This window comes from Paraburkholderia elongata, from assembly GCF_013177735.1.
Taxonomy (GTDB): Bacteria; Pseudomonadota; Gammaproteobacteria; order Burkholderiales; family Burkholderiaceae; genus Paraburkholderia; species Paraburkholderia elongata.
Window position 1 is genome coordinate 1 of record NZ_WOEZ01000011.1, and the last position, 42,610, is coordinate 42,610.

Annotated in this window: 33 protein-coding genes; 9 read left to right on the forward strand and 24 right to left on the reverse strand. The window is 62.0% G+C overall.

The genetic code is table 11. The features are described from left to right. Positions 1-144: 144 nt before the first annotated feature. Positions 145-888 carry a hypothetical protein gene (locus tag GNZ13_RS02140; RefSeq protein WP_172160063.1) on the reverse strand — a complete coding sequence of 248 codons (744 nt, stop codon included), beginning with the start codon at positions 886-888 and terminating at the stop codon, positions 145-147. Between the two features lie 1,702 nt (positions 889-2,590). Here GNZ13_RS02140 and GNZ13_RS51470 point away from each other — a divergent pair. Further along, positions 2,591-2,860, forward strand: coding sequence for a hypothetical protein (locus GNZ13_RS51470; RefSeq protein WP_216674681.1), 270 nt, complete (start codon positions 2,591-2,593; stop codon positions 2,858-2,860). Between the two features lie 157 nt (positions 2,861-3,017). Continuing rightward, positions 3,018-4,406 carry an adenylosuccinate lyase gene (gene purB / locus GNZ13_RS02150; protein WP_172160067.1) on the forward strand — a complete coding sequence of 463 codons (1,389 nt, stop codon included), beginning with the start codon at positions 3,018-3,020 and terminating at the stop codon, positions 4,404-4,406. A gap of 92 nt (positions 4,407-4,498) precedes the next feature. Here purB and GNZ13_RS02155 read toward each other — a convergent pair whose 3' ends face one another. From GNZ13_RS02155 to edd, 5 genes are all read right to left on the reverse strand, one after another. Further along, positions 4,499-5,257, reverse strand: coding sequence for a class I SAM-dependent methyltransferase (locus GNZ13_RS02155; protein ID WP_172160070.1), 759 nt, complete (start codon positions 5,255-5,257; stop codon positions 4,499-4,501). A gap of 199 nt (positions 5,258-5,456) precedes the next feature. Then, entirely contained in the window at positions 5,457-5,960 is a 504-nt protein-coding gene (locus GNZ13_RS02160; protein ID WP_172160071.1) for a gluconokinase, read from the reverse strand. A 10-nt stretch (positions 5,961-5,970) separates the two neighbouring features. Then, positions 5,971-7,356: a GntP family permease gene (locus GNZ13_RS02165; RefSeq protein ID WP_172160073.1), complete on the reverse strand. Its 1,386-nt coding sequence runs from the start codon at positions 7,354-7,356 to the stop codon at positions 5,971-5,973. 256 nt (positions 7,357-7,612) lie between these two features. After that, positions 7,613-8,254, reverse strand: coding sequence for a bifunctional 4-hydroxy-2-oxoglutarate aldolase/2-dehydro-3-deoxy-phosphogluconate aldolase (gene eda, locus GNZ13_RS02170; protein ID WP_172160075.1), 642 nt, complete (start codon positions 8,252-8,254; stop codon positions 7,613-7,615). 26 nt (positions 8,255-8,280) lie between these two features. Continuing rightward, positions 8,281-10,185, reverse strand: a complete 1,905-nt coding sequence (gene edd, locus GNZ13_RS02175; RefSeq protein ID WP_172160077.1) for a phosphogluconate dehydratase — start codon at positions 10,183-10,185, stop codon at positions 8,281-8,283. A gap of 291 nt (positions 10,186-10,476) precedes the next feature. Here edd and GNZ13_RS02180 point away from each other — a divergent pair, with 291 nt between their 5' ends. After that, positions 10,477-11,322 (forward strand): MurR/RpiR family transcriptional regulator, encoded by an 846-nt coding sequence (locus GNZ13_RS02180; RefSeq protein WP_172160079.1) that lies wholly within the window; start codon positions 10,477-10,479, stop codon positions 11,320-11,322. Positions 11,323-11,519: 197 nt separating this feature from the next. On the opposite strand, the gene GNZ13_RS02185 is transcribed toward GNZ13_RS02180, so the two are convergent. The 10 genes from GNZ13_RS02185 to bamE form a co-directional block, all read right to left on the reverse strand. Beyond that, a complete protein-coding gene (locus GNZ13_RS02185) occupies positions 11,520-16,688 on the reverse strand; it encodes a beta strand repeat-containing protein (protein WP_172160081.1) in 5,169 nt (1,722 codons plus the stop codon). Between the two features lie 550 nt (positions 16,689-17,238). Continuing rightward, on the reverse strand, positions 17,239-17,655 hold the full coding sequence (locus GNZ13_RS02190; protein ID WP_172160083.1) for a CopD family protein: 417 nt from the start codon (positions 17,653-17,655) through the stop codon (positions 17,239-17,241). Positions 17,656-17,767: 112 nt separating this feature from the next. After that, entirely contained in the window at positions 17,768-19,039 is a 1,272-nt protein-coding gene (locus GNZ13_RS02195; protein WP_172160085.1) for a glutamate-5-semialdehyde dehydrogenase, read from the reverse strand. 126 nt (positions 19,040-19,165) lie between these two features. Continuing rightward, positions 19,166-20,287 (reverse strand): DNA polymerase III subunit delta, encoded by a 1,122-nt coding sequence (gene holA, locus GNZ13_RS02200; protein WP_172160087.1) that lies wholly within the window; start codon positions 20,285-20,287, stop codon positions 19,166-19,168. A gap of 72 nt (positions 20,288-20,359) precedes the next feature. Continuing rightward, positions 20,360-20,911, reverse strand: coding sequence for an LPS-assembly lipoprotein LptE (locus tag GNZ13_RS02205; protein WP_172160089.1), 552 nt, complete (start codon positions 20,909-20,911; stop codon positions 20,360-20,362). A gap of 91 nt (positions 20,912-21,002) precedes the next feature. Then, a complete protein-coding gene (gene leuS / locus GNZ13_RS02210) occupies positions 21,003-23,597 on the reverse strand; it encodes a leucine--tRNA ligase (RefSeq protein ID WP_172160091.1) in 2,595 nt (864 codons plus the stop codon). Positions 23,598-23,784: 187 nt separating this feature from the next. Further along, the gene (locus tag GNZ13_RS02215; protein WP_172160093.1) at positions 23,785-24,216 is read right to left on the reverse strand and encodes an ExbD/TolR family protein; all 432 of its coding nucleotides are present in this window, start codon (positions 24,214-24,216) and stop codon (positions 23,785-23,787) included. Positions 24,217-24,240: 24 nt separating this feature from the next. Then, positions 24,241-24,963 carry a MotA/TolQ/ExbB proton channel family protein gene (locus GNZ13_RS02220; RefSeq protein WP_172160095.1) on the reverse strand — a complete coding sequence of 241 codons (723 nt, stop codon included), beginning with the start codon at positions 24,961-24,963 and terminating at the stop codon, positions 24,241-24,243. 78 nt (positions 24,964-25,041) lie between these two features. Beyond that, positions 25,042-25,839: a 4-hydroxy-tetrahydrodipicolinate reductase gene (dapB, locus tag GNZ13_RS02225; RefSeq protein ID WP_172160097.1), complete on the reverse strand. Its 798-nt coding sequence runs from the start codon at positions 25,837-25,839 to the stop codon at positions 25,042-25,044. Positions 25,840-26,036: 197 nt separating this feature from the next. Then, positions 26,037-26,873, reverse strand: coding sequence for an outer membrane protein assembly factor BamE domain-containing protein (gene bamE, locus GNZ13_RS02230; protein WP_172160121.1), 837 nt, complete (start codon positions 26,871-26,873; stop codon positions 26,037-26,039). A 158-nt stretch (positions 26,874-27,031) separates the two neighbouring features. On the opposite strand from bamE, the gene fur reads away from it, so the two are divergent. After that, the gene (fur, locus tag GNZ13_RS02235; RefSeq protein ID WP_012434340.1) at positions 27,032-27,460 is read left to right on the forward strand and encodes a ferric iron uptake transcriptional regulator; all 429 of its coding nucleotides are present in this window, start codon (positions 27,032-27,034) and stop codon (positions 27,458-27,460) included. 171 nt (positions 27,461-27,631) lie between these two features. Here the strand turns inward: fur and GNZ13_RS02240 are convergent, their stop codons facing one another. The 3 genes from GNZ13_RS02240 to GNZ13_RS02250 form a co-directional block, all read right to left on the reverse strand. Beyond that, positions 27,632-28,144, reverse strand: coding sequence for an ureidoglycolate lyase (locus GNZ13_RS02240; RefSeq protein WP_172160099.1), 513 nt, complete (start codon positions 28,142-28,144; stop codon positions 27,632-27,634). A gap of 13 nt (positions 28,145-28,157) precedes the next feature. Further along, positions 28,158-29,168, reverse strand: coding sequence for an allantoicase (gene alc / locus GNZ13_RS02245; protein WP_172160101.1), 1,011 nt, complete (start codon positions 29,166-29,168; stop codon positions 28,158-28,160). A 133-nt stretch (positions 29,169-29,301) separates the two neighbouring features. Beyond that, a complete protein-coding gene (locus GNZ13_RS02250) occupies positions 29,302-30,630 on the reverse strand; it encodes a C4-dicarboxylate transporter DctA (protein WP_172160103.1) in 1,329 nt (442 codons plus the stop codon). A 226-nt stretch (positions 30,631-30,856) separates the two neighbouring features. Between GNZ13_RS02250 and GNZ13_RS02255 the strand changes: the two genes are divergently transcribed. After that, a complete protein-coding gene (locus GNZ13_RS02255) occupies positions 30,857-31,549 on the forward strand; it encodes a FadR/GntR family transcriptional regulator (protein ID WP_172160105.1) in 693 nt (230 codons plus the stop codon). Between the two features lie 79 nt (positions 31,550-31,628). Here the strand turns inward: GNZ13_RS02255 and gap are convergent, their stop codons facing one another. Both gap and tkt read right to left on the reverse strand, forming a co-directional pair. Beyond that, positions 31,629-32,639 (reverse strand): type I glyceraldehyde-3-phosphate dehydrogenase, encoded by a 1,011-nt coding sequence (gene gap / locus GNZ13_RS02260; RefSeq protein ID WP_106285226.1) that lies wholly within the window; start codon positions 32,637-32,639, stop codon positions 31,629-31,631. 97 nt (positions 32,640-32,736) lie between these two features. Next, positions 32,737-34,758 (reverse strand): transketolase, encoded by a 2,022-nt coding sequence (gene tkt / locus GNZ13_RS02265; protein WP_172160107.1) that lies wholly within the window; start codon positions 34,756-34,758, stop codon positions 32,737-32,739. 382 nt (positions 34,759-35,140) lie between these two features. Here tkt and speE point away from each other — a divergent pair, with 382 nt between their 5' ends. The 3 genes from speE (at position 35,141) to GNZ13_RS02280 (ending at position 37,430) form a co-directional block, all read left to right on the forward strand. Further along, positions 35,141-36,142, forward strand: coding sequence for a spermidine synthase (gene speE / locus GNZ13_RS02270; protein ID WP_328807161.1), 1,002 nt, complete (start codon positions 35,141-35,143; stop codon positions 36,140-36,142). Between the two features lie 114 nt (positions 36,143-36,256). After that, the gene (locus tag GNZ13_RS02275) at positions 36,257-36,670 is read left to right on the forward strand and encodes a VOC family protein (RefSeq protein WP_172160109.1); all 414 of its coding nucleotides are present in this window, start codon (positions 36,257-36,259) and stop codon (positions 36,668-36,670) included. Positions 36,671-36,689: 19 nt separating this feature from the next. Further along, complete coding sequence (locus tag GNZ13_RS02280) at positions 36,690-37,430, forward strand: 16S rRNA (uracil(1498)-N(3))-methyltransferase (RefSeq protein ID WP_172160111.1); 741 nt, start codon at positions 36,690-36,692, stop codon at positions 37,428-37,430. Positions 37,431-37,656: 226 nt separating this feature from the next. On the opposite strand, the gene GNZ13_RS02285 is transcribed toward GNZ13_RS02280, so the two are convergent. From GNZ13_RS02285 to GNZ13_RS02295, 3 genes are all read right to left on the reverse strand, one after another. After that, positions 37,657-38,217, reverse strand: coding sequence for a barstar family protein (locus GNZ13_RS02285; protein WP_172160113.1), 561 nt, complete (start codon positions 38,215-38,217; stop codon positions 37,657-37,659). Between the two features lie 16 nt (positions 38,218-38,233). Beyond that, positions 38,234-38,650: a ribonuclease gene (locus tag GNZ13_RS02290; protein WP_172160115.1), complete on the reverse strand. Its 417-nt coding sequence runs from the start codon at positions 38,648-38,650 to the stop codon at positions 38,234-38,236. A 417-nt stretch (positions 38,651-39,067) separates the two neighbouring features. Continuing rightward, positions 39,068-41,407: an NADP-dependent malic enzyme gene (locus GNZ13_RS02295; protein WP_172160117.1), complete on the reverse strand. Its 2,340-nt coding sequence runs from the start codon at positions 41,405-41,407 to the stop codon at positions 39,068-39,070. 207 nt (positions 41,408-41,614) lie between these two features. Between GNZ13_RS02295 and thiL the strand changes: the two genes are divergently transcribed. Beyond that, positions 41,615-42,610: thiamine-phosphate kinase (thiL, locus tag GNZ13_RS02300; protein ID WP_172160119.1), on the forward strand; the 996-nt coding region annotated here is incomplete at its 3' end.

The following is a 42,610-nucleotide window of genomic DNA, read 5'->3' on the forward strand; positions in this document are numbered from 1 at the left end:
GCTAAATCGGGGCTAAAAACGGCTCCGACTAGCCACCAGAGACGGGAATCGGGCAATCAATTCCCGGATGGTGGAAAAAGCGACTCCAGCTTCCCCTTCGGGAGGAAAGCCGCTCGTGATTGCTTCGGGTATTTCCGCAGCCTGCTAGGCCTCGCCTCCTTCCATGACGCGATGGTTCCCAATACGCTCAACCTCCCCGAGCCCATTGATCACGCATGCCTGCCCGATCAGCCCTTCGCGGTCCAAGCCGGAATCTTCGAGTTGTTGAGCCGTCAAGCTGCCACTCGCCACACCGATATACACCCAATACTGCAATGGCCGACAGCCGATGCCCAGTTCGCCGACATCGCTGACAACTCCAAAATGCTTCAACGCCCGATAGTGATCGGGCCGGGCATTCTTGTCGTCATCCGACTTCCATTGCTCGATGAAACTGTCGTAGCGGTTCGCCCGCAACGCGACGAAATCGTACGCCCATGCGTCGTTGAACACCGATTCGAGAAATGCCCGGCGAGCGCCGTCAGCACCCATGACTCGGCACATCGCCCCGAGTAGCCCGCAGTTGAGATTTGCCGTCGCATCGTTGAAGTGGGCAGGCAATCCGACGACGATCCAGCTCGCGCTGCCCTCCCCTTCACTGGCTGCCGGCTGATCGAACTCCATACGAATACCACGCGCATCACAGTCCAGAAATGCCCGCATCAGGCATTCAATATCATCGGCGAACAGCCATTCATCCGGCCCTGCCTGGGCGCCGCCCGGATCGTCGCCTCCACAGCTGACCGCGAACCGTGGACGTCCGATCCCATTGATGTATTCCTCGAATTGTGCACCGCTGGTAATAACCGACCTGAAGACCGTTACACCATGCTGGGGAGCTTTCATCATTTACAACCTCCTGGCTTTACTTGATTTTTTGGGCGTACAGGAGCCGACACAATACTCACTTTTTTACAAAAATAGAAGCATGGCCATTAGATTCAGCAAATACTTCATTATTATTCCGATAATGAACCGGATAGTTAACTGACAAGTAGCGCAACGCGTAAAACCTGCCACACCATCAAAGCCGTTCTGGCACAGGGATTTCGTATTCGAGCATTACACTTCTACGGTGTCTCGCAACACGATATTCATTTGAAAGGTTTAGCGAAAATTACCTGGAGATCATGTATATCGCATATCGGCAGTCACCTTCGATAAGAAGATATTTAAAGCCATGGTGAAGCGTTATCGACTTATTTCCTCCTTTTTTCCGTAGGAAGTTGACCACAGCCTTTTGCGGAGATTAAGCTAGACTCCTGCAACAGTCCTTAGTCGTTCCTCGGTGCATTGCGGCCTCTCCCCGGGCCGCAGCATTGTTAATGCGCCCGCTAGTTGCGGGCGTCCTTTTTGAAAGTATTCGGCACCGCCCTCCGGGCGTCTCGGCATTAACAAGCGCGTCGTCATAAATGGCTTTCGCGCAGCGTAGTAGATGTGCTGTGTGCAGTGAATAAAGTCGCGATCCTGATGTTCGAGATTCAATGAACATACTTGAGATTTGCTGGCGGCGATAGGTTCGATTTGCGGCTGTTCCGCATATCCCCATTCGGGTGTTACACCACGTCGCCCGATACATCGCATCGCGCGACTTTGACGAAATGGACACACAGGAAGTCTTAAGGCGTCATTCAGTCTGAGCATGGCCTGTTGCTTCATCTATTCTCATGTTCAAGAGGAACGGATATGCCACATGATCGCCAGGTCACGCTTATTAGGCGAATTTTTTGCGCGTATCGACGCCGGCACCACGGATTTGAGCTCGGCCGTTGAAATTAGCCCGGTACAAGTTTATTTTTCCGGCGCGCATCAGTCGCTCGAGAGTGAGCATCTGTTTCGAAGGCGAGGCCTTGCGAAAAAACCCATGTCAACGATCAGCCCTTCCGTACGGATCGAAGGCAGCATCAGCCAGCCCCGGTTACGTGCATCCGACCCGTTCCTCCCACCCTTCGGCAACGAGTGGGCGTTGTTGCCCTCCGAGGGCAACTTGCGCGCTGAACTCTGCGCGCTTCTGCGGACGTTCTGTCTACATGACGAAACTATCTGGTCGATGTGCCACTGGGCGTCCCCGTGGCCGGAACCGCCGTCTGCGCCTATGGCGGTGCCGCCCCCGCTCAACAACGCCATGCCGCTTGGCGCAAGTGTGCTGCCGGACGCGTCCGTCATGCGCATAACGCCAGATGTAGCTCGAGTGCCCGGCAGTTCTGCTCACCATGTTGTGGTAAGGGTAGCCGGCGCCTGCGCCATCGGTGCCGCCGCGGTCCTGGTATGGGTCGCCTTCGACGATTTGCCGCAGCGTCACGCGAAACCCTACGCCACTTCGGCGCAACCACCCGACGTCGCAAAACACACGCCCGCTCAGGTACACCCGCGTGACGTCAGGTCCCTTACCGCCGGGCAGACTCCCGCGCCGGCCGCCTTACAGCCGCATCGAGTTGAAGCGCGCCACGCGCACCGTGTGATGCGCGAAGAGAATCACGTTATACGCTACAAAGCCCACCATCCCGATTCGCGGACTGTCAGCAGTGCACGGCGCTCAGGCAAGGCTGTATTGTCTACAGCCTCGCCGAAACTCGCGCCGGCGGCCACCACACACCGGTCGTTGGCTCGCCCGTCGGCAGCGGGAAGGTACTCGCCATTCGCGCCGGCAACGCTCGGCATCGACGAATATGCGGCCGTCACGATGTCCACCGATGCGCCTCTTCACGACGCGGCGTTGGTGCAGCCGGCAGTACACCACGGCAACCTCGGCGACACCGAGTGGGTGAACCATCTACCGCAGCGGCGCATAACCGAAGTGCCCGGCGAGTTTTCGAAGTAGCCGTGGCGAGTACCGAACTGCGGCAGAAAGGATTCAGATTGGCCAGATTGACCGCCCCGCGGGCGGCGCGATGGAATCAGGGGTGCAAGCGTCCGGTGGTAAAATTGCGGGTTCCCGCAGTTTCCCCGCGTTTTCACCCTTGCGTCACGCTCCCATCATGTCCGACACCCGCCCCGACACCCTGTTCGCGCTGAACGCGCTCTCCCCGCTCGACGGCCGTTACGCCTCGAAAACCGAAGCCCTGCGCGACTGGCTCTCGGAAGCCGCTTTCATGCGCAATCGCGTGGCGGTTGAAATTCACTGGCTGATTGCACTCTCGCACGCCGGTTTCGCCGAAGTGCCGCGCTTTTCCGAAGCCGCCGAACAATTCCTGCTGCAACTGGCCGAGCGCTTCACCGCGCACGACGCCGCGCGCATCAAGGAAATCGAACGCGTGACGAATCACGACGTGAAAGCAGTCGAGTACTGGCTGAAGGAATCGGTCAAGGGTCAGGAAGAACTGGAACGCGCGAGCGAGTTCATCCACTTCGCCTGCACCTCGGAAGACATCAACAACACGTCGCACGGCCTGATGCTCGCGGGCGCCCGTGAACACGTGATTCTGCCGGCACTGCGCTCGGTGCATCAGCGCCTGGTTGCGCTGGCTCACGCGCAAGCCGAACAGCCGATGCTGTCGCGCACGCACGGCCAGCCGGCCAGCCCGACCACGCTCGGCAAGGAAATCGCCAACGTCGCCGCGCGTCTGGAACGCGCGATCGACCGTATCGAAAAGGTTGAACTGCTGGGCAAGATGAACGGCGCGGTCGGCAACTTCAATGCGCACCTGTCCGCGTATCCGGAATTCGATTGGGAAGCGTTCTCGCGCGAAGTGGTCGAACAGCGCCTAAAGCTCACGTTCAATCCGTACACGATCCAGATCGAGCCGCACGACTACATGGCCGAACTGTTCGATGCGGTATCGCGCGCCAACACGATCCTGCTGGATCTGGATCGCGACGTGTGGGGCTACATCTCGGTCGGTTACTTCAAGCAACGCACGAAGGCCGGCGAAATCGGTTCGTCGACGATGCCGCACAAGGTCAATCCGATCGACTTCGAAAATTCGGAAGGCAACCTGGGTCTCGCCAACGCCACGCTGCGCCACCTCGCCGACAAGCTGCCGATTTCGCGCTGGCAGCGCGACCTGACCGACTCGACGGTGCTGCGCAACATGGGCGTTGCGTTCGGCTACTCGCTGCTCGCATACGACTCGCTGATCCGCGGTCTGGATAAGCTCGAAGTGAATGCGCAGCGTCTGAACGAAGACCTCGACAACTGCTGGGAAGTGCTGGCCGAGCCGGTGCAAACGGTGATGCGCCGCTACGGCATCGAGAACCCGTACGAGCAGTTGAAAGAACTGACGCGCGGCAAAGGCATCACGCGCGAAGCGCTGCAAACATTCGTGAGCGGCCTCGCGATTCCGCAAGATGCGAAGGATCGTTTGCTCGCCATGACGCCGGGTTCGTACATCGGCAAGGCGGTTGAACTGGCCAAGCGGATCGCTTAAGGCCGCACACTGCTGCGCGGCAATGACCCGTGCAATCGACGCCGTTCAGTTGAACACTGAACGGCGTTTTTCATTTGAGCGCCGCAAGGATACTACGACAACCAGTCCGGCACTTCGCGCAAGGCCAGGTGAGTATTCTGGTCGAAGTGATGCACTCGATAGCCGAACGCCTCGAAAAGCGATTCCAACGAGCGGGACGTGTGGATCGTGATGTGTCCGTTTCGCGGTGCAATGTACCAATGGTCCATGGCGCGCGGCGGCAGAGCGTCAATCGTCAAGGTCGAAAACAGCATCACACCGTACGGCCTGAGCATGCTGAGTGCGCTTGCGACCGTTACGCGCGGCTCGGGCGTATGTTCCAGCACTTCGAACGCCGTCACCAGATCGAATGAGTCCGGCGCAGGTTCGGCGCCCCCTTGTCCCATCGGATCCCAACTGTGGGCATCCACGCCACGTTCGCGCAACAACGCCGCCAAGAGGCCGTTGCCGCCTCCGTAGTCGAGACACTTGAGCCCGTCGGCTCTCGCGATGAAATTCGCGATCACCACCACATTGGCTGCCGGACGGGCCTCGATGTAGTCCGGGTCGACGTCCACATACGCCGCGTTGTAAATGTGCTGCGCAAACGCGTTCTTGCTCCACCAATCGAACGCATGCGTGAACACCAACCCGCAGTCATCGCAACGATGGTAGTAAATGGGGATCGCGGAAAGCGGCAAGAAATGGCCGCGGCGTTCTTCGCAGTTCTTGTTGAAATCGACCACTCCGCAAAGCGGCGCCCTGCCCCGGCAAATCTTGCAGATTGAAACGCTTGCGACCGGGTCGAGCCTGTCGCCCTCGATATGCATCATGTTCACCGCCTTTGAGTTTCGATCCGCCAGAGAGACTGCGATTGGACCAAAACGCGGAAAACAAAAAAATCGGACGCGTCTCAAAGCGCGCAGCTTCCTGACCGAAACTTCGGCGCACATGCGCAGACCGCGCCCAAATTGAAACGACCCGGCCACTTGCGCGGCCGGGTCGTCGATATGCGGTGTGAGCCTTAGAACCTCACCGCGCGTTCATCTGCTTCAACACCTCTTCGACGATCTCTTCCGGCGATAACTCGATGCTCACCGTGATCGCTTCATCCGGGCCCGGTTCCTCGAGCGTATCGAGCTGGCTTTGCAACAGCGACGGATCGAAGAAATGGCCGGTACGCGTGCTCAACCGCGCGCGTAGCACTTCAAACGAACCCTTCAGATAGACGAAGCACACGCCCTTATCACCGTTGCTGCCGCCGCGCAGAACGTCGCGATACGAACGCTTCAGCGACGAACACGTGAACACCGCCTTCTCGCCCGCCCTCTGCTTTTCTTCGATCGCCGCGCGGATGGTTTGCAACCACGGCCAACGGTCTTCGTCGGTGAGCGGAATGCCGTGGTGCATTTTCTCCTTGTTGGCGGCGCTGTGAAACGCGTCGCCGTCGGTAAATGCGCAGTGCAGGCGTTCCGCCAGCATTTCGCCAATCCTCGTTTTGCCGGCGCCCGACACGCCCATTGCGATCAGAATCATCAAAAACTCCTTACACGACCGTCGCGAGCGCGAAAGTCAAACCCAAGCCCATCAGTGAAATGATGGTTTCGAGGAGCGACCATGTCTTGAAGGTCTGCCCCACCGTCATACCGAAGTATTCCTTGATCAGCCAGAAACCCCCGTCGTTCACGTGCGAGAAAATCAGCGAACCCGAACCCGTGGCAAGCACCAGCAATTCCGGCGTGACCTGCACGCCGCTGGCGGCTGTGATCGGCGCGACGATGCCGCAAGCGGTGGTCATGGCGACCGTCGCCGAACCCGTGGCCAGACGAATCAGCGCGGCCACCAGCCAGCCGAACAGCAGCGGCGACAGATGCATGGCCGTCGCGACTGTGACGATTTCCTTCGAAATGCCGCTATCCATCAGCACGCGCCCAAAACCGCCGCCCGCACCGACGATCAGCGTGATGCCCGCGATCGGCGCGAGACATTCGCCACAGAACTTCTGGATCTGTTCACGACTGAAGCCGCGGCTCGCACCGAAGGTCCAGAAGCTGACCAACACGGCGATCAACAATGCTACGTCCGAATTGCCGACGAAGTGCAGCAGATCGTTCGGCAAGGTCTTCGGTGTGGAGACGAGGTCGGCCCAGCTGCCGATCAGCATCAGAATCACCGGCAAGAGAATCGTGAACAACGTGACACTGAAGCTCGGCAGTTCGCGCTTCGGCGCCGCGCTCTTCGCGTTATTTTGCGCGTCGTCACCGTGGCCGAGGAATTGCGCGGCAAGCGGATTGTTCTCCGGCAGCTTGATGTAACGGCTGATCAGCAGCGCGAACAGCGGACCGGCCACGATCGCCGTCGGCACGCCCACGATCAGACCGTACGCAATCGTCTTGCCGATGTCGGCGTGATACGCCTGCACCGCGAGCATCGCGGCCGGGTGCGGCGGAATCAGGCCGTGCACGACGGACAAGCCCGCGACCATCGGCAAGCCAACCAGCAGCAGCGATTTATTGGTGCGTTTGGCGACGTTGAACGCGATCGGAATCAGCAGCACGAAACCGACTTCGAAAAACACCGGCAAACCGACGATGATCGCGACGACCATCATCGCCCAATGAATGTTCTTCTCCCCGAACCACTCGATCAGCGTGGTGGCGATACGCTCGGCGCCGCCCGATTCGGCCATCATCTTGCCGAGCATCGTGCCGAGACCGACCACGACCGCGATGTGACCGAGCGTATTGCCGTTGCCTGTTTCGAACGATTTGACGATCGTGCCGATCGGCATGCCGGATACGAGACCCAGCAGCAGCGAAACAATGATCAGGACGAGGAACGGGTAAACCTTGTAGCGGGTGATCAGCAGGATCAGAAGTGCGATGGCGACCACCGCGAAGACCAACAGCATGCTGCCGTGGACAGCTTCCATGAAGCGCCTCCTTTGCGTTATTGATTGTCGGTGCGGAACACGGCTGGCACCTGTCTCACGGCGACCTGAAGCGGTGCCAGAAAACCCGGCAAGCCGCGCGGACGCTGAATTTTACTGTTTGTTGTCTCTAAAAGCGCGCGAATCCGGCGCGCATATCGAAAAGGAGTCTCGCCGTGACAGCCTGACAGGCTGTTTCGACGAGACTCCTTTGCGTAGGACTTGGCTAGCGGACTATCGTATCGTGGGCCGATGCGGCTTAGTGAGCAGACGGGACCAGTTCGCTGGCGGCACGCGCGAGGCGCGTGACCTCGTCCCAGTTTTGCGCCGCGAGCGCAGCTTTCGGCGTAAGCCACGAGCCGCCCACGCACACGACGTTCGGTTGCGCGAGGAAATTGATGGCGCTTTCGGCAGTGATGCCGCCGGTTGGGCAGAATTTCAACGTCGGGAACGGACCGTAAAACGCCTGCAGCATCGGTATACCGCCGGCTTGCTGCGCCGGGAAGAATTTGACGATTTCGTAGCCGAGTTCCAGCGCGGTGATGATGTCAGTCGGCGTCATCACGCCTGGCAGCAAGGGCAAGCCGGCGTCTTGCGCGGCCTTGTGCATGTCCCTCGTGAGACCCGGCGACACGCCGAACTGCGCGCCCGCTTTCTTGGCCTGAGCGCAATGCTCAGGCTTCGTGATCGTGCCAACGCCGACCACAATGTCTTCGGCCAGTTGGCTCGCGCGTTCGATCGCTGCCAGGCCGGCTGCGGTGCGCAGCGTGATTTCCAGCACCTTCACGCCGCCGGCATGCAGCGCGCGCGACACGTTTTCACCCTGCTCGACCGAGTCGAACGCGAGCACCGGAATCACCGGGCCGAGGCGCACGATTTCGCTTACTGTTTTCGCTGTCATAGTCAGACTCCTTGTTTCTGCAGCGTTTAGCTGGCTTGAGTGGTGCTTGTGTGTGCTTCGCTGTGTGCTTTGGCCCGCTCACCGTGGTGCGCTGCGCGCTCGCCCACCATCGGACCGAACACCGAAGCACCCTGCTCCGCCGGCGCCGCCGCCGCACGGAACACGCCGAACAGTTCACGGCCGAAGCCGACTTCGTTCTCCGCCTGATGCTTCGGCAACGCTTCCGGCCGCGCCGCCCATTCGGCTGCATCGATTTCGATGTCGAGCACGCCGGCGTCCGCATCGATCACCAGCATGTCACCGGTGCGAACCTTGCCGATCGGGCCTTGCAGCAACGCTTCCGGCGACAGGTGAATCACCGCCGGGACCTTGCCCGACGCGCCGGACATGCGGCCATCGGTAACCAGTGCAACGTGGAAACCTTGATCCTGCAACACACCGAGCAACGGCGTCAAACGATGCAACTCGGGCATGCCATTTGCGCGCGCGCCCTGGAAGCGCACCACGGCGATGAAGTCGCGTTTCAGTTCGCCCTTGTCGAATGCTTCCTGAACTGCTTCCTGCGAATCGAACACGATGGCCGGCGCCTTCACCTTGCGATGTTGCGCTGCGACTGCAGAAATCTTGATAACACCGCGGCCGAGCTTGCCCTGCATCAGACGCAAGCCGCCATCCGGCTGGAACGGTTCCTTGATGCCGCGCAGCACCGCCGTGTCTTCGCTCTTTTCCGCGCCCGGCACCCATTGCAGCTTGCCGTCGATGAGCTTCGGCTCTTCAGTGTAGTGATGGAGACCCTTGCCCGCGACGGTGTTCACGTCTTCATGCAGCAAGCCGCCTTCCAGCAGATTGCGGACCAAGAATGCAACGCCTCCGGCCGCGTGGAAGTGATTCACGTCGGCCTTGCCATTCGGGTAAATCTTGGCGAGCAACGGTACGGCTTGCGACAACGTGTCGAAGTCATCCCAGTCGATCACGATGCCAGCCGCCCGCGCAATCGCGACGAGGTGCAGCGTGTGATTGGTCGAACCGCCCGTCGCCAGCAACGCGACGATACCGTTGACAATCGCTTTCTCGTCGACCACATGGCCGATCGGCATGTAGTTGCCCCGGTCCACCGTCAGATCGAGCACGCGGCGCGCGGCTTGCGCGGTCAATGCGTCGCGCAGCGGCGTATGCGGGTGCACGAACGCAGAACTCGGCAGATGCAGGCCCATCACTTCCATCAGCATCTGGTTGCTGTTTGCCGTGCCGTAGAACGTGCAGGTGCCGTGGCTGTGATACGCGGCGGCTTCTGCTTCGAGCAGCGCGTCGCGACCGCACTGGCCGGTAGCGAACAGCTGACGCGTCTTGGCTTTGTCGTCGTTCGACAGGCCGCTGCCCATCGGGCCGGCCGGCACGAAAATCGTCGGCAGATGGCCGAATTGCAGCGCGCCGATCAGGAGACCCGGCACGATCTTGTCGCAGATGCCGAGGCATAGCGCGGCGTCGAACATGTTGTGCGTCAGGGCGACCGCCGTGCTCATCGCGATGACTTCGCGTGAGAATAGCGACAGTTCCATACCCGCGTTGCCTTGCGTGACGCCGTCGCACATGGCAGGTACGCCGCCCGCGAATTGCGCGACGCCGCCGTTTTCACGCGCGGCTTCCTTGATGATGTCCGGGTAGTTTTTGTACGGCGCGTGCGCGGACAGCATCTCGTTGTACGACGAAACGATGCCGATGTTCGGCTGGCGGATCTGCTTGATGACGAGCTTGTCGTGGCCTTCGAGACCTGCAAACCCGTGAGCCAGATTGGCGCATGAGAGCGCGCCGCGCGCCGGGAATTTGCCCTGAGCGTGCTCGATGCGGGCTAGGTACGCCTCACGAGTGGGCTTGCTGCGCTCGACCACGCGTTGCGTGACTTTCAACAATTGCGAATGCGGGGAAACCATCGGAGCTCCTTCGTCGCTGGCGTGAGGCGTAGGCGCACTATGCCAGGCAGGTATCGCGGGGATGTCGAAACAGTCGACGTCGCAATTTTAGTAGAAAAACTACACGATCGCAACGACAACGCCTGTTGCATCGCCGCATCTTTGAATCGCCGCACCGCCTTACTGGCTTTGCCTTAGCGGTATAGACACCAATACCTAGGGAATACACCTAGCACTCGATATGTAGTTTTTGTACCTTATTCTGTAATCAGATATAGTCCACGCATTCTTCAGCATAGTGCGAGTTTCCCGATGATGCTGTCCCAGGTGAAAGAGATGCGCGACCAGTTGCGGCCGTCCGAGCGCAAGCTGGCCGATTACGTGATCGAAGCGCCGCGCGAGGTGCTCGATCTGTCGATGACCGAGGTGGCCGCGCGTGCCGGTGTCAGCCAGCCGACCATCGCGCGGTTCTGTCATGCGCTCGGGTTTTCAGGCTTTCGCGAGTTCAAGATCCGGCTGGCGCAAGGCATCGCCGCGGAAGTGCCGGTCGTCTATCGCGACGTGCGACCGGACGAACCGACGCCGGGCGTCGCCGCGAAGGTGCTCGACCGGACCATCGGCGCGCTGATCCAGGTGCGCAACAATCTGTCGTCGGACAGCGTGGCAGCGGCGATCGCGCTGCTTGCGCAGGCGCGGCGCATCGAGTTCTACGGCGCGGGCGGGTCGGGCATCGCCGCGCTGGACGTGCAGCACAAGTTCTTTCGCCTCGGCATGCCGAGCGTCGCGTATTCGGATCCGCATACGTTTCTAATGTCGGCGGCGCTGCTGAGTGAAGGTGATGTGGTGGTAGCGATTTCGAACACCGGGCGTACACGCGATATCGTTGACGCGGCGAAGTCGGCGTTGGCAAGCGGCGCGAAGGTGATCGCGATCACGCACGGTAATTCGCCGCTCGCCCGGCTCGCGACGGTGGGCCTGTTTGCGAACGTCGATGAGGATACGGATATCTTTTCGCCGATGACCTCGCGCGTCTCGCATCTGGCGATCGGCGATATTCTGGCGGTGGGGGTGGCGTTGAGCCGCGGACCGGAACTAGTCGAGAAGCTGGCGCAAGCGAAGGAAGTGATTAATCGCCGAAGGATCGATCCTCGCGCATAACGGGTAACCCCTCGTGGGCCTGACTGCTCAGCAAGTACTGCCCGCAATACAACCCAACCGCGCTTGCCGGGCGTCGATATGCAGGGAGTCAAAAAAAGGCGGACTCCCCGAAGAGAGCCCGCCTTTTAAACTGCCTACCTAAGACTGGTCCACGAAAAGCACCCAAACCGCAGCTTTTCGCAACCATCACCCAACGCTTACCACTGATACGACGCACCTGCGCCGACAGTCGTTTCGCTACCGCTGATCCCGGAGCCCACCTTGACCTTCACGTTCGACGTGATGCGCGCCGACGCGCCCACCGCCGCTGCCTGATAGCCCTTGTAGGTCGCCGCAGCAACGCCGATTGCCAGCGTCTTGCCCGGATCGACTTCCGGAATCATCGTCAGCGCCGTGGCGGCTGCCACACCGCTGTAGGCCGCGCGTGCCGTATCACCAATAGCCGACTGCATCTGGCCAAGGTTCACCGCATCCGTTGCCGTCTTGCCAGGCGCGACGTTCGTGATGCGGCGCTCGTTGCCTTCTGAGCCGACCGAAACGGTGTTGGCCTGATCGGCCACCGAACCCGCGCCGATGGCAACCGAGTTATCGCCGCTCGCCTGCGATCCGCCACCGAGCGCCATCGCATTGTTGCCCGACGCAGAAGCTGCCGGCGCGCCTGCCGTGTTAAGCGACATTGCCGAGCTGCCCGTTTCCTGCTGGTTCTGCACCGACTGGCTCAGGTCAGACAGTTGCTGGTTGGTATTCCACAACTGCGCCCCCGTCACGGCATCGGTACTGGTCGCCGACAGTTCACCGTCCTGCAGATTGGTCAGCTTCACCTTCGGCGCGTCAGCCGACCCACCCAACGTCACCTGATTGTGCGCGGCAGTATCGTACGACACCGCATTCGCCACCGAACCGCTGAGCGAGCCGACGGTCGTCTGCAGGCTCTCGATATCGTTGGTGTTCTGCGTCACGCGGCCGTCGAGGTTCGTAATCGCGGCACCGACGTTGTTCACAGTCGTACCGCCGACGGTGTATGCCGGCGCCGAAATCGTGCCGTCCTCGTTAACGGTCGAACCGCCGCCAAGCGCCGCCGCCGTGCTGGCTGCATGCGAATACAGTTGCGAGCCGTTCACCGCATCCACGCTCGCCTCGTTCACCGCACCTGCCGCCACACCCGTCACGACGCGGTTACCCGCAGTGCCGGCCATGTTGACACGCAGACCGTCCGTTGCCCCGCCAACGAGAATGTCGCGCGACGTCTGATCCTGCGTCACCATACCGATGGTGCCGTTATTGATCTGCGTCTCCAGCGACGTCAGATTGGTGTCGAGCTTGTCGAGCGCGTCGCCAACCGTGGTCTGCGTCTCACCCTGCATGTGGTACGTCGGGCTGACGAACGAACCGTCCGCGCCGATCTGCGCACCGCCGCCGAGCGCCGCGACGACCGGGCTCAACTGGCCCAGATTGACTGCGGATGTGCTGGTCGTTCCGGCCGCAACGCCGAGCAGCTGGCGCGGACCCGCGCTACCCGTGAAGTCGAAGCTCGTGCCGCCCAGCGTGCTCGCAACGCTCAACGCGCCCGTGTTCTGATCCTGCTGCACCAGACCCACCGTACCCGCGTTGAGCTGCGTGGTCAGGTCGCCAACCGAATCTTCAACCTTCGCAACACGCTTATCGACGGTCGCGATGTCGTCAGCGTTCTTCGAAACATTCTGGTTGGTCGCATACAGCTGCGAGCCATTCACCGCGTCCGTGCTCGATTCCGATACCGCGCCTGCCGCCACGTTCGTGAGCGTCGTGCCAGCCGCGCCGCCGCCGAGCGAGATCTTGTCCTTCGTCGTATCGTCGTAGGCGACGAACGAGTTGGTTGCATTGCCCGATTCGTCCGTGGTCAGACCTGCCGCCTTCAGTTGCCCAACGTTGACCGCGTCCATGTCGTCGACGCCCGCCTTCACGTTGCTCAGCGTCGTGCCCGATGCACCGGCCAGCTTCACCGTGTCGTGTGCCGACGTGTCGTACTTCACCACGTCCGTCATCTGATCGTTGATCGTGCCAACCTTGGTGGCGAGCGTGTCGACAAGGTCAGTGTTCTTCGTCACCCGTCCATCAATGTTGGAGATGGCCGCACCGACGTTGTTCACCGTGGTGTTGTCCACACTGTAGGCCGGTGCCGAAACGGTGCCGTCCGCGTTGACGCTCGAGCCGCCACCCAGCGCCGAAGCAGTGCTGGTTGCGCTCGAATACAGCTGCGCACCGTTCACCGCGTCCTTGCTCGATTCCGATACCGCACCCGCCGCCACGTTCGTAAGCGTCGTGCCAGCTGCGCCATCGAGCGTCACCTTGTCATGCACCGACGTATCGTACGTCACCGCGCCGGCCACGCCGCCACCGAGAGTCTTGATCTGCTTGTTGATATCGTCAATGTCGGTAGTGTTCTGCGTCACCCGTCCATCGATGTTGGAGATGGCCGCACCGACGTTGTTCACCGTGGTGTTGTCCACGCTGTAGGTCGGTGCCGAAACCGTGCCGTCTTCGTTGATCTCCGCACCGCCGCCGAGCGCCGCGACAACCGGGCTCAGCTGGCCCAGATTGACCGCCGACGTCGCGGTTTTGCCGGCAGCGACACCGAGCAACTGGCGCGGACCCGCGCTACCCGTGAAGTCGAAGCTCGTGCCGCCCAGGGCGCTCGCAACGCTCAACGCACCCGAAGTCGCGTCCTGCTGCACCAGACCCACCGTGCCCGTGTTGAGCTGCTTGGTCAGGTCGTCCACCGAACCTTCAACCGTCTTGACACGCGTATCGAGCGTCGCGATGTCGTCGGCGTTCTTCGAAACGCTCTGGTTGGTCGCATACAGCTGCGAGCCGTTCACCGCGTCCGTGCTCGATTCCGATACCGCGCCTGCCGCCACGTTCGTGAGCGTCGTGCCCGATGCACCGGCCAACGTCACTGTGTCGTGCGCCGACGTGTCGTACTTCACCACATCCGTCATCTGATCGTTGATCGTGTCAACCTTGGTGGCGAGCGTGTCGACAGCTTCGGTGTTCTTCGTCACCCGTCCATCGATGTTGGAGATGGCCGCACCGACGTTGTTCACCGTGGTGTTGTCCACGCTGTAGGCCGGTGCCGAAACCGTGCCGTCCGCGTTGACGCTCGAGCCGCCACCCAGCGCCGAAGCAGTGCTGGTTGCGCTCGAATACAGCTGCGCACCGTTCACCGCGTCCTTGCTCGATTCCGATACCGCACCCGCCGCCACGTTCGTGAGCGTCGTACCCGATGCGCCGCCCAGCGTCACCTTGCCTTGGGTCGTATCGTCGTAGGCGACGAATGAGTTCGTCGCGTTGCCGTTCGTGTCGGTTTTCAGGCCTGCTGCCTGTAACTGGCCGTAGTTGACCGCATCGGTTGTTTGCTGGCCAGCCGCCACGTTCACGATCTGGCGCTTTTGCGTGCTGCTGCCGACAGAAACCGTGTTGGCAATGGTTGCCGTTGAATTATTGCCAATCGCTACGGAGTTGGCAGCCGTAGCCGAAGCGGAACCGCCAATTGCGACACCCGTTGCGTTAGCGTTTGCCTTTGCACCAATTGCGACCGCACCGCCGGTGCCGTCACCAGCAGCGGAAGCCAAATAGCCCAGCGCGATATCCGAGGTGCCGGTCGCCTTTGCCACTTTGCCGAGTGCCGTGCTACCTACGCCCGATGCGGCCGAACCCGCACCAATCGCCACTGCATAATTTGCGGTTCCGCTCGCGTTAGCACCCATCGTGACGCCGTCATAAACGGAGGACGCGTTCATACCTATCGACACCGCGCCTGAGTTACCTGCAGTGCCACTAACGGCCCCAGCGCCGATTGCAACGTTATACATGCCCCTTGCTGTCGCAACGTCGGTACCGACGCCATTTCCGCCCACTTTGACGTATGCAGAATTGACAACAGTCGAACCGTTTGTAATGCCAAAGAGTTGCGCGCCGTTCACCGCGTCCGTGCTCGATGCCGAGAGCGTACCCGCCGCGACGTTCACGATCTTCTTGCCCTGCACGTCCGCTGCGCCACCTGTACCGTTGAACTGCACGGTCGCGCTGTTGAGCGACGACAGCGCCGTGCCCACATCATGCTGTGTGCCGCCTGCGACGTTATAAGTCGGCGCACTGATCGCACCGGTGCTTGCCGAGTACGCGGCGCCGCCACCCAGCGCAGTCGCCGTGTTCTCGCCTGCCGCGTCGATCTTCGCGTCTTCCGACTGCAACTGGCTCACGTTCACCGCGTCGGTTGCGGCTACGCCCGCCGCGACGTTCGTGAGCGTCGTGCCCGCCGCGCCGGCGAGCGTCACCTTGCCTTGGGTCGTGTCGCTGTAGGCGACGAACGAGTTGGTTGCGTTACCGCTCGTGTCAACCTTCAGGCCGGCTGCCTGCAACTGTGCATAGTTCACTGCATCGGTGCTTTGTGTAGCCGCCCCCACGCTGACGATCTGGCGCCCGCCTACCGCAACGGTACTGGTACGCGCGGCGACTGTCCCTTGTCCCAAGGCGACAGCGTTGTCGGCAGTAGCCTGCGCATGAGCACCTAGTGCGATGCTGTGGTTGCCGGTAGCGGTGGAACTGAGGCCGAACGCCGCGCCATCATAAGTGGCCAGAGCGGAACCGCCTACTGCGATTGCACCGGTAAAGCCGGAATTTCCCGCTTTCGCTTTGTCGCCAATCGCGATCTGGTCGATACCGGCGCCACCGGTAGCAACAACGGTGGCACTACTACCGATTGCAATGGAGCCGAAGTTCGGCGCTACCGCTGCATCAGTTCCGTCATTCTTGCCGATCGCCTTCACGTACGCGGAGTTGATAACCGTCGAACCGTTGGTAATGCCGAAGAGCTGCGCACCGTTCACCGCATCCGTGCTCGACGCCGACACCGTGCCTGGAGCGAGATTGGTGATCTTCTTGCCGCCCATATCCAGCGTATTCAGCACAAACACACCGTTGTTCGTGATCTTCATCTGATCGACGCCACCGGCCCCAATGTGGGCGGTGTTCGGATCGGTCACCGTGAAATATGCGCCAGCACTACCGCTGCCGTCGTAGGAAACAATCCCTGCCTGCTGCGCAGCCGCGCTGCAATCGCCGTTCGTGACCACCTGCGCGCCGTCGGCCGACGAGATGCAATCCGAATTGCTCGTATCGGTCCCCAGAATGCCTGCGGCAAAAGAGTTCGGCGTCGCCGCCGCTTCAGCCTTCACCGCCGTGCCAAAACCCACGCCTGCCGCCAGCAACGCCGTCACCAGCGCTTTCTGGCTCCGGGTCGACTTGCCCCGGCTCTTCGCCACTTCGGATGCGGCGACATACGTCCCGGTGGTTTCATTCCATACGTTCTTGTACGACTTGTTCATGATTTCGTCCTTCTGACGATCTGATATCGGGTTCAGTGCCGCGGGAAGTGTCTTAACGGAGACTTGCACGCGTCAGCGGGTAGCAGAAGGATCGAAAACGGGGTCGTCGCAACAGAGTTTCACGGACCATCCCATTAATCCTTCCGGGATGACACCACTATAAAATTAGGAATTTCTTAAATTAATAGGAGCATTCTTAAACCCCCTTACCTTCAATCAGAATTACCCTACTAAAACCACACCGAAATATGACAGCCGAGCAACACACAGCCTGCTGCGCATGACTTGCAACCGACAGACCAGCGGAATTCGACGCAGGAAGGCACGAACACGGATACGCTCAGATTGAGATAACTCTGAACGAAACGCCCGCAAGGGGAGTACTTTTACGAGAAGGAACGAGCCGCTAAAACAGCCAGAATAAAATTGGCGTCGTGACGAACGTCAACCATCCAAAATTCTATGGACTCGCATCCCGCACGGCATTAGAAACCGTGCGAGTGGATAAATACATGTGAATACCCGAAGCAAATAGGAGAATTCCTATTTATTAAAACGGCTTAACCACAACCAATGCCACCGCCGCCAGCATTCCCAGCACGGGCAGTTCATTAAACATCCGATACCACTTATCCGAGCGGCGATTCTCGCCACGCTCGAAGGTCCGCAGCAGCACGCCGCAGTACGCGTGATAAACGATCAGCAACACCACCACACCGACCTTCGCGTGAATCCAGCCCTGTCCGCGTCCGATGCCAATCGCGAGCCACAGCCACAGACCGCAAGCGAGCGCCGGCACCGCAATAAACGTCATGAAGCGGAACAGCTTGCGCGCCATCGTCAAAAGGCGCGCCGTGGCGGCGGGTTCCGTCTCCATCGCCAGATTGACGAAGATGCGCGGCAGGTAGAACAGGCCGGCAAACCAGGAAGCAATCAGAACGATGTGAAACGTTTTTACCCAAAGCATCAGCGGTCCTCGTACTGCTTGTCAGCGTGGAAATGAACAGGGGCCACCGGCGCATGGAACGGAAAGCGTGCGTCTATCCCAAGGATGGCGAGAGCGCGCCGGAAGCGAACCGTTATTGCCGGCCCTCGCCGTGCCCCAGCACTATGTATTTCAGCGACGTCAGCCCTTCCAGCCCCACCGGCCCACGCGCATGCAGTTTGTCGTTCGAGATGCCGATCTCCGCACCCAAACCAAATTCGAAGCCATCGGCAAAGCGCGTCGACGCATTGACCATCACGCTCGCCGAGTCGACTTCGCGCAGGAAGCGCATCGCGCGGTCATGGTCTTCGGTGACGATCGCGTCGGTGTGCTGCGAGCTGTAGGTGTTGATGTGGTCGATGGCCGCATCGAGGCCGTCCACCACCTTGATCGCCAGCACCGGTGCGAGATATTCGGTGCGCCAGTCTTCTTCGGTGGCATCGACGAGCGGGCCCACGCCCGCATCGGACAACACCGCGCGCGCTGCCGCGTCCACCCGTAGTTCGACTTCCTTGTCGCGATACAGCTTGCCCAAAGGCGGCAGCACTTCGGCCGCTATGCCGCGCGCCACCAGCAACGTTTCCATCGTGTTGCAGGTGCCGTAGCGGTGCGTCTTGGCGTTATCGCAGACGGTCAGCGCCTTGGTCAGATCCGCGCGATCGTCGACATACACATGGCAGATGCCGTCGAGATGCTTGATCATCGGCACGCGCGCTTCGTTCATCAGCCGCTCGATCAGGCTCTTGCCGCCGCGCGGCACGATTACGTCGACGTATTCGGTCATCGTGATCAGCTTGCCGACCGCGGCGCGGTCCGACGTGGCCACGACTTGCACCGCATCCTGCGGCAAACCGGCGGCTTCCAGCCCTTCACCAATCAGCTTTGCCAGCGCCGTATTGCACTCCAGCGCTTCCGACCCGCCGCGCAGAATCGTCGCATTGCCCGACTTCAGACACAGCGCGGCCGCGTCGATCGTCACGTTCGGGCGCGACTCGTAGATGATGCCGATCACACCGAGCGGCACGCGCATCTGACCGACCTGAATGCCGCTCGGCCGGTACTTCAGATTGCTGATTTCACCAATCGGATCGGCCAGCGCGGCGACTTGCCGCAAGCCTTCGACCATCGTCCCGAGCGCCTTGTCCGAGAGCGTCAAACGGTCGATGAACGCAGCGTCGAGCCCTTTCTCGCGTGCACGGGCAACGTCACGTGCATTGGCATCCTTCAGCAACGCGGCATCGCGTTCGATCGCGTGAGCAACGGCCGCGAGCGCGGCGTTCTTTGCCGCCGTTGACGCCCGTGCCATCGCACGCGATGCGTGGCGGGCGCGGCGGCCGAGGTCGGTCATGTACTGGTCGATATCCATGGTGAGTCTCATAGCGCCGCGCACGTCGAAGTGCGGCGGACAGGCAGAATTAGCGAAAGATCAAACGATTGTAAGTCGGGGCGCGATGCTTTGCTCGCCGCCACAAGCCGTGCTGGCGGGGCCTGATCAGGCTGGCCTTCGCGCCGCTGCAGTTGCCGCTGAACGAGGTCGCGGCGGCGGCACGGGCGCCGCTTTTGCAGGCGAGGCCACCGTCATAGCCAGTTCGAACAAGCCGTCCCACGGATCGGGCGGCGGATCGTTGCGATGATTGCCCGGCGTGCCGCCGGACAATCCCTTTACCTGCCGATCCAGCCGCGCCGCCAAAGCGAGCGCCTTTTCAAGCGCGCTTTCAGTGACGCGCGACAGCGCCGGCCCGATCAGCCGCTCACGCGGGCCCCAGACGCGGTTCTCGCGCACCAGCATCGCGAGCGGCTTGCCGGCCGCCACGCCGCGCTTGATCCGCAACAATGTCCGCACTTCTTCGACGACCGCCCACAGCACCAGCACCGCAGCCTCGCCTTCGCCGCGCAGGCCGTCGAGCATGCGCGCCAGGCGGCCGACGTCGCCCGCCAGCATCGCCTCGTTCAGCTTGAAAACGTCATAACGGGCGACGTTCAGCACAGCGTCCTGAATCTGTTCGAAGCTCAACGAGCCCGCCGGATACAGCAGCCCGAGTTTCTGGATTTCCTGATGCGCTGCCAGCAGGTTGCCTTCAACACGTTCGGCGATGAACGCCAACGCGCGCCGCCCTTCTTCACCGGCAACGACCCGCTGGCCCTGAGCCGCGAGCCGCTGCCCGACCCAATTCGGCAACTGCGCGCGCTCGACCGGATCGATTTTCAGCGCCACGCCGGCATCGGACAGCGCGGTGAACCACGCGGCTTTCTGCGTGGCGGCGTCCAATCGCGGCAGCGTGATCATCGTCAGCACGTCATCATTCACGGCGGCGGCAAGCGCCTTCAACGCATCCGCGCCTTCCTTGCCGGGCTTGCCCGACGGAATGCGCAATTCGACCAGTTGACGGTCGCCAAACAGCGACATCGATTGACTCGCACCCAGCAGCGAACTCCAGTCGAAACCGCGCTCGACGGTGAACACCGAGCGATCGGTAAAACCGGCCGCTCGCGCCGTCGCACGAATCCGGTCGCACGCTTCCTGCGCGAGCAGGTGCTCGTCGCCGTACACGACGTACAGTCCGGCGAGTCCCTTCGCGAGATGCGCTTCGAGCGCGTCAAGTCGCAGTTGCATGGCTACCGATCGGCGAGGTTAAACACGTGCATGAGCAAGTGCAGCAAGCTAAACAAAGACACAGTGCGACGCTCACAGCGGCGGCGGCGGCAACGGCGCGCGCGGCGCAACCGCCGGCACCTGCTGACCCGGCGCCGGATGCAGCGAGCGCACCAGCGACAGACGGCGCGTAAGCTGGTCGATCGCGTCGTTTTCCATGTCCGCGTACAGAATTTCGGCTTCCGCAGCCTTGGCCTGCGAGAACTGGTCGCTGTAAGTCATCGCGCGGTTTAGCGCGATCACGCTCGACGGAATCAGTACCGTGCCGTCCTTGCCGACCAGCGTGTAGTTCATCGAGAGATTGATCGCATACTCTTCGACGACGCCGAGCGAGTTCAGCGTGAGCGTACTGAGGCCGCGGCCTTCGGTGATCTGCAACGTTGCGTCGGCATTCGCGACGGAACTGACCACCACCGTGTCGCTGCCGCCCTGCACGAGGCGGGCCAGCCGCGCGCCGGCTGCTGCCGAACCGCCGGAGATATAGAGTCGTTTGAATGCGTAGTCCTGCTGGCCGCGCAGCTGGAAGCCGCAGGCGGTCAACATCAGTACGCTGCACACCAGCGTCAATAACGATCTGCGAGTCACATTGGCTCCTGGTTCGCAGTTGATTCCGCAGCGAGAGACAAGCGCCGCCGCGCGCAGCGGTGCTTGTCTGCTGCCATGTTCCGGCGGGCGATCAAACGACCACGTTCACGAGGCGGCCCGGCACCACGACGATCTTCTTCGGTGCCTTGCCTTCGCTGAACTTCTCGACCGCCTCATGCGCAGCGGCGAGCTGTTCGATCGCTTCACGTGTCGCGTCTTTCGCCACCGTGAGCGCGCCGCGCACTTTGCCGTTCACCTGCAGCACGAGTTCAATTTCGGCCTGTTCGAGCGCCTGTTCGTCGACCTTCGGCCATGCGGCGTCGAGCAGCGAGCCGAATTCGTCGGCGTAACCGAGTTCCTGCCACAACTGGAACGTCTGGTGCGGCACGACCGGATACAGCACGCGCAGCAGCACGCTGTACGTCTCGCGCAGCACCGCCGGTTGTGCGCCCTTCGCGCTATCAAGCGCGTTGAGCATCTTCATCGCCGCCGACACCACCGTGTTGTACTGCAAACGCTGATAGTCGAAGTCGGCCTGCTTCAGCACGCTGTAGATCTCGCGACGCAGCACCTTGTCGGCTTCGCCGAGTTGCGTGGCGTCGAACTTGCCGCCTGCGCGCAGCGCTGCTTCGTTAGCGTGACCGAAGCTCCACACGCGGCGCAGGAAGCGGCTCGCGCCTTCCACGCCCGAACCGGACCATTCGAGCTGCTGCTCGGGCGGTGCGGCGAACATCACGAACAGACGCGCGGTGTCAGCGCCATGCTGGTCGATCAGCAATTGCGGATCGACGCCGTTGTTCTTCGACTTCGACATTTTCTCGACGCCGCCAAGCACCACCGGCTGGCCGTCCGAGTTCAGCACGGCGCCGACCGGGCGGCCCTTGTCGTCGAACGAGACGGTGACATCGGCCGGGTTGTACCAGGTCTTCTTGCCCGCTTCGTTTTCGCGGTAGTAGGTTTCGTTGAGCACCATGCCCTGCGTCAGCAGGTTCTTGGCCGGCTCGCCGAACTTGATCAAGCCCATGTCGCGCATCACCTTCGCCCAGAAGCGCGAGTACAAGAGGTGCAGAATCGCGTGCTCGATGCCGCCGATGTACTGGTCCATCGGCGCCCAGTAATCGGTGCGCTCGTCGACCATGGTCTTCGCGTCCGGCGCCGCGTAGCGGTAGAAGTACCAGGACGAATCGACGAAGGTATCCATCGTGTCGGTTTCGCGCTTCGCCGCGCCACCGCAGGTCGGGCACGTGCAATTCACGAATGCTTCGGACTTCGCGAGCGGATTGCCCGTGCCGTCCGGCACGAGGTCTTCCGGCAGCACCACCGGCAGGTCTTTTTCCGGCACCGGCACGTCGCCGCAGGTCGGGCAGTGGATGATCGGGATCGGCGTGCCCCAGTAACGCTGGCGCGACACGCCCCAGTCACGCAGACGCCACGTGATCTGCTTGTCGCCGAGGCCGAGTTCTTTCAGATCGGCGGCGATCGCGTCGACCGCCTGCGTGTAGTTCAGACCGTCGTACTTGCCGCTGTTGATGCAGACGCCGCCTTCCTTCTCGCCATACCATTCTTGCCAGGCTTCGGTGGAGAATTCCTTGCCTTCAACTGCCACCACCTGCTTGATCGGCAGACCGTATTTCTTCACGAACGCGAAGTCGCGTTCGTCGTGTGCGGGCACACCCATCACGGCGCCTACGCCGTAGCTCATCAGCACGTAGTTGCCGATCCACACTTCGACCTGTTCCTGCGTCAGCGGATGCGTGACGTAAAAGCCAGTGGCCATGCCCTTCTTTTCCATCGTCGCCATGTCGGCTTCAGCGACGCCGCCGCGCTTGCATTCTTCGATGAAGGCCTGCAGTTCCGGCTTGTCTTGCGCGAGACGCGTGGCGAGCGGGTGCTCGGCGGCGACCGCGCAGAAGGTCACGCCCATGATCGTGTCGGCGCGCGTGGTGAACACGCGCAACAGCTTCTGTTCGCCGTCGATTTCATACGGGAAACCGAAGTTCACGCCGAAGCTCTTGCCGATCCAGTTCTGCTGCATGATCTTGACGCGCTCGGGCCAGCCGAGGCCTTCGAGGTCGTTCAGCAGTTCATCCGCGTACTGCGTGATGCGCATGTAGTACATCGGGATTTCGCGCTTTTCGATCAGCGCGCCCGAACGCCAGCCGCGGCCGTCGATCACCTGCTCGTTGGCGAGCACGGTCTGATCGACCGGGTCCCAGTTGACGGTGCCGGTTTTCTTGTACGCAATGCCCTTTTCGAGCATCTTCAGGAACAGCCACTGGTTCCACTTGTAGTAATCGGGGCTGCAGGTCGCGACTTCGCGCGACCAGTCGATCGCGAGGCCCATGGACTGCATCTGCTTCTTCATGTAAGCGATGTTGTCGTAGGTCCACTGCGCGGGCGGCACGTTGTTGGCCATCGCGGCGTTTTCCGCCGGCATGCCGAACGCGTCCCAACCCATCGGCATCAGCACGTTGTAGCCGTTCATCCGCAGATAGCGGTACATCACGTCGTTGATCGTGTAGTTGCGCACGTGCCCCATGTGCAGCTTGCCCGACGGGTACGGCAACATCGAGACGCAATAGAACTTAGGCTTATCAGTGGTTTCCGATGTCTTGTACGCGTCGATGGCGCGCCATTGCCCTTGCGCGGCGGCTTCGACGTCGGAGGGAACGTATTTTTCGTGCATGGTGTGATGGGATCGCTGGGTTCGGCGCTTACGCACCGGCCGTCTTGGTGCTCTGCTGGATGAAATGGCGTCGTTTCCCCTTCTGCAAGGGAAAGGGCTGATTATACCGTTCGCGGACGGGTGCGCCGCGTGGCGTGGTGCGCGGGGGCGACGGGTTGCGTCAGAGGAGGCGGTGTCGCTAGCGCCGCTATGGCTTCGCGCCCGGCGGCGGCGGTTCGGTCACGAAACCGATCCGCTCGAGCCCGGCCTGTTGCGCCGCGCCCATTACCTGCGCGATCACTTCGTAACGCGTGGAGCGCTCGGCGCTTAGCTGTATCTCCGGCTGGTCGGCCTGTTTGCCCGCTTCCACGAATTGCGCGCGCGTCTGCTGCAGCGTGATGACCTTGCCGTTCCAGTACAGCTTGCCGGCGGCATCGATTGAAAGAGAGATGGTTTGCGGCGTTTGCCGCGCGGGCGCTGCCGCGACTTTGGGCAAATCGAGCCGGATCGCGTGCGTGAATAAAGGCGCGGTAATGATAAAAATCACCAGCAGCACGAGCATCACGTCGATCAACGGCGTCATGTTGATCTCGGCCATCGGCGCAGCCGTCTGCTTTTTCTCGAGTCCGCCGAATTCCATATCGCCTCCTTCTGTCTTCCAGCCTCAGCGGGTTACCTGGTGGGTCCGGGCTTGGGCTTGCTGAGGCTGGGGCCGGGGCTGATCCGCCGGCGCGCACACATAGACGTGCAGATCGTGCGCAAAGCCATCGAGCTCTTCCGACAACTGCCGCACCATCCGCCCGAATACGTTATAGGCGAGCACCGCCGGGATCGCGACCACGAGGCCGAAGGCCGTCATGATCAGCGCCTCGCCGACCGGGCCCGCGACGTTTTCGATCTGCGCCTGACCGCTCGCCGCGATGCTGCCGAGCGCGTGATAGATGCCCCAAACCGTGCCGAGCAGGCCGACGAACGGCGCCGTGCTGCCTACCGAGGCCAGCAGCACCTGGCCGAACTCGAGCCGCCGCTGCGACGCGTTGAGCGCCTGACGCAGCGCTCGCAATACCCGCTCGCCGCGCTCGACGCGGGCGAGCAGCGCGCCGGGAATGTCCACTTCGGCTGCATGCAGCGCGGCCTCGGCGAGCGGCGTGAAGACGCGCTCGCGGTCCACGCGCCTCATTGCCGCGACGCCGTCCGACAACGTCGACGCCTGCCAGAACTGCGCAATCGCCGGTATGGCCTGATGTTTCGCGCGTGTGAGGATCCAGCTTTTGACGATCAGAAAGCACCAGCTCGCAATCGACATAGCCAGCAGCACATACGCGACGCCATGCGTGATCGCGTCGCTGGTTTCCAGGTAGTGGATGATGCCGCTGCTGCCTGCCATCTGACCTCGCCGGTGGAAAGTGATTACAGGGGCGCTACAAAAGAGCACGGCGGGGCCGCAACCGGCCCCGTAATACGCTCAACGCAGGCCGAGCACGTCCTGCATGTCGAAAAAGCCCGTATCGTGGCCTTCGAGGAAACGGACAGCACGAAGCGCGCCTTGCGCATACGACAATCGGCTCGCCGACTTGTGCGTGATCTCGATGCGCTCGCCGATGCCGGCAAACAGCACCGTATGGTCGCCGACAATATCGCCGCCACGAATCGCCGAAAAGCCGATCGTGGACGGATCGCGTTCGCCGGTCACACCTTCGCGGCTGTAGACCGCGCAGTCGTCGAGATTGCGGCCGAGCGCGTGGGCGATCACTTCGCCCATGGTCAGCGCCGTGCCGGACGGCGCGTCGACCTTGTGACGGTGATGTGCCTCGATGATTTCGATGTCGTAGCCGGTTGCGAAATGCTTCGCGGCGTATTCGAGCAGCTTCAGCGTGACATTGACGCCCACGCTCATGTTCGACGAAAACATGATGGCGATCTGGGACGCAGCGGCGCGCAGTTGCGCTTTCTGCTCGCTGTCGAAACCGGTCGTGCCGATCACCAATTTGACGTTGTGGCGCTGCGCGGCTTCCAGATGCATCAGCGTGCCTTCGGGACGCGTGAAGTCGATCAGGTAGTCGGATTCGGCGAACACGCGCTCGATATCGTCCGTCAGCAGCACGCCCGTCTGTTTGCCGAGAAACGCGCCGGCGTCCTGACCGAGTTGCGGGGAGCCCGCACGGTCGAGCGCGCCCGACAGCGTGGCGCCGGAATCGTTGAGGACGGTTTCGATGAGCATCCGGCCCATACGGCCCGATGCGCCAGCAATGGCAATTTTCATGGCTATGAGGGTTCGAAAGGGGTAAAACCCCGCAAAGCCCGGCAAACGCGGGCAAAAGCGGCGGCGGGCAGCACGCCCGGGCGCCGTACCGACTGGAACAGCAGCGTGCCTGACGGGCACCGCGCATGGCGCGTTGCCCGTGCGCGGCGCCTGCGCAGTGTCCTCGCAGTTCCCTTATTAAGACACGGACAGCTCGATTAGCCGCCCGTTCCCGTAGTGGACGAAGAAGACGTCAACGGCGCGTTATGCGTCGGGCCGCCGTTGCTGCTTTGCGGGCCCGTTGGTCCCACCGGATTTTCCTGCGTGCCTGGAACCTGCGGCGGCGGCGGACGGTGGAACTGGAACTGCGGCTGCCCGGCGGCCGTTGGGCCTTGCGACGGAATACCACCGCCGTTGGCGGTCGGCGCGGTAGAGCGCACCGACGACTGCGTACGGCCCGACGGCGATTGCACCGCGTTAGTCAGCCGATTTGCGGCTTGTGCGGCTTCGGCGTTCGGGTCCGTTGACGGCACGGCCGCTGCTGCGGCAGCGTCGACGGACGGCGAACGCGTGGTGTCCACGGCAGCCGGCGCTACAGCCTCCGGCGCGCTAGCGCCAGTCGCAGCGCTTGCCACGTTCGGCACGGCAGCCTTCTTCTTGCCGAGCTTGTCACCGTCGATTTCCGCCAGCAACTCGAGGTTGGAAGGCAGATCTTCGCCACCCGACCAGCTGGCGACGGTGTCGCCCGCGAACAGGATCACGAAGTCGCGCTGCTGCACGACGTTAGTCGAGCCGCGCTTGAAATAGAACACGTAGTCCCAGCGGTCCGCGTGGAACATGTCGGTCAGCAGCGGCGTGCCGAGCAACTGCTTAACCTGCGCGCGCGACATGCCGACCTGCATCTGCGCAGCCGCCTCTTTCGAGACGAAATTGCCTTGCACCACCGTAATACGGTACGGCGTAATGCTCTGGGCAACGCGCTGCGTCAGGCTGTCGTAGGTGGAACATCCGGCAAGAACCGCGACAGTCGCAACAGCGATCAAGGTACCCCGCATGCGGCTCCCCCGGTAGATCAATTGAGATTTTGAAATCATTTCACTCACCGTGCGGGCCCGCTGACGAGCCGCGCGAGATTCATTCCATCGAAGATGACCAGAACGGCAAAAACACATTACTATGAGAGCCCAGCATTGTACTCTAGGGATCCCTTGTCATGACCAATCCAACCGATCTCAAGAATATCGGGCTCAAGGCGACCCTTCCGCGCCTCAAAATCCTTGAGATTTTCCAGCATAGCCCGGTGCGCCATCTGACTGCAGAAGACGTCTACCGCAACCTGCTGCACGAAGAACTCGATATCGGTCTCGCAACCGTGTATCGCGTACTGACGCAGTTCGAGCAGGCCGGCTTGCTCTCGCGCAGCAATTTCGAATCGGGCAAAGCGGTGTTCGAATTGAACGAAGGGTCGCATCACGACCACCTCGTCTGCCTCGATTGCGGGCTCGTCGAAGAGTTTTTCGACTCCGAAATCGAGAGCCGTCAGCAATCCATCGCGAAGGAACGCGGCTTCAAGCTGCAGGAACATGCGCTGGCGCTGTACGGTGCGTGCACCAAGGAGAATTGCCCGCATCGCAAGCACTAACGTTGAATGAGTGCGATGCCGGCCGCGTCGGGGTGCGCGGTTCGGTGGGCGACGAAAAAACCCGGCCGATTTTCATCGGCCGGGTTTTTTTATGTGTGCGGCGCTGCAGCCACGCTGGGATGCTAGCGCCGCTTTGCACGTGTGGCATGGCCGCCGCGTTGCGACTCCGGCCTACTCCGCCAACTCGACGCTCGCCTCAAACAACAGCCGCCACGACTCGGCCAACGACCATTCGTCGCAGTTGGGCTGCTCGCCGCCACGATCCACCACCACAAAATCGCTCACCTGATCGAGCGCAAGCAGCGGATGGTGCCAAACTCCTTTGGCATAGTTCACGCCCTGCCAGCCGTCGCTCCAGAACGCCCGCATCTGCGCCGGATCGAATTCGCCTGCCGGCGCGACGACCACCAGATAGCGGCGCGCCTTTAAGGGAATGAATGCCTGACTGCCCAGCGGATGCCGCTCCATCATGGTGATTTCGATCGGCAGCGCGCGAGGCTGCGCGCGAAACAGATTGATCAGCGGCCGGCCGCCGCTCTCCGTCACGTCGACGTTCGCGAGATCGTGATAGCGCTCGGTCGTGCCGCCGTTAATCGGGAAATGGCGCGCGCCGTCCAGTTCGATGACGTCGCCGAACGGCGCGAAGGCCGCGCGCGTCAGACGTTCCACATGCAAGGTTTTCATCGATGCAACTCCGTTATGCAATCTCGCCCCACAAGCGCAGGCGCGACACGCCACCGTCCGGGAAGATGTTGAAACGCACGTGTGTCACCGGCCCAAGGGACGCAATGCCGTCCGCGAACGTGTGCACGAGGTCCATTTGCAGCTTCTGTTCGCCGAGCAGCACCGGCCAGAACATCGCCTGCGTGACGAGCGAATCGTCCGTGCCGCCCGTCACCGAAGCTGCTTGCAGCGAACAGCGATCGGGGTAATTGCCCTTGAAGTGCGCCGTATCCACTTCGATCTTGCGAATCACGCCCGGCCGTGCGAGCGCGACGATCGCCCAGTCGTTGCCCGGCTCGCGACGGCGTCGCGTTTCCCAACCGTCGCCCATATTGACGCCGCGGCCCGGCATCAGCATCTGCGAGGCCGGCCCGAAATGCTGGTTGTTCGCGGCGACAAGGTACGCGCCGTTTTCTATCGCGGCGAGATCCAGCAGCGTGCCGCGCTCGACGCGCTCCCAGTCGCGCTTCGGCTGGCCATACACGCGCAAACGCGCGAGCCCGCCGTCCGGATACAGATTCACGCGCAGATGGGTGAAGGCGCGGGCGTCGTTCACTCCGACGTAATGGTGCTGGTTGCCCTGCAGCGTGGTGGCCGGCACGAGCGTTTGCCAGTCGGCATTGTCGGGCGGAACGTCGCCATCCACGTAGCACGCGTCGATCGAGGCGGCCGGCGGGAAGTTGCCGGTGAAGTGACTGGTGTCCAGATCGACGCCGTAGACGACGCCCGGCCGCGCGAGCCGGATCACGCAGTAGTCGTGACCAGTGGTCCGCTTGCGGCGGGTTTCCCAGCCGTCCATCCACTTGCCGTGGCCATCGTATTTGCCGGGAATGAACACCGCCGGCTGCGGCTCGAGCATGCGTTCTTTCGGTGCGAAGAATTCGTCGCTCGCGTGGAGCGCCTGCGCGCCCAGACGCGGGTCGGCGAGGTTCATGTAGCGACGGGTGAAAGCGGGAGCGTTGGGGTCGAGGATCGGATTAGCCATAGTCTCAGTCAGGCGACGAAAAGTTAGGACGAGCCGGCGGAGTCAGAACATCCGCCGGAGCAGAACGCGCGCTGCGTTGGCGCGCTGTTGAATAGCGATGAATCTGGTCACAGTGCGGCGTGATCGTGCTTTTTCAGACGGCCGGTACATGTTCACCGGCGGTCGGCTCGGCGCTTGCGTCTTCGCCTGCGGGCACATAGCGCAGCGCTTGGTCACGGTTCAACACGCGATGGGCGCGCGCCCGGTCAATATCGTTTTCCCACACGGCGACCACCACGGTTGCCACGCAGTTGCCGATCAGGTTGGTCAGCGCACGGGCGATACCGACGAACCAGTCGACCGGCAGAATCAGCACGAGCCCGAGCACTGGGATCGCCGGAATCGCGGACAGCGTCGCGGCCAGAATCACGATTGCCGAGCCGGGAATGCCGTGCGCGCCCTTCGACGTCACCAGCGACACCAGCACCACCACGATCAGGTCATGGATGGACAGCGGCGTATTGGTGGCCTGCGCGATGAAAATCACCGCAAGCGTCAGATAGATCGAGAACCCATCGAGATTGAAGGAGTAGCCAGTCGGAATGACCAGACCGACGGTCGAATCCTTGACGCCCATCCACTCGAGTTTGCGCATGATCTGCGGCAGCACGGCGTCTGAAGAAGCCGTGCCGAGCACGATCGACAGCTCTTCGCGCAGATAGCGGATCAGCTTGAAGACGCTGAAACCGGCCAGACGCATCACGATGCCCAGCACGACCGCGACGAACACGAAACAGCTCGCGTAGAACACCAGCACCAGCATGCCGAGTTGCTTGAGCGACTCGACGCCGTAGGTGCCGGTCGTGAATGCGATCGCGCCGAGCACGCCGAGCGGCGCGAGCTTGATGATGAAACCCATCACGCGGAAGAACACCTGCGAAAGCTCGTCGATCAGGCTGCTGACGCGCTGCGCTTTATTGCCCAACAGCGACAGCGCCGAGCCGAACAGCACCGAAAACACGAGGATTTGCAGGATGTCGCCGGTCGCGAATGCGTTGATCGCCGTGTCGGGGATGATCTTCAGCAGAAAGCCGGCCGTGTCCTTGAGGCTCTTCGCGTGCTCGGTGTAGGTGGACAGCGAAGCGGGGTCGAGCGAATGCAGGTTGATGTTCATGCCGACGCCAGGCCGCGTCGCGTAGGCGAGCACCGCGCCGATCACGAGCGCAATCGTCGTCATGATCTCAAAGTAGATCACCGCCTTCAGGCCAACGCGGCCGACTTTGCGCAGATCGCCGGCATGCGCCATGCCGCTCACCACCACGCAGAAGACGATTGGACCGATCACCATCTTGATCAGCTTGAGAAAGCCGTCGCCGAGCGGGCGTAGCGATTGGGCGAAATGCGGGAACACGGCACCGATCACGATGCCCGCGACCAGCGCTATGACGACCCGGCCAAACAGCGAATTGAAGAATTTCAACACGACTTTCTCCTGGTTACGATTCACATCTGTTCAGACTGGTCCGACCAGTTCTGTTATCTCGAATAGTAGGAAGCCGATATACTGGCGTCAAGGATTCTAAACACGGTGTTTACCCGTTCCTTTCCCAGCGTTCCGGGGCCGGATTGTGCGTGTGTAACGACGTCCGTACGAGCGTTCAGAACGCGTATTACAATGCTGGTCAGACCGCGCACCCAAGTGAGCCACGATGAAAAACGTTCCGCATACCGTCACCGATGCCGCCATCGCGACCATCCGCGAACGGATCGAAGCGGGCGTCTATCCGGTGGGCAGTTTGCTACCGGCGCAGCGTCAGCTCTCCGAAGAACTGGCGATCAGCCGCGCATCGCTGCGCGAGGCGCTCTCGACACTTGAAGCGCTCGGCCTGCTGATGATCCGCCCCGGTAAGGGCGTGTATGTGGAAAGCGCACAGGCTACGGCCGCGCAATCATGGCGCTTCGCGGAGCAGTCGTCGCTGCCGGATACCTACCAGATGCGTTTCGCGTTGGAAGGCTTTATCGCGCGCATGGCGGCGCTGGCTGTCACCGATTCCGACCTCGCCTGGTTCGAAGACAACATCACTGCCATGCAGACGGCGCTCGCCTGCGACGAACTCGACGAAGCCGCGCGCCTCGACTACGACTTTCACATGCGCATCGTGAGCATTGCCGGCAACGCGGCGATCGAGTCGATTCTGAGCAGCGCTGCGGAAATCATGAAGGAAAGCCAGCGGATGCCGTTCTACCGGCGTGAACTGGTGCTGTCCACGTACACCGAGCATCGGGCCATTCTCGATGCGCTTAAGGCGCGGGATTCCGCCGCGGCCGGTAAGGCGATCGAAACCCATATCTCGAACGCCGCACAGCGCGCCGGCGTCTATTTCCCGACGCCGCAGGCGTAAAAAAAGCCGCTCCGAGGAGCGGCTTTTGTCTTTCTGCCCTGCTGGCCGCGCAGGCCGCAGGGCATACAAAGCAAACAGCTTACTTCGCGTTGGCCAGTGCCACAGCCGTGTCCAGCATGCGGTTCGAGAAGCCCCACTCGTTGTCGTACCAGCTCGACACCTTCACCAGACGGCCCGACACCTTGGTCAGCGTTGCGTCGAACGTCGACGAAGCCGGGTTGTGGTTGAAGTCGATCGAGACCAGCGGCGCCTCGTTGTAGCCGAGGATGCCCTTCAGCGAGCCTTCCGACGCTTCCTTCATGATCGCGTTGACTTCTTCGACCGTCGTGTCGCGCGCGGCGATGAACGACAGGTCGACAACCGACACGTTGATCGTCGGGACGCGAATCGCGTAGCCGTCCAGCTTGCCGTTCAGTTCCGGCAGCACGAGACCCACTGCCGATGCAGCACCGGTTTTGGTCGGGATCTGGCTGTGCGTGGCCGAGCGCGCGCGGCGCAGGTCTTCGTGGTACACGTCCGTCAGAACCTGGTCGTTCGTGTAAGCGTGAATCGTCGTCATCAGGCCGTTCACCAGGCCGATCTTGTCGTTCAGCGGCTTGACGAGCGGTGCCAGGCAATTGGTCGTGCACGATGCGTTCGAGATCACCGTGTCCGATGCCTTCAGGACGTTGTGATTCACGCCGTAGACGATCGTTGCGTCGACGTCCTTACCGCCCGGCGCCGAGATGATGACCTTCTTTGCGCCGCCCTTGATGTGCGCGCTGGCCTTTTCCTTGGTCGTGAAAAAGCCCGTGCATTCCATCACGACGTCGACGTTCAACTCGCCCCACGGCAGTTCTGCCGGATTGCGGTTCGCCAGCACGCGGATCTTGTCGCCGTTGACGACCAGGTAGTCGCCGTCCACCGAGACTTCGCCCGGGAACTTGCCGTGCGCGGTGTCGTACTGCGTCAGGTGAGCGTTGGTCTTGGCATCGCCAAGATCGTTGATGGCGACGATTTCGATATCGTGCTTCTTGCCGTTTTCATAGAAGGCGCGCAGCGTGTTGCGGCCGATCCGGCCGTAGCCGTTGATTGCGACGCGAATCGTCATGGTCTATCTCCTGATGGCTGAAAAAAATACGTCCAGGTTCGTCTGACTGACAGCGTTGCCGCGCGTTCACACGCATGCGGCAACCGCTTGTTCGAGATCAGCCGAGTGCGGCTTTTGCCGTCGCTACCACGTGCTCGACGGTGAAGCCGAAATGCTTGAACAGCACGCCAGCCGGGGCCGATTCGCCGAACGTGTCGATGCCGACCACGCCGCCTTCCAGACCCACGTACTTGCGCCAGAAATCCGTGACACCCGCTTCGATCGCGACGCGGCGCACGCCGTGCGGCAGCACGCGTTCGCGGTATTCGGCGTCCTGCTTGTCGAACACCGTGGTCGACGGCATCGACACGACGCGTGCCGCGATGCCTTCACGAGCCAGCGGCTCGACCGCGTTCAACGCCAGTTCGATTTCCGAACCGGTGGCGATCAGGATGACCTTGCGCGCGACGATCTCGTCGTTCCAGTCGCGCAGCACGTAACCGCCCTTCTCGATGTTGGCGATCTGCGCGTCGGTACGCTCCGAGAACGGCAGGTTCTGACGGCTGAAGATCAGGCACGACGGGCCGTGATGCTCGACCGCGTGGGTCCAGGCCACCGCTGTTTCGACCGTATCGGCCGGGCGCCACACTTGCAGATTCGGGATCAGACGCAGGCTTGCGACGTGCTCGATCGACTGGTGGGTCGGGCCGTCTTCGCCCAGACCGATCGAGTCGTGCGTGAACACGAAGATCGACGGCGCCTTCATCAACGCGGCGACGCGCAGCGCGTTGCGGCTGTAGTCCGAGAACGTCAGGAACGTGCCGCCGAAGGCCTTGAAGCCGCCATGCAGCGCGACGCCGTTGATCGCGGCGCTCATGCCGAATTCGCGCACGCCGTAGTTCACGTAGTTGCCGGCGGCCTTGCCTTCAGCGTTCACACGCACCGGCTTGGCGGCCTTCCAGTTGGTCAGGTTCGAACCGGTCAGATCAGCGGAGCCGCCGAGCAGTTCCGGCAGCACGGCCGACAGACCTTCGATAGCCTGTTGCGAAGCCTTACGCGTTGCGACGGTTTCCTTGCGTTCGTTCGCTCCGGCGATGATGGCCTTGGCCTTTTCTTTCCAGTCGGCGGGCAATTGCTTCGCGTCGCGTCGCTTGAATTCAGCGGCTTCCTGCGGGTACTTCGCGGCATACGCTGCGAACGCCTTATCCCAGTCGGATTCGATGCGCGCGCCGGCTTCCTTCGCGTCCCACGCTGCATAGACTTCCTGCGGAATCACGAACGGCTCCCACTTCCAGCCGATCGCCTCACGCGTAGCCGCGATTTCCTTGTCGCCGAGGGGCGCGCCGTGCGAGTCGTGGCTGCCGGCCTTGGTCGGCGCGCCTTCGCCGATCACGGTCTTGCAGCAGATCAGCGTCGGCTTGTCCGACAGCTTAGCCTGCTTGATCGCGGCGTCGACCGCGTCGACGTCATGGCCGACCACGTTCGGGATCACGTTCCAGCCGTACGCTTCGAAGCGCTTCGGGGTGTTGTCGTGGAACCAGTGAACCACTTCGCCGTCGATCGAGATGCCGTTGTCGTCGTAGAACGCGATCAGCTTGTTCAGCTTCAGCACGCCCGCGAGCGAGCAGGCTTCGTGCGAGATGCCTTCCATCAGGCAGCCGTCGCCGACGAACACATACGTGTGATGGTCGACGATCTTGGCATCAGGCTTGTTGAATTCGGTGGCGAGCAGCGATTCGGCGAGGGCCATGCCAACTGCGTTTGCCAGACCCTGGCCGAGCGGGCCGGTGGTGGTCTCGACGCCCGGCGTGATGCCGTATTCCGGGTGACCCGGCGTCTTCGAATGCATCTGGCGGAAGTTCTTCAGCTCTTCCATCGGCAAATCGTAGCCGGTCAGATGCAGCAACGAATACAGCAGCATCGAGCCGTGGCCGTTCGACAGAATGAAACGGTCGCGATCGGCCCACTGCGGGTTCTTCGGATTGTGGCGCAGATGGCGCGACCACAGAGCCACGCCGATTTCGGCCATGCCCATCGGCATGCCGGGGTGGCCGGAATTCGCTTTTTGAACAGCATCCATGGACAACGCGCGGATTGCGTTGGCCATCAGGGAGGTGTGTGCGGGAGACGGGGTCGTCATGTCGAGTCCGGAGACAGAGTCAGAAAGCGGTGCGCGCTTGAGGCCCGGATGCTCGAATGCCAGTCCACTTCGGCGCACGGTGCGGCGCCAGTAGACGCGAAACGGGCAGAGCAAACGGACAAGGCTGAAAGCGTGACATTCTAACAGAACGTTCACCGGCCCCCTGGGCGCAAGGCCGCGTCGCTGCCTGGTTCCTGGCTGGCTGCGCGCTGGTTCTTGGTCTGGCTCTTGGTCTGGCTCTTGGTCTCGCGGCGCGCTGATTCCTGGCTGACCGCGCGCCAGTTTCGGGCCGGCGCTGCATGCGGACCGGGGCCGCGCCGCGCTTGCGCCTTTACAATTGAGTGACACCAACCCACCGCGCTCCGAACGGAGCCCGCCATCCGTGAGCGCTCCCCTGCTGTTCCAACCCACCGCCGATGCAGTCTACGGATTTCCGAACGCGCGGCGGCTTGCGCACGTCGATTCGACCTACCAGCGTATCGAGGTGTGGGACACGCCGCAGCTCGGCCGAATGTTTACGCTCGATGGCCGCCCGATGACCTCGACCGGCGACGAATTCATCTACCACGAATGCATGGTGCATCCGGCCGCTTTGGCGCATCCTTCGCCGAAAACAGCGTTGGTGCTGGGCGGCGGCGATGGAGGCGCCGCGCGGCAATTGCTGAAGCACCCCAGCATCGAGCGGATCGTGGTGGCGGAACTCGATGCCGAAGTCGTGCGCATGACCCGCGAGTATCTGGCCGAGGTGCAGGGTGGCGCTTTCGACGATCCGCGCGTCGAGCTGGTGGTCGGCGACGCTGCGCATTACGTCGCGGCGGCCGCCGAAGCGGGGGCCGCACATGCGGCGGCCGCCCAGGTGGCAGCAGACACCGCAACGGCATCGGATTCGGCTCACGCGGCCGGACCGGCTGCGGCACAGGCACGCGCTGCGGCTCGGGGATTAGCTACGGCCACCACCCAGTTTGATCTCGTCGTCTTCGACCTGACGCCGCCTGACTCGCCCGCCGCGGGCCTATACACCCCGGACTTCTACATGCAGCTCAAGCGCGTCATGAGCCCCGGCGCCGTGCTCTCGCTGCATCTCGGCTCGCCGTACTTCCATGCCGAACGCGTTGCCGGCCTGCTCGACGATCTGCGCGACACATTCGCCATCGTGCGCACGATGCACACCTTCATCCCGCTCTACGGCTCGCTCTGGATGATGGCGACCGCCAGCGACACGCTCGACCCCGCCGCCCTCACCGCCGAAGCACTCGCCCGGCGTCTTGCCGCGCGCAAAATCGACTCGCTGAAGCACTACGACCCGGCCCTGCACGCCGGACTGTTCTCGGCTTCCCGGTCCGTGCGCGATAAACTAAGTCAATTCTTAAAGCCATCAAGCTAACGCGTGGGCAAAATGCACGGTTCGGTCGGGGCGCGCTATCGGTATATCGATACGTGACCGCCCGTCCGGCCTTGCAGCATGCATCCCGCAACCCCAATAGATCCGGAGAACCCCATGACCGCCTCCCGCCCAGCCGGTGTGCCCTGGTTGACCCCCTATCTGACGGTGCGCGACGCACGTGCCGCGACCGCGTTCTTCGAAGCGGCATTCGGCTTCGAAGAACGTGATAGCGTCCAGGACGACGGTGTCGTCATGCATGTCGAGATGACCTATCAAGGCCAGCTGATCGTGATGTTCGCGCCGGAAGGCGCGTTCGGCTCGGCGGCGAAAACACCCAAAAGCGCGGGCGCGATTGCGCCGCAATCGTTTTATGTCTATGTCGACGATGTCGACGCGGTTTACACGCGGGCGCTAGCCGCCGGCGCAAAATCGCTGAGCGAGCCACAGGATCAGTTCTGGGGCGACCGGTTTGCCCAGGTCGAAGATCTGGACGGCTACCGTTGGGCGCTCGCTCGTCACCTTTCCTGAACTAATGAGTATTTTTCTGATGCCTCGCTTCTTCGTCGGTACGCCTCTCAAGCCCGACGACATCATGCAGTTGCCCGATGACGTCACGCGCCACATCCTCGTGCTGCGTTTGCAGCCCGGCGATTCGATCGTGCTTTTTAACGGCGAAGGCGGCGAATACAGCGCCGAACTCGTCGAAGTCGAACGCCGCTCGGCCAAGGTGAGAATTCACGAATTCCGCAATATCGAAGTGGAAGCGCCGTATCACCTCACCCTCGCGCAGGGCATTGCCGGCGGCGACAAGATGGACTGGCTCATCGAGAAGGCAGTCGAACTCGGGGCATCGTGTTTCGTGCCGCTGACCACCACGCGCAGCGTCGTGCGTCTTTCCGGCGACCGCGCACAGCGGCGGCATGTGCACTGGCAGGGTATCGTGCGGGCGTCGTGCGAACAGTGCGGGCGCAATCGCCTACCGGAAGTGATGCCGGTGCGTGAAATCGCCACGTGGCTCGGCGCGCTGCCTCGCACACCTGAAGAAGGCGAGATGCGCATTCTGCTGTCGCCGCGCGCCAGCATCAGTTTTTCGGCGCTGCCTGTCAATCCGCCGTTCGGGCGCGTGACCGTGCTGGTCGGCCCGGAAGGCGGTTTTTCGGCTGCGGAAGAAGCCGCTGCGACCGATCACGGATTTACCGCAGTCGGTCTCGGTCCGCGTGTGTTGCGCACGGAAACCGCGGGCATCGCCGTGCTTGCGGCGCTGGCAGCTCGCTGGGGCGCCTGGTAAGCCAACTTACGCGTCGTTGGCGACAAGCTTGGGTTTAATCAAGCGAAGCGGTAGGCGAGAGCGAAGCTAGTCAAGCTGTCCCGCCTTGGAGCCAAGCCAAGCTAAATGAAGCGGTGACTTAGAAGCCCCTGATTCAAGCAACAAAAGAATGGCCCGCCAATTGGCGGGCCATTCTTTTTCTTTTTGCGACGGCAGGCAGTGTTCCGGCAAACCGCTCGGGCAGACCTTAGGCAAACGAATAAAACACCCGGAACGCCACCTTGCACTCAGCCCAGAACTCGGACGCTTCGCGGAACACGTCCAGTAGCGTCTCGCGCCCTTCTTTGTCGAACTTTTGCGCGACCGGCAACTGCTCGAGCACGATCACGAACCCGGGCTGCGTGCCTGCCTTATGGACCAGATCGGTCAGGCAATCGTAGAGCGCGTCGTAATTCTTGCCGAAATGCTTCGGAAACAGGAACGACGTAGCAATGGTCTCCAGCACTTCCTGTTTGGACTGAGCATTCGCGCAGTACGCATACAGAAAATGCTGACCGAGTTGATTGGCCTCGTCAGCTAGATCCTGCACGCGAAACGCGCGGATCGACTGTACGATGTTCGGTCGTACGGTCTTGAAAAGACTCATGGGCTCCTCGTTCGAAGAAAGCACAGTGCTGGCTTCGCTCTGGTTATCCCGGCCCTGGTCGCCGGCGCGCATCCGCATGACGCGCTGGAACAAATTGCCGTCGCCGGCCGCGAAAAGATCCGTCGCGACTCCGGAGTCGTGCGCGTAGACGTTGTCGCTCATGCCGTTCATCCCGATGTCATTCAACAATACGATTAAAACTGGTGTAATGGTCGTCCGAGTAATAACAGTTGTCGATCCGCTGTAGCGGACCTCCGCAGACGATGCGACGCGCCCCGCGGTTTCTTGAGCGAGGCGTGGGAACGGTGTATTCGTGGTAATAGCCGCGCCGATGCGGCGGCAGCAACCGTTCGCGATTGCCGAATACGATGCCGTCCTTCTCATACGGGTAAGGCCCGCCCGCGGCAATCAAGTTCAATGTATTGACCCCTTCGCGCGGCAACTGCGCCGCCGCGATGGTGCCCTGCACCTGTGCTTGTGTATCGGCGGGTGCCGTGTAGTCGCGCGCAAACGCGCCAGGCACGGAGCCAGATAAAGCGCAGAGCGTCAAAGCACCGATCAGCACGCCTTTAATGTGCTGCCACTTGCGTGCCATGAATCAAGGTTCCCCGCTGTTAGATCACGAGTTTGACGACCATGAAAGCCGTAAGGGTATCGCTAAAACCCCACAGAATCAACGTTCACCGGACAGGCAAAAGCTTCCAATTACGCGGAAAAGAGCCACGGAACAGGCTTTGACGACTTTTGACAGAATATTTAGCCTGCGCAGGCTAAAATTGACCTGCCTGAGCAAATTGGGACAGGCTCAGACCCGTAGAGCACCCATTGCGCAGTCCATTCCCTGCAGTGAAAGCCTTGCGATTCCCGCAGTCTCTCGAAGGCGGAATGGCCTCATTCAGCCTTTTTCAGGGTGGCTATCCCCCGCTCACCCGCAGGCGTGCCCATTGCGGGCACGCCTTTTTTTTGCATGGCGCTTTAGTCGCGACGCCACGCTTCAGCCCCGGATCAAGGATCAGCGGGACGCGATCACGTCTGCAACCAGCAGCGCCGTCATGTTGACGATGCGGCGAACCGTGGCCGAAGCCGTCAGCACGTGCACCGGCTTGGCCGCGCCGAGCAGCATCGGACCAATCGCGATGTTGTTGCCCGCGGCGGTCTTCAGCAGGTTGTACGAGATGTTGGCCGCGTCGATGTTCGGCAGCACCAGCAGGTTCGCGTCGCCTTCGAGCGTCGAGTCGGGTAGCACTTCGCGGCGCAGGTTCGCGTCGAGCGCGAGGTCGCCGTGCATTTCGCCGTCCACTTGCAGCTCCGGCGCGCGCTCGCGCAGGATCGCCAGCGTGTCGCGCATTTTCTGCGCGGTCGGCGCATTGCTCGAACCGAAGTTCGAATGCGACAGCAGGGCGACCTTCGGTTCGATACCGAAGCGGCGCACTTCCTCGGCTGCCATGATCGTGATCTCGGCGAGCTGTTCCGGCGTCGGATCGACGTTCACGTGCGTGTCGACCAGGAAAATCTGGCGGTTCGGCAACACCAGCGCGTTCATCGCCGCATAAACCTTCGCGCCTTCCTTCTTGCCGATCACCTGATCGATGAAGTGCAGGTGGCGATGCGTGGTGGATACCGTGCCGCAGATCATGCCGTCCGCCTCGCCCTTCTCCACCATCATGGCGCCGATCAGCGTGGTGCGGCGGCGCATTTCGAGCTTCGCCATCTGCTCGGTGATGCCCTTGCGGGACATCATCTTGTGATATTCCTGCCAGAAGGCGCGGTAACGCTCGTCATGGTCGGTGTTCACGACCATGTAGTCCTGCCCTGCGACCAGACGCAGACCGTAACGCGAGATGCGCTGCTCGATCACTGCCGGACGGCCGATCAGGATCGGCTTCGCGAGCTTTTCGTCGACGATGATCTGCATGGCGCGCAGCACGCGCTCTTCTTCGCCTTCCGCGAACACAATGCGCTTTTTCTCCGGCTCGACGCTACGCGCCAGCTGGAAAATCGGCTTCATGGTCGTGCCGCTGTGATACACGAACTGCTGCAGATGCTGTTCGTACGCTTCCATGTCCTCGATCGGACGCTCGGCAACGCCCGAATCCATCGCGGCCTTCGCCACCGCCGGTGCGACCTTGACGATCAGGCGCGGGTCGAACGGCTTCGGAATCAGGTATGCCGGACCAAACGAGAGATCCTGGATGCCGTACGCGGTCGCGACGATATCGCTCTGCTCCTGGCGTGCCAGCTCGGCAATCGCATTGACCGCAGCGATTTCCATTTCACGCGTCACCGTCGTCGCGCCCGCATCCAGCGCGCCGCGGAACAGGAACGGGAACACCAGCACGTTGTTCACCTGGTTCGGGTAGTCCGTGCGGCCCGTGCAGAGCACAGCGTCCGGACGCACTTCGAGCGCCAGTTCCGGCAGGATTTCCGGGGTCGGGTTGGCCAGCGCCAGAATCAGCGGCTTGTCAGCCATCTGCTTGACCATGTCCTGCTTCAGCACGCCGCCGGCCGAGAGACCCAGGAAAATGTCCGCGCCGCCGATCGCCTCAGCGAGCGTGCGAGCGTCGGTTTCGCGTGCGAAGCGTTCCTTGTCCGGGTCCATCAGCTCGACGCGGCCCTTGTAGACCACGCCGGCCAGGTCGGTGACGGTGATGTTTTCGAGCGGCAGGCCGATGTCGACCAGCAGATCCAGACACGCCAGCGCCGCCGCACCCGCGCCGGACGACACCAGCTTGACCTTCTTGATGTCCTTGCCGACCACCTTCAAACCGTTGGTGATGGCCGCCGCGACGACGATGGCGGTGCCATGCTGGTCGTCGTGGAACACCGGAATCTTCATGCGCTTGCGGCATTCGCGTTCGACGATGAAGCAGTCCGGCGCCTTGATGTCTTCGAGGTTGATACCGCCGAAGGTCGGCTCCAACGCGGCGATCACCTCGACCAGCTTGTGCGGATCGGACTCGTTCAGCTCGATATCGAACACGTCGATGCCGGCGAACTTCTTGAACAGGACGGCCTTGCCTTCCATGACCGGCTTCGAGGCGAGCGGCCCGATGTTGCCGAGACCCAGCACTGCGGTGCCGTTCGTGACGACGCCGACCAGGTTGCTGCGCGCGGTGAAACGGGCGGCATTCAGCGGGTTTTCAACGATTTCCTCGCACGCGAACGCGACGCCCGGCGAGTACGCCAGCGCAAGGTCGCGCTGGTTGATCATCTGCTTGGTCGGGGCGATCGCGATCTTCCCGGGGGTCGGGAACTCGTGGTAATCGAGGGCGGCTTCGCGGAGTTTGCTATTGACGGGAGTCGACATAAGGCGGGCTTCGAAGGGCGGATTAGAATAGACGTTCGACGGCATTGTAGCCCCAATTGCCGACTCAATTCCTTCAATACGGGTACAACTGCCGCGACCGAAACATAGCGAAAGGCAGAGGTGGCGCGCTTCAGGCCAACTACTCGTTGAATCGGAGTTGAGTGCGAATAGAGTGTTTACCCGCGAGCATCTCCGTACAATGCGCGCCGTTAGCGGTTTTTCGTTGCGCTTATCCGTTCACCCATTGCCACCATGCTCTCCGAGTTTTCGCTGATCGATCGTTTCTTCGCCCGCCGCGCCGCCGCCGAGTCGTCCCGTGCTGCTGAAGGCACGCTCGGCATCGGCGACGACTGCGCCCTGCTCGCACCGCGCCCGGGAGAAATGCTGGCGATATCGACGGACATGCTGGTAGCAGGCCGCCACTTCTTTCCCGATATCGATCCCGAGGCGCTCGGTCACAAGGCGCTCGCAGTGAACCTGTCGGACCTGGCCGCGATGGGCGCGCGGCCGCAGGCGTTCACCCTTGCGTTCTCCTTGCCCAAAGCCGACGAGGCATGGCTGACCGCCTTCAGCGATGGCCTCTTCGCGCTGGCTGGGCGCTACGGCTGCGATCTGATCGGCGGCGACACGACCGGTGGGCCGTTGAATCTGTGCATCACCGTGTTCGGCAGCGTGCGGCCGCAAGTTGCGCTGCGCCGCGACGCCGCGCAACCGGGCGACGACATCTGGATCTCCGGCGCGCTGGGCGACGCACGTGCGGGCCTCGGCGTGCAGCGCGGCGAGTGGTCCGCAGATGCCAGCGACACTGCGACGTTTCGTCACGCCCTCGAACGCCCGGAGCCGCGGATCTTCCTTGGTCTCGCGTTGCGGGGCATCGCGCGCGCAGCACTCGATCTATCGGACGGGCTTGCCGGCGACCTGCTGCACATTCTGGAACGCTCGAACGTGCAGGCCACGGTCGACGTCGACGCGGTGCCGCGTTCGGCCGCGCTGCGCCGCCTCCCACCCGAGATCCAGCAACGTTGCACGCTAGCCGGCGGCGACGACTACGAGCTGTGCTTCACCGCACCGGTTGCGGCGCGCGCCAAGGTCGAAGCAGCCGGCCGCGAGGTAGCGATACCGGTTACCCGCATCGGTACAATAAGCGCTCTTCAATCGGCGGCCGACCACCCGGCGATCAGTTGGCAGAACGCCGCTGGCGCGCCCCTCACTTTGACGTTGCAAGGCTTCGACCACTTCCATGCAGAC

What these genes read in the sequence shown, in the direction of transcription:
- GNZ13_RS02140 (WP_172160063.1), bottom strand. Translation starts at nt 888, where the DNA reads ATGATGAAAGCTCCCCAGCATGGTGTAACGGTCTTCAGGTCGGTTATT.
- purB (WP_172160067.1), top strand. Translation starts at nt 3,018, where the DNA reads ATGTCCGACACCCGCCCCGACACCCTGTTCGCGCTGAACGCGCTCTCC.
- GNZ13_RS02155 (WP_172160070.1), bottom strand. Translation starts at nt 5,257, where the DNA reads ATGATGCATATCGAGGGCGACAGGCTCGACCCGGTCGCAAGCGTTTCA.
- GNZ13_RS02160 (WP_172160071.1), bottom strand. Translation starts at nt 5,960, where the DNA reads ATGATTCTGATCGCAATGGGCGTGTCGGGCGCCGGCAAAACGAGGATT.
- GNZ13_RS02165 (WP_172160073.1), bottom strand. Translation starts at nt 7,356, where the DNA reads ATGGAAGCTGTCCACGGCAGCATGCTGTTGGTCTTCGCGGTGGTCGCC.
- eda (WP_172160075.1), bottom strand. Translation starts at nt 8,254, where the DNA reads ATGACAGCGAAAACAGTAAGCGAAATCGTGCGCCTCGGCCCGGTGATT.
- edd (WP_172160077.1), bottom strand. Translation starts at nt 10,185, where the DNA reads ATGGTTTCCCCGCATTCGCAATTGTTGAAAGTCACGCAACGCGTGGTC.
- GNZ13_RS02180 (WP_172160079.1), top strand. Translation starts at nt 10,477, where the DNA reads ATGATGCTGTCCCAGGTGAAAGAGATGCGCGACCAGTTGCGGCCGTCC.
- GNZ13_RS02185 (WP_172160081.1), bottom strand. Translation starts at nt 16,688, where the DNA reads ATGAACAAGTCGTACAAGAACGTATGGAATGAAACCACCGGGACGTAT.
- GNZ13_RS02190 (WP_172160083.1), bottom strand. Translation starts at nt 17,655, where the DNA reads ATGCTTTGGGTAAAAACGTTTCACATCGTTCTGATTGCTTCCTGGTTT.
- GNZ13_RS02195 (WP_172160085.1), bottom strand. Translation starts at nt 19,039, where the DNA reads ATGGATATCGACCAGTACATGACCGACCTCGGCCGCCGCGCCCGCCAC.
- holA (WP_172160087.1), bottom strand. Translation starts at nt 20,287, where the DNA reads ATGCAACTGCGACTTGACGCGCTCGAAGCGCATCTCGCGAAGGGACTC.
- leuS (WP_172160091.1), bottom strand. Translation starts at nt 23,597, where the DNA reads ATGCACGAAAAATACGTTCCCTCCGACGTCGAAGCCGCCGCGCAAGGG.
- GNZ13_RS02215 (WP_172160093.1), bottom strand. Translation starts at nt 24,216, where the DNA reads ATGGAATTCGGCGGACTCGAGAAAAAGCAGACGGCTGCGCCGATGGCC.
- GNZ13_RS02220 (WP_172160095.1), bottom strand. Translation starts at nt 24,963, where the DNA reads ATGGCAGGCAGCAGCGGCATCATCCACTACCTGGAAACCAGCGACGCG.
- dapB (WP_172160097.1), bottom strand. Translation starts at nt 25,839, where the DNA reads ATGAAAATTGCCATTGCTGGCGCATCGGGCCGTATGGGCCGGATGCTC.
- bamE (WP_172160121.1), bottom strand. Translation starts at nt 26,873, where the DNA reads ATGCGGGGTACCTTGATCGCTGTTGCGACTGTCGCGGTTCTTGCCGGA.
- fur (WP_012434340.1), top strand. Translation starts at nt 27,032, where the DNA reads ATGACCAATCCAACCGATCTCAAGAATATCGGGCTCAAGGCGACCCTT.
- GNZ13_RS02240 (WP_172160099.1), bottom strand. Translation starts at nt 28,144, where the DNA reads ATGAAAACCTTGCATGTGGAACGTCTGACGCGCGCGGCCTTCGCGCCG.
- alc (WP_172160101.1), bottom strand. Translation starts at nt 29,168, where the DNA reads ATGGCTAATCCGATCCTCGACCCCAACGCTCCCGCTTTCACCCGTCGC.
- GNZ13_RS02255 (WP_172160105.1), top strand. Translation starts at nt 30,857, where the DNA reads ATGAAAAACGTTCCGCATACCGTCACCGATGCCGCCATCGCGACCATC.
- gap (WP_106285226.1), bottom strand. Translation starts at nt 32,639, where the DNA reads ATGACGATTCGCGTCGCAATCAACGGCTACGGCCGGATCGGCCGCAAC.
- tkt (WP_172160107.1), bottom strand. Translation starts at nt 34,758, where the DNA reads ATGACGACCCCGTCTCCCGCACACACCTCCCTGATGGCCAACGCAATC.
- GNZ13_RS02275 (WP_172160109.1), top strand. Translation starts at nt 36,257, where the DNA reads ATGACCGCCTCCCGCCCAGCCGGTGTGCCCTGGTTGACCCCCTATCTG.
- GNZ13_RS02280 (WP_172160111.1), top strand. Translation starts at nt 36,690, where the DNA reads ATGCCTCGCTTCTTCGTCGGTACGCCTCTCAAGCCCGACGACATCATG.
- GNZ13_RS02285 (WP_172160113.1), bottom strand. Translation starts at nt 38,217, where the DNA reads ATGAGCGACAACGTCTACGCGCACGACTCCGGAGTCGCGACGGATCTT.
- GNZ13_RS02290 (WP_172160115.1), bottom strand. Translation starts at nt 38,650, where the DNA reads ATGGCACGCAAGTGGCAGCACATTAAAGGCGTGCTGATCGGTGCTTTG.
- GNZ13_RS02295 (WP_172160117.1), bottom strand. Translation starts at nt 41,407, where the DNA reads ATGCCGTCGAACGTCTATTCTAATCCGCCCTTCGAAGCCCGCCTTATG.